Source organism: Actinoplanes sp. NPDC051513 (assembly GCF_044454685.1).
GTDB lineage: Bacteria > Actinomycetota > Actinomycetes > Mycobacteriales > Micromonosporaceae > Actinoplanes.
In genome coordinates this window covers 1-57,671 of sequence record NZ_JBITDW010000012.1, presented here as the reverse complement: position 1 = coordinate 57,671, position 57,671 = coordinate 1, and the positions used below count along the sequence as shown (strand labels likewise).

Annotated in this window: 40 protein-coding genes and 1 pseudogene; 26 read left to right on the top strand and 15 right to left on the bottom strand. The window is 70.7% G+C overall.

What is annotated here, in order from left to right:
• Window positions 1-837: 837 nt before the first annotated feature.
• Window positions 838-1,590, bottom strand: a complete 753-nt coding sequence (locus ACIA5D_RS31875; protein WP_396034194.1) for a GNAT family N-acetyltransferase — start codon at window positions 1,588-1,590, stop codon at window positions 838-840.
• Between the two features lie 251 nt (window positions 1,591-1,841).
• On the opposite strand from ACIA5D_RS31875, the gene ACIA5D_RS31870 reads away from it, so the two are divergent.
• Window positions 1,842-2,738 carry an LLM class flavin-dependent oxidoreductase gene (locus tag ACIA5D_RS31870; protein ID WP_396034054.1) on the top strand — a complete coding sequence of 299 codons (897 nt, stop codon included), beginning with the start codon at window positions 1,842-1,844 and terminating at the stop codon, window positions 2,736-2,738.
• 555 nt (window positions 2,739-3,293) lie between these two features.
• Complete coding sequence (locus ACIA5D_RS31865; RefSeq protein WP_396034053.1) at window positions 3,294-4,790, top strand: globin; 1,497 nt, start codon at window positions 3,294-3,296, stop codon at window positions 4,788-4,790.
• A gap of 7 nt (window positions 4,791-4,797) precedes the next feature.
• On the opposite strand, the gene ACIA5D_RS31860 is transcribed toward ACIA5D_RS31865, so the two are convergent.
• A complete protein-coding gene (locus ACIA5D_RS31860) occupies window positions 4,798-6,081 on the bottom strand; it encodes a hypothetical protein (RefSeq protein WP_396034193.1) in 1,284 nt (427 codons plus the stop codon).
• 77 nt (window positions 6,082-6,158) lie between these two features.
• Here ACIA5D_RS31860 and murD point away from each other — a divergent pair, with 77 nt between their 5' ends.
• The 9 genes from murD to ACIA5D_RS31815 all read left to right on the top strand — a co-directional run bounded on the left by murD (window position 6,159) and on the right by ACIA5D_RS31815 (window position 16,243).
• Complete coding sequence (gene murD, locus ACIA5D_RS31855) at window positions 6,159-7,508, top strand: UDP-N-acetylmuramoyl-L-alanine--D-glutamate ligase (protein WP_396034052.1); 1,350 nt, start codon at window positions 6,159-6,161, stop codon at window positions 7,506-7,508.
• A gap of 537 nt (window positions 7,509-8,045) precedes the next feature.
• The gene (locus ACIA5D_RS31850; protein WP_396034051.1) at window positions 8,046-8,999 is read left to right on the top strand and encodes a MurR/RpiR family transcriptional regulator; all 954 of its coding nucleotides are present in this window, start codon (window positions 8,046-8,048) and stop codon (window positions 8,997-8,999) included.
• 70 nt (window positions 9,000-9,069) lie between these two features.
• Window positions 9,070-10,383, top strand: coding sequence for an extracellular solute-binding protein (locus tag ACIA5D_RS31845; protein WP_396034050.1), 1,314 nt, complete (start codon window positions 9,070-9,072; stop codon window positions 10,381-10,383).
• Between the two features lie 67 nt (window positions 10,384-10,450).
• Window positions 10,451-11,428: a carbohydrate ABC transporter permease gene (locus ACIA5D_RS31840; RefSeq protein WP_396034049.1), complete on the top strand. Its 978-nt coding sequence runs from the start codon at window positions 10,451-10,453 to the stop codon at window positions 11,426-11,428.
• Entirely contained in the window at window positions 11,428-12,324 is an 897-nt protein-coding gene (locus ACIA5D_RS31835; protein ID WP_396034048.1) for a carbohydrate ABC transporter permease, read from the top strand. Before ACIA5D_RS31840 ends, ACIA5D_RS31835 begins: the two co-directional genes overlap by 1 nt.
• A 42-nt stretch (window positions 12,325-12,366) precedes the next feature.
• The gene (gene ngcE / locus ACIA5D_RS31830; protein ID WP_396034047.1) at window positions 12,367-13,806 is read left to right on the top strand and encodes an N-acetylglucosamine/diacetylchitobiose ABC transporter substrate-binding protein; all 1,440 of its coding nucleotides are present in this window, start codon (window positions 12,367-12,369) and stop codon (window positions 13,804-13,806) included.
• A gap of 19 nt (window positions 13,807-13,825) precedes the next feature.
• Window positions 13,826-14,731 (top strand): carbohydrate ABC transporter permease, encoded by a 906-nt coding sequence (locus ACIA5D_RS31825; protein ID WP_396034046.1) that lies wholly within the window; start codon window positions 13,826-13,828, stop codon window positions 14,729-14,731.
• 13 nt (window positions 14,732-14,744) lie between these two features.
• On the top strand, window positions 14,745-15,668 hold the full coding sequence (locus ACIA5D_RS31820; protein ID WP_396034045.1) for a carbohydrate ABC transporter permease: 924 nt from the start codon (window positions 14,745-14,747) through the stop codon (window positions 15,666-15,668).
• 341 nt (window positions 15,669-16,009) lie between these two features.
• Entirely contained in the window at window positions 16,010-16,243 is a 234-nt protein-coding gene (locus tag ACIA5D_RS31815; protein WP_396034044.1) for a hypothetical protein, read from the top strand.
• Here ACIA5D_RS31815 and ACIA5D_RS31810 read toward each other — a convergent pair.
• Together ACIA5D_RS31810 and ACIA5D_RS31805 are read right to left on the bottom strand one after the other, a co-directional pair.
• A complete protein-coding gene (locus ACIA5D_RS31810; RefSeq protein ID WP_396034043.1) occupies window positions 16,240-17,106 on the bottom strand; it encodes an NAD(P)-dependent oxidoreductase in 867 nt (288 codons plus the stop codon). The genes ACIA5D_RS31815 and ACIA5D_RS31810 overlap by 4 nt on opposite strands.
• Window positions 17,103-17,990 (bottom strand): LysR family transcriptional regulator, encoded by an 888-nt coding sequence (locus ACIA5D_RS31805; protein ID WP_396034042.1) that lies wholly within the window; start codon window positions 17,988-17,990, stop codon window positions 17,103-17,105. Before ACIA5D_RS31805 ends, ACIA5D_RS31810 begins: the two co-directional genes overlap by 4 nt.
• A gap of 77 nt (window positions 17,991-18,067) precedes the next feature.
• Between ACIA5D_RS31805 and ACIA5D_RS31800 the strand changes: the two genes are divergently transcribed.
• Both ACIA5D_RS31800 and mgrA read left to right on the top strand, forming a co-directional pair.
• The gene (locus ACIA5D_RS31800) at window positions 18,068-18,913 is read left to right on the top strand and encodes an aldo/keto reductase (protein WP_396034041.1); all 846 of its coding nucleotides are present in this window, start codon (window positions 18,068-18,070) and stop codon (window positions 18,911-18,913) included.
• Between the two features lie 49 nt (window positions 18,914-18,962).
• Window positions 18,963-19,955, top strand: coding sequence for an L-glyceraldehyde 3-phosphate reductase (gene mgrA, locus ACIA5D_RS31795; RefSeq protein ID WP_396034192.1), 993 nt, complete (start codon window positions 18,963-18,965; stop codon window positions 19,953-19,955).
• 383 nt (window positions 19,956-20,338) lie between these two features.
• Here the strand turns inward: mgrA and ACIA5D_RS31790 are convergent, their stop codons facing one another.
• The 3 genes from ACIA5D_RS31790 to ACIA5D_RS31780 all read right to left on the bottom strand — a co-directional run bounded on the left by ACIA5D_RS31790 (window position 20,339) and on the right by ACIA5D_RS31780 (window position 26,045).
• The gene (locus tag ACIA5D_RS31790) at window positions 20,339-20,521 is read right to left on the bottom strand and encodes a hypothetical protein (protein ID WP_396034040.1); all 183 of its coding nucleotides are present in this window, start codon (window positions 20,519-20,521) and stop codon (window positions 20,339-20,341) included.
• Window positions 20,522-20,569: 48 nt separating this feature from the next.
• Entirely contained in the window at window positions 20,570-24,253 is a 3,684-nt protein-coding gene (gene metH / locus ACIA5D_RS31785; RefSeq protein WP_396034039.1) for a methionine synthase, read from the bottom strand.
• A gap of 118 nt (window positions 24,254-24,371) precedes the next feature.
• On the bottom strand, window positions 24,372-26,045 hold the full coding sequence (locus ACIA5D_RS31780; RefSeq protein WP_396034038.1) for a bifunctional 3'-5' exonuclease/DNA polymerase: 1,674 nt from the start codon (window positions 26,043-26,045) through the stop codon (window positions 24,372-24,374).
• Between the two features lie 278 nt (window positions 26,046-26,323).
• On the opposite strand from ACIA5D_RS31780, the gene ACIA5D_RS31775 reads away from it, so the two are divergent.
• From ACIA5D_RS31775 to ACIA5D_RS31750, 6 genes are all read left to right on the top strand, one after another.
• On the top strand, window positions 26,324-26,506 hold the full coding sequence (locus tag ACIA5D_RS31775) for a hypothetical protein (protein WP_396034037.1): 183 nt from the start codon (window positions 26,324-26,326) through the stop codon (window positions 26,504-26,506).
• Between the two features lie 18 nt (window positions 26,507-26,524).
• The gene (locus tag ACIA5D_RS31770) at window positions 26,525-28,372 is read left to right on the top strand and encodes an HEXXH motif domain-containing protein (protein ID WP_396034036.1); all 1,848 of its coding nucleotides are present in this window, start codon (window positions 26,525-26,527) and stop codon (window positions 28,370-28,372) included.
• A 412-nt stretch (window positions 28,373-28,784) separates the two neighbouring features.
• A complete protein-coding gene (locus ACIA5D_RS31765; RefSeq protein WP_396034035.1) occupies window positions 28,785-30,842 on the top strand; it encodes a hypothetical protein in 2,058 nt (685 codons plus the stop codon).
• A complete protein-coding gene (gene fxsT / locus ACIA5D_RS31760) occupies window positions 30,839-34,597 on the top strand; it encodes an FxSxx-COOH system tetratricopeptide repeat protein (protein ID WP_396034034.1) in 3,759 nt (1,252 codons plus the stop codon). Before ACIA5D_RS31765 ends, fxsT begins: the two co-directional genes overlap by 4 nt.
• Before the next feature lie 331 nt (window positions 34,598-34,928).
• Window positions 34,929-35,108 (top strand): hypothetical protein, encoded by a 180-nt coding sequence (locus tag ACIA5D_RS31755; protein ID WP_396034033.1) that lies wholly within the window; start codon window positions 34,929-34,931, stop codon window positions 35,106-35,108.
• A gap of 34 nt (window positions 35,109-35,142) precedes the next feature.
• Complete coding sequence (locus tag ACIA5D_RS31750) at window positions 35,143-36,945, top strand: HEXXH motif domain-containing protein (RefSeq protein WP_396034032.1); 1,803 nt, start codon at window positions 35,143-35,145, stop codon at window positions 36,943-36,945.
• Between the two features lie 60 nt (window positions 36,946-37,005).
• Here ACIA5D_RS31750 and ACIA5D_RS31745 read toward each other — a convergent pair whose 3' ends face one another.
• The gene (locus ACIA5D_RS31745; protein WP_396034031.1) at window positions 37,006-37,830 is read right to left on the bottom strand and encodes a metal-dependent hydrolase; all 825 of its coding nucleotides are present in this window, start codon (window positions 37,828-37,830) and stop codon (window positions 37,006-37,008) included.
• 95 nt (window positions 37,831-37,925) lie between these two features.
• On the bottom strand, window positions 37,926-38,384 hold the full coding sequence (locus ACIA5D_RS31740) for a DUF1707 domain-containing protein (RefSeq protein ID WP_396034030.1): 459 nt from the start codon (window positions 38,382-38,384) through the stop codon (window positions 37,926-37,928).
• A gap of 201 nt (window positions 38,385-38,585) precedes the next feature.
• Here ACIA5D_RS31740 and ACIA5D_RS31735 point away from each other — a divergent pair, with 201 nt between their 5' ends.
• From ACIA5D_RS31735 to ACIA5D_RS31715, 5 genes and pseudogenes are all read left to right on the top strand, one after another.
• A complete protein-coding gene (locus tag ACIA5D_RS31735) occupies window positions 38,586-39,857 on the top strand; it encodes a sensor histidine kinase (protein ID WP_396034029.1) in 1,272 nt (423 codons plus the stop codon).
• A complete protein-coding gene (locus tag ACIA5D_RS31730) occupies window positions 39,854-40,531 on the top strand; it encodes a response regulator (protein ID WP_396034028.1) in 678 nt (225 codons plus the stop codon). Before ACIA5D_RS31735 ends, ACIA5D_RS31730 begins: the two co-directional genes overlap by 4 nt.
• A 93-nt stretch (window positions 40,532-40,624) precedes the next feature.
• A complete protein-coding gene (locus tag ACIA5D_RS31725) occupies window positions 40,625-40,975 on the top strand; it encodes a YciI family protein (protein WP_396034027.1) in 351 nt (116 codons plus the stop codon).
• Between the two features lie 47 nt (window positions 40,976-41,022).
• Window positions 41,023-42,195: pseudogene (locus ACIA5D_RS31720) on the top strand (RNA polymerase sigma factor); the annotation flags it as partial.
• 30 nt (window positions 42,196-42,225) lie between these two features.
• Window positions 42,226-45,267 carry an Hsp70 family protein gene (locus ACIA5D_RS31715; protein ID WP_396034191.1) on the top strand — a complete coding sequence of 1,014 codons (3,042 nt, stop codon included), beginning with the start codon at window positions 42,226-42,228 and terminating at the stop codon, window positions 45,265-45,267.
• Between the two features lie 68 nt (window positions 45,268-45,335).
• Here the strand turns inward: ACIA5D_RS31715 and ACIA5D_RS31710 are convergent, their stop codons facing one another.
• From ACIA5D_RS31710 to ACIA5D_RS31700, 3 genes are all read right to left on the bottom strand, one after another.
• Window positions 45,336-46,721, bottom strand: coding sequence for a hypothetical protein (locus ACIA5D_RS31710; RefSeq protein ID WP_396034026.1), 1,386 nt, complete (start codon window positions 46,719-46,721; stop codon window positions 45,336-45,338).
• A complete protein-coding gene (locus ACIA5D_RS31705; RefSeq protein ID WP_396034025.1) occupies window positions 46,711-47,340 on the bottom strand; it encodes a hypothetical protein in 630 nt (209 codons plus the stop codon). The genes ACIA5D_RS31710 and ACIA5D_RS31705 overlap by 11 nt, the downstream gene beginning before the upstream one ends.
• Window positions 47,341-47,412: 72 nt before the next feature.
• On the bottom strand, window positions 47,413-49,341 hold the full coding sequence (locus tag ACIA5D_RS31700) for an amylo-alpha-1,6-glucosidase (protein WP_396034024.1): 1,929 nt from the start codon (window positions 49,339-49,341) through the stop codon (window positions 47,413-47,415).
• A 71-nt stretch (window positions 49,342-49,412) separates the two neighbouring features.
• Here ACIA5D_RS31700 and ACIA5D_RS31695 point away from each other — a divergent pair, with 71 nt between their 5' ends.
• Window positions 49,413-52,058 (top strand): MGH1-like glycoside hydrolase domain-containing protein, encoded by a 2,646-nt coding sequence (locus ACIA5D_RS31695; protein ID WP_396034023.1) that lies wholly within the window; start codon window positions 49,413-49,415, stop codon window positions 52,056-52,058.
• Window positions 52,059-52,167: 109 nt separating this feature from the next.
• Here ACIA5D_RS31695 and ACIA5D_RS31690 read toward each other — a convergent pair whose 3' ends face one another.
• The 3 genes from ACIA5D_RS31690 to ACIA5D_RS31680 form a co-directional block, all read right to left on the bottom strand.
• A complete protein-coding gene (locus ACIA5D_RS31690; protein WP_396034021.1) occupies window positions 52,168-52,614 on the bottom strand; it encodes a hypothetical protein in 447 nt (148 codons plus the stop codon).
• A 221-nt stretch (window positions 52,615-52,835) separates the two neighbouring features.
• Window positions 52,836-53,537, bottom strand: coding sequence for a response regulator (locus ACIA5D_RS31685; protein WP_396034020.1), 702 nt, complete (start codon window positions 53,535-53,537; stop codon window positions 52,836-52,838).
• A complete protein-coding gene (locus ACIA5D_RS31680; RefSeq protein WP_396034019.1) occupies window positions 53,534-55,069 on the bottom strand; it encodes a sensor histidine kinase in 1,536 nt (511 codons plus the stop codon). Before ACIA5D_RS31680 ends, ACIA5D_RS31685 begins: the two co-directional genes overlap by 4 nt.
• A gap of 134 nt (window positions 55,070-55,203) precedes the next feature.
• On the opposite strand from ACIA5D_RS31680, the gene ACIA5D_RS31675 reads away from it, so the two are divergent.
• The gene (locus tag ACIA5D_RS31675) at window positions 55,204-57,234 is read left to right on the top strand and encodes an MMPL family transporter (RefSeq protein ID WP_396034018.1); all 2,031 of its coding nucleotides are present in this window, start codon (window positions 55,204-55,206) and stop codon (window positions 57,232-57,234) included.
• Window positions 57,235-57,671: the final 437 nt, after the last annotated feature.

Below are 57,671 nucleotides of genomic sequence, written 5' to 3'. Positions count from 1 at the left end.
CGGAAAAATGCGTGCACGGAACCGTCGGCGACGCCGTAATGGTGCCGGCGGCGGCCCTGAATTGAAACGCCGCGAGCCGAAGAACACCCGACCAGCGAATGCGACGGCGACGGCGGCTGCGGCGACGGCGGCTGCGGCGACGGCTGGGCTGGGGCTGCGGCGGCTGACGGCGGCTGGGGCTGGGGCGGCTGGGGCTGCGGCGGCCGTTGCGACGGCTGCGACGCTGGTCGCAGCGACGACGGCTGGGGCGCAGGCTGCTGCGGAGGCGGCTGCGATTGTTGCGGCGACGGCTGCGACGCGGCGGACGCCGGGACTGCCGGGCCGGGATCGGTTGCGGTTAGCTTGGCCCACTCGCTGCCGCTGCGGCGACTGGCCAGCAGCTTGCGTGCGTGCCGTTGGGCGAGGCCCCAATCTCGATGCCGGGCGTGCTCGCGGCGAAACTCATCTTTCTCCGGAGAATAACTGCGCGACGCAGTTCTATCGCGCATCTTGGCCAGTTGGCTTGAGGTGAAGAACTGCAGCTGTCGCATACCAGAATTATTTCACTCCTGGGAATGCGGCGGTAAGCCTGGAACGCCGTTCGTTCATGCCATTCTTCCCGGCGTCATTTCTTGACACGTTGTCGAAAATGAAAGCGATCTCGATTTGAGCCGGCGTGGCCACTGGTCAAGCGTGAGGGGCGGCGCCCGGCGTGACCGGGCAGGTGCTGAGCCATGGAAAGCCCGGTTGAACCCCGCGAGTGGTGAGGCTTGGCCGGTGCCGCGCCGGCCGAACCCCACTGCATGCGTGATCGGCGGGCGGGGCTGCCCGGTACCAGGCCGGGCAGCCCGAACGCTGTCAGGGCATCGAGATGTACAGGCGCATGCCTGTGGGCTGGTAGCCGATCCGCTCGTAGATGCGCCATGAGTCAGGGCCGGATGCCTCGAGCCAGGCGATCTCGGCGCCCCGGTTGAACAAGCGGGACGTGATGTCGGCGGTGAAGGCTGCTGCCACGCCTCGGCGGCGGTAGGCGGGTGGGACGGCGATGCCGGCCACCTCGCTGACGCCGTCGCTCGGTGGGACCGCCTGGCCGCCGCCGGCGCAGGCGCCGTCGGGGGTGACGGCCATGACCGCCACGCCTCCTCGGGACTGGAGGCGGGACATGCGGGCCACGTCGGCTGCGGACGCCTCCGGGGTGCCGCCGAAGGCCTCGTGCTGGGCGGCGGACATGGCTGCCCGGTCATCGTCGGTGGACGGCTCGCGGAGGACGAAACCGTCGGGGGTGGGCGGTACGGACAGTGTCTCGGGGAGGCAGATCAGGTATTCGTGGCGCTCCTCGATGGTGAAACCGGCCTCCAGGAGCAACCGCTCCAGATCGGGGGCGGTGCTCACGACGTACTCGAGACGGGGTTTGCGTTGTGCATCGCAAAAGGCGGTGACCATCGCCGACACGTCGGCGGCCGAAATGGGGGCGCCGGGGATGGGGGTGGCGTAGTTGATTCCGGGGCTCTCGGTGGCAGGGTCGATGCCGAGGATGAACGGGCCGGAACGGATCGGCGCGGGGCGGCCGGAGAGATTGGACACGACGGACTGCTGGATGCGGGCATCCACGTTCAAGGTTTTACCTCTACGCATGAGAAAGGGACGATCAGGACGACAAGAAACGTCGGACCGCCAGTGCCGTAGGCGTCAGGCGGCCGCTCGGCCAACCCGGATCACAGGCTTCATTCCCTCATGCGGATTACCCCACGCGCTGATGCGTGAAGGTGCCCCGAGATCTTGTCAAAAGGCTCCCGGGGCTGTCAATCACCTCAGGGAGCGCAACGGTAAGAGCGGATCGTAGCGACGGCTAGGGTGAGCGCGTGACGGGAGATCAATTGGCGCCACGGGTCGGGTTCATGTTCGACCGGGGGCGCGCGCCCGAGGAGTTGACCGGGTTCGCCGCGGAACTCGAGGCGATCGGCGCGGACGATCTCTGGGTCGTCGAGGACCTCGGGTGGACCGGGTCGATCAGCTCGGCGGCGCTGGCGCTCGCGGCCACCGAGCGGCTGCGGGTCGGGCTGGGGATCGCGCCGGTGGCGTTGCGCAATCCGGCTTTGCTCGCCATGGAGATGGGCAACCTGGCGCGGGTGCATCCGGGGCGGCTGGTGGCGGGTGTGGGCCACGGCGTACCGGAATGGATGCGCAAGGTGGGCGCCGAGACGACGCGGAAGCTGGCGCTGCTCGAGGAGACGATCGTCGCGGTGCGCGGGCTGCTCGACGGCGACGAAGTGGTCCTGCACGGGCGGGAGGTGACCGTCGACGGACTACGGCTGGTGCACCCGCCGGCGGAGCCGCCGCCGATCGTCACGGGAGTGGTGCGGCCGAAGTCGCTGGAGCTCTCGGGGCGGGTCGCGGACGGGACGATCCTGGCCGAGGGGGCGGGGCCGGCGGAGGTCGTCTCGGCGCTCGAGCACATCGGCCGCGGGCGCGCGGCGGGGGACCGGCCGGGGCACGAGCTGATCGTGTTCGCGTTCCTGCACGTGGACGACGACGCGACTCGGGCCGCGGCTGCCGTGCGGGAGGTTGTCGCCGGGCAGGCGGAGTGGCTGGGCGTGGCGCCGGCGGACGTGTTCGGGCTGTTCGGGCCGGCCAAGGGTATTCCGGCGCAGGTCGCGGCGCTGCACGAGGCAGGGGCGGCGACGGTGGTGCTGCGGCCGATCGGGGACGACCCGAACGGGCAGGCTCGGGCGGCCATGGCGGCGCTCGGGCGGGCGTGATCCGGTCTCGTAGTGGCGCACGAGCGGGCGTGAGCCGGTCGTGGGTGGCGCTTAGCCGAGCGTGATCCGGTCGTGGGTGGGTAGGAGGACGAAGGGCCCGGCGCGGCAGTACGGTTGTACTGTTCGCGTGATCCGCTGAGCGGGGGTGTGGCTGTGTCGTCCGGATCGAGCTCGGGTTCGGGGGCGGATCAGCACCTGCTGGCGCTGCTTCGCGCGATTCGGCTGCGGCAGGCCGCGCCGGACGCGGTGGCCGCGGGGGCTGCGGACGCGGCGGCGGCGCTGACCTCGCCGGAGGAACTCGGCGGGCGACCTACAGGCGATAGGTCTGCGGGAGACAAGCCTGCGGGGAATCAGTCGGCTGCAGAGATGCACGAAGCGCTTCCGGCTGCACCGCAGCGGACCGAGTTGGAGGCTGGGCCGGCGGTGGTGCGGCCGGGCTGGGCGGCGAGCGATGTGGAGCCGGCGTCCAGAGGCGAGGCTGTCGAGCCGGCATCCGGCGATCTGGGCGAAACCGACGAATCCGATATGGGCGTCGCAGGGGAAAAATCCCCTGGCGTGGGTGGCCGGTCATTCTTTGATCAGGGCTCATTGCTGCGGCCGCGCGAGCTCGGGACGGGCGAGGACGAGTACGACGTCGAGGAACGGGCCGGCCAGCTGAGCCGCAATCGCTTCGCCGGCCTCACGCCGGTCCGACCAGAGCCGGGCATCGAGCTGACCCCGCCGGAGCCGGAGCAGGCCGGAACGACGGCACTCGAGCCCGCCCCCACCGACAAACAACGGCCCGACGGCGGGCTGGGGCGCCCACGCTGGGCCGCGGCCGAGCCGGGAAGCTTCGACGCCACCGGCGCGCGCCATCCCCGGCTCGAGGGCATGACGCCGCCGATGGTCGCCGCCCCGGGGCGGACGCCGGCCGTGGACGGCATGGACCCCGCCGACGACGCGCTGCTCCAGCAGACCCAGCGCCTCCTGCGGGAGAGCCTCGCCTTCGCCGGCGGCGCCGCCGCCGTGGCCACCCGCCTGCGCGAGGCGCTGCTGGCGGCCAGCCCGGCCTTGTTCTCCGCCTTGCCCGGCAACGCCGCGACCCAGACCGAGCGGCTGGCCGAAGGGCTCACCTGGCTCGTCGACCACCTCGACCAGCCGCCCGTGCTGGTCGGCGGCAGCGCCCGTCTCGGCGGAGCGCTCGCCGCCTGCGGTGTGGAGCCCGGACAACTCCAGTTCGCCGGCGCGGCGCTCGCCGAAGCCATCCGGGCCGGCTCCGGCGCGGGGGAGTGGCGCCAGGAATTCGAGGTGGCCTGGCGCTCCACCTGGCAGCACCTCTACGAGTGGATCCTGCACGGCGAGGCCACGGCCGGCTACGAGCCGCCGGTCTGGACCGCGCAGGTCGTCTCGCACGAGCTGCGGCGCCCGGATCTGGCCGTCGTCAAGCTGCGGCCGTACCTCCCCATGCCGTTCCGGCCGGGCCAGTTCGCGCGGATCCAGGTGGATCGGGTGCCGGGGGTCTGGCGGCCGTACTCGCTGGCCGGGGCGCCGCGCCGGGACGATCTGGTCGAGCTGCACGTGCGGGCCAAGACCGAGACGGGCGTGAGCGGGACCCTCGTGCACCACACCCAGGTCGGGGACGAGGTGCGGATCGGCCGGGCCGAGGGTGAGATGGGGCTGCCCGACCGCCCCGACCGCAACCTGCTGATGATCGCGGGGGACACCGGGGTGGCCCCGCTCAAGGCGCTCCTGGCCGAGCTCGCGGACACCGGCGACGCGCGGTCGGCGGTGCTCTTCTGGGGCGTGCGGGATCTCACCGAGCTCTACGACATCGAGGAGATCGCTGAGATCGCCCGCTCGGCGAAGCGGGCCACGGTGGTGCCGGTCGTCTCCGAGGGCGACCCCGGGCCGTACGCGTCCGGCCTGGTCACCGACGCGGTCGCCGCCTACGGCGAATGGTCACGGCACGAGGTCTACCTGGCCGGGCCGCCGCTGATGCTGGCCGCTACCAGCGCGGCACTGCGGCTGCTGGGCGTGACCCCCGACCAGATCCATCACGACGCGCCCGAGTAGGCGCGGATCAGAGCGAAGAGCCCAGAACCTTCGCGTACGCCTCGGGCACGAACGTCTCGCCGCCGGGGGTGAGGACCGCCTCGCGGGAGGCCTCGGCCCACGCGGACGGCGGCACCGCGGCGCGCAGCGCGACCAGCACCGGCGCGTCGTCGGTCAGCATCGACAGCGCGACCAGCGATTCCTCGACCTCGCCGACGCACTCGAAGGGCTTGTGCGCGTCGATGCCGAGCAGCTCGAGGAAGCCGGGCACCTGGGCGGTGTCGCCGAACAGGTCGTGGCCGAAGATGTGGTTGAGCCGCTCGCGCGGCATCGCGGGCGCCATCGCCAGGTACACGAAGCGGCATTTCGGACAGTCGCCGCACCACCGCGCGGTCGGGTCGTGCAGCTTGAACGCCTTGTTGCAACTGGTCACGACGTCGTCGTAGGCGTCGTGCCGGGCGAACAGCTGGGCGATGTGCAGCTCCGACAGAGAGCGCAGCAGCGAGAAGTACGGCTCCGTGAGCCCGCTGTGCGCGATGACCGCCCCGCGCAGCAGCCCTTCGGCGGCCACGCCCTTCGACCACTGGTGGTTGATCTCGTGACCGTTCCAGATCAGGTTGGGGTCGCTGGCCGAGCGCTCGTTGGACATCACGACCGGGCCGAGCCCGTGCCAGGCGGCGGTGGCGATCGCGATCAGCGAGTTGATCGCGGTGACCGGGATGTGGCCGTTGAGCGCGCCGGCCTTGTTGAGCTCGAACAGCAGCGGGTCGAGCCGGCGGCGGGCGGCCAGGGCCGGCAGGCCGGAGGCCGCGTTGACCGCCGTGATGACGGGGTTGGGGTTGACCGAGAAGGGGACCGGGTCGAGGCCGGCCGCGCGCAGGATCTCGAGCGTGACGATCGAGTCCTTGCCGCCGCCGACCGCCGACAGCGGGCGGCCCAGCGAGTTGTCGACCGGGGCGGCGTCCGCCGACTCGCCCGGCACCTCGACGGTCTGCTCCAGGACGTGCGGGAGCTGGTTGCGGTAGGCGTACTCGGCCATGCCGTGGGTGTAGATGGCGGTGAAGTAGTCGGCGGCGGCCCGGGGGACCGGCGACGGCGCGACGACGCGGGCGGGGGCGCCGACCTTGTAGTAGCTCACCCCGGCGACGACGTGCAGCAGGTCGAGCACGCGGTGGAACGCCTCGGGAACCGGGCGGTCGGCCACCGGGAACGTGATGGTCTCGGTGAACGACAACGGCGACGGGCCGTCGAGCAGGTAGTCGAACGTAGCGACCCCCGTCCGCGGGTCGAACGCGTACGAGGGAAAGCGCATGACGTCGAACCGCACCCAAAACTCCTGACGTGTGACCGACCGGCAATACTAGTGCGACTCGACGAGGAGGATGCGACGTGCGTGTGGCAGACCTGAACGGCCGGTCGGTGGCGGTCTGGGGCACCGGGCGGGAGGGTCGCGCGGCCGTGACCGCGATCGCCGCGCACAAGCCGTCCCGTCTCATCGCGGTCGACGACAGCGCCAATTTCCTCTCCATCCCCTGGGAGGGTGAGCTCGCCGCCCTCGCGCCGCTCGCCGGGGGAGACCACGCCTTCCCGGCCCTCGTCACCGCCGACGTGGTCGTGCGCTCGCCCGGCGTGCCGCAGACGCACCCGTGGATGAAGGAGCTGCGCGAGCGCGGCGTGACGATCACCGGGGGTAGCGCCCTCTGGATGGCCGATCACGCAGCGCGAACCATCGGCGTCACCGGCAGCAAGGGCAAGAGCACCACCTCGAGCCTCGTCAGCCACCTGCTGGCCGCCGTCGGGCGGCCCAACGTCTTCGGCGGCAACATCGGTGTGCCGCTGCTCGACCTGCCCACGGCGGCGCTGTACGTGCTGGAGCTCTCCAGCTACCAGTGCGCCGACCTGGTCGACTCGCCGCGGGTCGCCGTGGTGACCTCGCTCTTCCCCGAGCACCTCGACGCGCATGGGGGAGAGAAGGAGTACTACCGCGACAAGCTCAACCTGCTGCGGCACGGCCCCGAGATGATCGTGGTGAACGGCGCCGACCTGCGGCTGCGCGACGAGATCCGGGGCCTCTGCGACCTCAACGGCTTCCCGCCGATCCCGGCCGGCGCCGACGACTCGCGCTTCCGCGTCGAGGACGAGTGGATCATGTGCTCCGACGAGCCGCTGTTCCATCGGGAGGCGCTGCACCTCAAGGGCGCGCACAACGGCCGCAACCTGTGCGTGGCGATGGCCGTGCTGGACGGCCTCGGCGTCGACATCCCCGGGATGAAGGACGAGCTGCAGGCGGCGGTCGAGTCGTTCGAGGGGCTGCCGCACCGGCTCGCCGAGATCGAGGACAAGTCCGGGCTGACCTTCGTCGACGACACGCTCTCGACGAGCCCGTACGCCACGATCCATGCCATCGACGCGTACGCGAGCCGCCCGCTCACCGTGCTGGTCGGCGGCACCGACCGCGGCCTCGACTACGCTCCGCTACGCGAGTTCCTCACCGGCCGCGAACTCACGGTGATCGGCATTCCCGACTCGGGCCCGCGCATCATCGAGGCGCTGGCCGGGCTGCCCGGAGTGCGGACGGAGATCGCCGAGGACCTTCCCGCCGCCGTCCGCCTCTCGCGCGAGCTGACGCCCGAGGGCGGCGTGGTGCTGCTGTCCCCCGCGGCGCCCAGCTATGGCAGATACCGCAACTTCGAACACCGCTCCGAGGCCTTCATCGAGGCGATCCGCGAGTCCGCCTGAGGGTCCACACAGCGCTGGTACGGCCCGCGACCACGGTGAGTGAACGGTCGCGGGCCGCTTCATGTCTGGCGCAGGGTGACGCCGACGGCGCCGCCAAGGCGCCGGCGGCATGGCCCGGCGGCCGGGTGACCAGCGCGAGGATGCAACCAGCGGCCCGCGACCGCGGGTGCGGACCGCATCGGCGGGAACGCTCCCACGCCGTACGGTAAAAGTTTTGATCTTGTTTCTGGGGGCTTCCTCAGTGTTACGAACCGTTCGCGAGGTCGGCTGAACGGGCTATCGGCCATGGGTCGAACGGCGTGCGTCGACGGGCCGAAGCGGCTACCACAAACCGGCATGTAACCGTCCAGGTGACGGCGGTCACGTCGTAAAGAACATTTCCGGATCGATGGCGGTCAAGCGCTCCCGTCGTAACACGCGTTCATCAGCGCAGGTCAGGTAACGGTTTGAAAACTTCGCCCACGGTCTTGACACGGAGGGCCATTTAGTAAGAACTTTTACCGCGACAGTAAACAGTCCTTCCTGAAAGGGTGGCCAATGAGCGAGCCAGAGATGGACGGCGCCGCGGCGACCGCGGTCGTCGACTCCCTGGTCGCCGATCAGGGCCAGCCGTCGGACGGGGTGCTCCTGCGGGTCCGCTCGCTGCTGCCGGAATTCACCGGCGCGCTCCGGCGGGTGGCCGAGCAGGTGCTCACCGACCCGGCGAGGGCCTCGCGTGCCACCATCGTCGAGCTCGCCGAGCGCAGCGGCACCTCACCGGCAACCGTCACCCGGTTCTGCCGCGCGCTCGGCTTCGACGGATACGCCGATCTGCGGCTCGGGATCGCGGCCGAGACGGGCCGTGCGAGAAGCGCCGGCTGGACGGTGGACATCGGCCGTGAGATCCAGCCCGGCGATCCGCTCGCGCGGGTTCTCGGGCAGATCATGGCGGCCGACACCCGGGCGATGCACGACACCGCCGCGCTGCTCGACCTCGCCGAGGTGGAGCGGGCCGCGGTGGCGATCGCGGTGGCGCCCCGGGTCAACATCTTCGGCGCCAGCGGGAGCGCGCTGGTCGGCGAGGAGATGCAGTTCAGCCTGCACCGCATCGGCGTACCGGTGTGGGCCTGGACCGACGTGCACAACGGCCTGGCGAGCGCCGCTCTGTCCCGGCCCGGCGACGTCGCGCTCGGCATCTCGCACTCGGGCGAGACCGGCGAGACGATCGAGCTCCTGGCCGAGGCGAGCAGCCGAGGGGCGACGACGATCGCCCTGACCAGCTTCCCGAAGTCACCGCTCGCCGAGCTCGCCGACATCGTTCTGCTCACCGCAACCCAGGCGACGACGTTCCGGCCGGATGCGCTCAGCGCGCGGCATCCGCAGCTGGTCGTTCTCGATCTTCTCTATGTCGCGGTCGCGCAGCGGACCCACGAACGTTCGCACGCGGCCTTTCAGGTAACCGCTCAAGCCGTCCACGGCCACAAGGCCGCCAAGGACGGGCATTCGTCATGACCCGTCCAACCACCCCACCACCGCCCATAAACGGAATAAAAATCCCTGATTTCTCATATATGGAGGAAGCGTGAAGCGCAAGATCGTGGCAGCGGCGGCAATCGCCGCAACGCTGCTCGGCGCCGCCGCCTGCGGCTCCAACGACGATGACTCCCCCACGACGTCCGCTTCCGGCCCGGTCGACGGCAAGGGCAAGACCATCAAGGTCTGGCTGATGGTCGACGCGCAGAGCGCCTGGAAGGGCGTGGTCGACGACGCGTCCAAGCGGTTCAGCGACGCGACCGGCGCCCAGGTGCAGGTCGAGTACCAGCAGTGGGCGAACCACCTCACCAAGCTCGACGCCACACTGGCCGGCACCGACGTGCCGGACGTGATCGAGCTCGGCAACACCGAGTTCCCGAAGTACGTGTTCTCGCAGGCGTTCGCGGCGATCAACCCGGCCGACTACGAGAACTCGAGCAGCTGGCTCCAGGGCCTCAAGGGCGCCTGCGACTTCGAGGGCCAGACGTACTGCGTGCCCTACTACGCCGGCGCCCGGGTGCTGATCTACCGCACCGACCTGTTCAAGAAGGCCGGCATCGCCGACGCACCGAAGACGTACGACGAGTTCCTGGCCGACGCGGACAAGCTGCAGGCCGCGCAGAAGGCGGAAGCGAAGTTCGGCGCCGTCTACATGCCGGGCCAGTACTGGTACGCGGCGATGTCCTGGGTCAAGGCGTCCGGCGGCGAGATCGCCAAGCAGGACGGCGACAAGTGGGCCGGCCAGCTCTCGCAGCCGTCCTCGATCGCGGGCCTGCAGAAGTGGGTCGACATGGTCAAGAAGTACTCGAAGGCCGACCCCACCAAGAACGAGAACGACCAGGCCGGCATCTTCGCCCAGGGCCAGGCCGGCATGTTCTACGGCAACGCCTGGGAGCAGGGCGCCGCGGAGCAGGTGAAGAAGGACCCGAACGACCCGAACTCCCCGCTGGTCGACACCAAGGTCAAGGGCAAGCTGGCCGCCGCGCCGATGCCCGACGTCCCGTCCTTCCTCGGCGGCTCCAACCTCGGCGTCGCAACGAAGAGCCAGAACAAGGAGCTGGCTGCGCAGTGGATCAAGTACTTCACCGACAGCACCTCGATGGCCGGCCTGATCAAGGCCAACGCGCTGCCGAACTCCACCGCGCTGCTGGACAAGGCCGCGACCGACAACCCGACCATCGCCCCGGCCGCTCTCGCCGCGAAGAGCAGCTGGTTCACCCCGAATGCCGAGAAGTGGGCGGACGTCGAGAAGGGCAACGTCTTGCAGACGATGCTCACCGACATCCTGACCGGCAAGAAGTCCGTGGCCGACGGCGCCAAGTGGGCCGACGACCAGATCAACACGACGCTCAACGAGAGCTGACTTTTTAGATGCAGCCGCCCGCCCCTGACGACAGGGGCGGGCGGCAGCAAAACGAGAAGGATTGTTGATGTCCGTCGTCGAAACCCCGGCGACCCGCCGGACGGGCGGGTCCACACCGCACCGTGCCCCCGGCCGCGCGAACCGGCCGCGCCGCCGTCAGACCGCCGGCCTTCCCTGGCTGCTCTCCATCCCCACCCTGCTGCTGCTCGCCGGGCTGCTCGGTTATCCGCTGGTGCGGATGGTCGTGCTGTCCTTCCAGAACATGCGACTGCGCGAGCTGATCAGTGGGCGCACGCCACCGTGGGTCGGCTTCGACAACTACACCAAGGTCCTCACCGACTCGGTCTTCTGGACCGTGGTCGGCCGTACCGTCGCGTTCACCGTGGTCGCCGTGACCGTCTCGGTCGTCATCGGGCTCGGGATCGCGCTGCTGATGCGCCGCGTCGCCCGCGGCGTACGCCTCTTCATGATCGTCGCGATGATGTTCGTCTGGGCCATGCCGCAGCTGGTCGCGGCCCAGGCCTTCCGCTGGATCACCGACTCCGACTTCGGCGTCCTCAACTACCTGATCGACCTGCTGCCCGGGGTGGACTACCAGAACCACAGCTGGTTCGTGAACCCGTGGCAGGGCTGGTCGGTCATCACCACGCTGGTGGTCTGGGCCGGCATCCCGTTCCTCGCGATCACCCTGAACGCCGGGCTCACGCAGGTGCCGAAGGAGCTCATCGAGGCGGCCACGATGGACGGCGCGTCGCCCTGGCAGGTGCTGCGCAACATCACGTTGCCGATCCTCAAGCCGTTGCTGACGATCGTGACGACGCTGTCGGTGATCTGGGACTTCGGGCTGTTCACCCAGAACTGGGCGCTGCGCGACGGCCACCCGGAGCCGCAGTTCCAGACCCTGGCGACCTACTCGTACACGCAGGCGTTCGGCCAGTCCCGCTACAGCCTCGGCTCGGCGATCTCGGTGATCACCGTGCTGCTGATGCTCGGTGTGATGGCCTTCTACATCCGGCAGATGTTCAAGATCGGGGAGGTGGACTGATGGTCGCCACGACTCCGGGCGCCCCCGCGGTACGCACACGAAAGCGGGCCGATGACGGCGTGGTGACCGTCGGCCGCAGCCGCGGCGGCACGATCGCCGCCAACGCCATCGGCGTGATCTTCTCGCTGCTCATGCTGTTCCCGGTCTACTGGGTGCTCAACACCGCGTTCAAGCCCGCCAACGAGGTGCTGGCGCTGACGCCGACCTTCGTGCCGGAGCACCCGACCTTCGACAACTTCAAGTCGGCCTTCCACGCGCCGCTGTTCCTGCAGAACATGCTCAACGGCCTGATCGTCACGCTGCTGGCGGTGGCCGGCGCGCTCGTGGTCGGCTTCCTGGCCTCGCTCGCGATCGCCCGGTTCAACTTCTACGGCCGCAAGGCGATCATCCTGGTCGTCCTGGGCGTGCAGCTGGTGCCGCTGCTCGCGCTGCTGATCCCGCTGTTCCTGATGCTGCAGAGCGCAAACTTGACCAACAGTCTGATCGGTGTGAGTATCACCTACTTGGTCCTGATCTTGCCCTATACCGTGTGGACACTGCGTGGCTTCATTTCCGGGATTCCCCGCGAGCTCGACGAGGCGGCTCTGATCGACGGCTGCTCGCGTGGCCAGGTGTTCTGGCGGATCATCCTGCCCCTGACCGGTCCCGGTCTGGTGGCGACCAGCGTCTACGGGTTCATCCAGGCCTGGAACGAATTCATCATCATCAACACGCTCAACAGCCCGGCCAAGCAGAACCTGATGGCCTGGCTGCTGCAGAACCAGACAACCCGCGGTACCGCCTGGGGTCCTCTCATGGCCGGTGCGATCATCACCTCGATCCCGGTGGTGATTTTCTTCCTGATCATCCAACGCAACATCGCCACCGGTCTCACCGCCGGTGCTGTGAAGGGCTGATCGGGGTTCCCCAGCAATGAGCACAAGCACTGAGGAGATGCTGTGACCGAGATATTCGCCAAGGCCGAGGTCGATCGTCGTACGCTGCTGCGTCGCGCGGCCGCCGTCGGTCTGATGGCCACCCCCGCGGTGGGCATGCTGAGCGCGTGTGTCAGCGGCGGTGACGACGACAAGACCCAGGAGCAGTCGACCGGCACCAAGTCGGCCGAGAACCCGCTGGGCATCGACCCCAAGGCGGGCGTCGAGATCATCATCTTCAACGGTGGTCTGGGCACGGCCTACGCCACCGACGTCGACACCCCGCTGTTCAACAAGAAGTGGCCGGACGCCAAGATCACGTACTCGACGACCGAGCAGATCTCGACGGTCGTGCAGCCCCGGATCAACGCCGGCACCCCGCCGGACATGATCAACAACTCGGGCTCGAACCTGATGGACTTCGGCGCGATCGTCAAGGCCGGCCAGGCCGCCGACCTGACCGACCTGTTCGCGGCGCCGTCCTGGGACGTCTCCGGCAAGACCGTCGCCGAGACGCTGGTGCCGGGCGCCGTCGAGCAGGGCTCGTACGACGGCAAGCCGTTCGCGATGAACTACTCGTTCACCGTCTTCGGCCTCTGGTACAACAAGAAGCTCTTCGACTCGAAGGGCTGGAAGAACCCGACCACCTGGGCCGAGTTCACCGCCCTCTGCGACCAGATCAAGGCGGCCGGCATCACGGCGTTCGGCTACGCGGGCGCCAACGCGTCGTACTACATGGTCCGCGCCCTGCTCACCAGCGCCGCCAAGATCGGCACCGAGCAGGCGCTCAAGGACATCGACAACCTGAAGCCCGGCGCGTGGACGGCCGACCCGATCAAGCAGGCCGCGCAGGCCTGGGGCGAGATCGGCACCAAGTACATCAACAAGACGTTCCTCGGCCTCAAGCACACCGAGGTCCAGCTGCAGCAGAACCAGGACAAGCTGGCGTTCTACCCCTGCGGCTCCTGGCTCGAGAACGAGCAGGCCAAGGACACCCCGCCCACCTTCGAGTACGCCGTGCAGGCGTACCCGAGCGTGTCCGCCTCGGACAAGCTCCCGGCGACCGCCATCAACGCGGCGGCCGGCGAGATCTACTTCGCGGCGGCCAAGGGCAAGAACCCGGCCGGCGGCAAGGAGTACATCCGCGCGATGCTCTCCAAGGAGGCGGCGCTGGGCTTCACCAAGCTCACCAAGTCGCTTACGGTGGTGGCGGGCGCGGCCGACGGCCAGACCATCTCGCCCGGTCTGACCAGTGCGAACGACGTGCTCGGCAAGGCCGGCAAGGACGTGTTCATGGGCTACCTGTTCGACACCTGGTACAAGAAGCTCGACGACGAGTCGCGCGCGGCCGTCAACGACCTCATGTTCAAGGGTGGCGACGCCAACAAGTTCTGCGAGCGGATGGAGGCGGCCTCCCAGGCCGTCGCCAAGGACTCCTCGATCACCAAGTTCACCCGTAGCTGAGTTTTAAGAGGTAGGCGCCATGCGGCACGGCAAGTATCCCTTCATCATCGGCTTCCTTGTCGTGCCGGTGGCGCTCTACTGCACCTTCGTGGTCGCGGCGTACATCCAGAGCTTCCAGCTCTCGATGACGAGCTGGTCGGGCTTCGGCCCGATCAAGTTCATCGGCTTCGAGAACTTCCAGAAGCTCTGGAACGACGACCTGTTCTGGAAGTCGCTGCGCCACAACCTGTTCCTGCTGATCTTCCTGCCGCTGATCACGGTCGCCGTCGCGCTGGTCTTCGCGTTCCTGCTCAACGTCGGCGGCACCCACAAGGGCGGCACGACCCGCGGCGTGCACGGCTCGAAGATCTACCGGATCATCTTCTTCTTCCCGCAGCTGCTGGCCCTCGCGATCATCGCGGTTATCTTCCAGCGGGTCTTCGGCCCCGACAAGAGCGGCATGATCAACGGCCTGTTGCCGGAGTCGTGGAGCCCTTGGCTCTTCCTCGCCGACGAGCGCTGGGCGATGACCTGCATCCTGGTCGTACTGATCTGGCAGGCGATCGGCTTCTACGTGGTGCTGTTCTCGGCCGGCATGGGCTCGATCTCCCAGGAGATCTACGAAGCCGCCGCGCTGGACGGCGCCTCCCGCATCACGCTGTTCTTCCGGATCACGATCCCGCTGCTGTGGGGCACGATCCAGGTCGCCTGGGTCTATCTCGGCATCGCGGCGTTCGACGCGTTCGCCCTCGTCAACATCATGACCGTCGACCGCGGCGGCCCGAACGGCGCCTCGTCGGTGCTGAGCCTGATGATCTATCGCAACACCTTCGAGTTCTCGCAGGTCGGTTACGCCTCCGCGCTCGGTGTCGTGTTGTTCTTCCTGACCCTGACCTTCGCCGCGCTGACCCTGAGGGTCACCCGCCGCGAGTCCGTCGAAGCCTGAGAGGCGGACCGAGATGACCAACATCACCAGCGTCCCCGGCGCCGACGTCGTCCCCGACACCAGGCACAAGAGCGCCGGCGTCAAGCCCAGCACCAAGAAGGATGTCAACGCCTTCACCGGCCTCGCGCACATCGGCCTGATCCTGTGGGCGCTCGTCACGGCCGGCCCGCTCATCTGGGTCCTGCTCGCGTCGTTCAAGACCAACACCGAGATCTTCCTGGGCAAGCCGTTCGCGCTGCCGCAGAGCTTCTCCTTCCAGACGTACGTCGACGCGTGGAACGAAGCGCACATCGGGCGCTACTTCTTCAACAGCGTCATCGTGGTCATCCTGAGCACGGCCGGCACCATGGTGCTCGGCTCGATGGCCGCGTACGTGCTGGCCCGCTACCGGTTCTTCGGCAACCGGTTCATCTACTACCTGTTCGTCTCGGGCTTGGCCTTCCCGACGTTCATGGCGCTGGGCCCGCTGTTCTACATCCTCAAGAACATGGGGCTGCTCGGCACGTACACCGGCTTGGTGCTGGTCTACATCGCCTACTCGCTGCCGTTCACGGTCTTCTTCCTGGCCGCGTTCTTCAAGACGCTGCCGTACGAGATCGAGGAGGCCGCGACCGTCGACGGCGCGTCCCACACCCGCAAGTTCTTCCAGATCATGATGCCGATGGCCCGCTCCGGCCTGGTCAGCATCACGATCTTCAACATCGTCGGGCAGTGGAACCAGTACCTGCTGCCGGTCGTGGTGATCAGCGGCCCGGGCGCCGAGCAGAAGATGCTGCTCACGCAGGGCATCGCGCAGATCAGCGTGTCGGCCGGCTACCACGCGCAATGGTCGACGCTGTTCGCGGCGCTGACCCTGTCGATCCTTCCGATGATCGTCGTCTACGCCATCTTCCAGCGACAGATCCAGGCGGGCCTCACCGCCGGCGCCGTCAAGTAACGCCGCGACAACGGGGACCGGCCTCGCTTTTGGCCGCGCCGGCCGCGCCGGTCCCGCTGTGCTCGCTTTCCGCCGTGGTCGCGCCAGGAGCGTCGGTGGCGCTTGCTCATTTGATACGGGTTTGCGCCAAGTCCCCGATGAGTCGCCACGCGCCGCGGTGGGTCACCCTCCGCGCGCGGCTGCCGGGCTGTCCCGCGTGGCACGCCACCTGCTGCACTGCTGTCCCGCGTCGCCCGCCCGCGCTGCCCGCTGAGAGCCGCCACCGCATGACGGGATCCCGGGCGGTGCCACCCACCACGCGCGACCGGCCGCACTCACCGCAACCGGGCAGCCGCCGGGCCATGGCAAACCCCATCGCAACCGGGCAGCAGGCCACGGCAAACCTGCCCAGCCACCACCTCACCGCGGCGGCCAGTCAGGCGCCGGGCCGCTCACCACGCCGCGACGACTGTGGTGAGCAGCGCGGCCGACGGCGCGCAGGCGGTGCGCCTGGGCAGCTCGCGCCGCGCGACCGTACGCAGGCCGTCGTCGCGGCCTACCAGTCGGGGCTGATCGTTCCCGGCGGGCGGTCCTAGTCCCAGCTCGCGAAGTACGAGGCGGCCATGTCGGAGTCGGTGTGGCCCTGCTCGCCCGCCCGGCGGAAGCGCTCGGCGCCGGCGGCCGCCACGTCCAGGCGTACGCCATGGTCTTGCCCGGTCTCGACGATCAGCCGGGCGTCCTTCTCGGCCGTGCCCACCGCGAAGCTGGCCGGCGTCAGCCGGTCCTCGAGGATCAGCTGGGACTTGGCGTGCAGGTAGCCCATGTCCAGCGGTCCGCCCTCGATCAGCTGGAAGAACGCGTCGGGCGCCACACCCAGCCCCTTGGCCAGCGCGAGCGTCTCGGCCGCGCCGTGGGTCACCGCCAGCACCCAGCTGTTGGCGACGAGCTTGAGCTTGGTGGCGCTCGCGTCGGCGGCGTCCGTTCCGGTCCAGACGGTCCGGGCGCCGACCGCGTCGAAGATCGGCTGCACGGCGGCCCGGTAGTCCTCGGGGCCGGCGGCCAGCACGCTGAGCTGCCCGGCCTCGGCCGGCTGACGGGTGCCCAGCACGGGCGCGTCGAAGAAGATCACGCCGCGCTCGGCGGCCGCCGCGGCGAGCTTCGCGACGTCGGCGGGCGCGGAAGTGGTCGACTGGATCCAGTACGTGCCGGGACGCAGCGCGTTCGCGGCCTGCTCGATGACCTCGCGCACGGTCTCGCCGTCGAAGAGCATGGTCAGCACGACATCGGCGTGGCGGACGGCCTCGGCGGGAGTCGCAGCGGTGGGAAGGCCGGTGGCCGCCGCCTTGTCCGCGGAACGGTTCCACACGGTGACGGTGTGGCCGGCCTTCGCGATGTTCTTCGCCATCGCGGCGCCCATGATCCCGGCGCCGAGGACGGCTACGTTCAGTCCTTCACTCATAGGGTCATCTTGCCCGGTATCGCGCGCCGTAACAGTTCGGTGGTGGCGGGACCGGGTGGGGTCGCCGGCAGGGCCACGGACACCTGCCAGGACGCCTCCTGCGTCTTGAGCGTCGCCGCGTGCAGGCCCTTCGCCTGCGGCTTGCGGGTCACCGGGGCCGGCACCAGCGCCACCCCGAGCCCCTGCTGAACGAAGTCGAGCAGCGTGTGCACGTCGTTGACCTCGACGCTGATCCGCCGCTCGGCGTCGGCGCGGGCGAAGGCGAGATCGTTCACCCGGCGGGCGCCCCAGTCCGCGCTGAAGTCGACGAAGTCCTCGTCCTTTATCTCGTCGACGTCGACAACATCAAGATCAGCGAGTGGGTGGCCCGGGTGGGTGAGCAACATCATGTCCTCGGTGGCGAGGGGCATGACGCGTACGCCGTCAGGCGGCGGCCCGGGAAGCGCGACAAAGCCCACGTTGAGGCGTCCCAGCCGGATCTGCTCCACGATCTGACCCGAGCCCGCGTAGCGCAGACGGATCTCCACCCCCGGGTGCGCCCGGCGGAACGACGCCAGCACCGGCGGCAGGTCGATCACCCCGAGGCAGTGCTCCGAGCCGACCGTGAGGCTCCCGCGCAGCAGCCCGCGCACCGCAGCCACCGCGTCCCGGGCCGCCGACGCGCTGGCCAGCGTGCGGTGCGCCTCGGTGAGCAGCGCCCGGCCCGCGTCGGTCAGCTCGACCCGGCGGGTGTTGCGGACGAACAGCTCGGCGTCCAGGTCTTTCTCGAGGGCCCGGATCGAGGCGGACAATCCGGACTGGGCCACCCGCATCCGCTCGGCGGCCCGGGTGAAATGCCGCTCCTCGGCGACCGCGACGAAATACTCGAGGTGACGTAGCTCCACGATTCAGCAGTCTAGGTGCTGAATCCGAGCGGTTTCTTCTGTTGGACGGGGGCAGGGGCTTGAACCAGGCTGTGGTCATGCAAACTCGACGTATCGGCGATGTCCAGGTCAGCGCCATCGGTCTCGGCGGCATGCCGATGTCGATCGAGGGGCGGCCCGACGAGGAGCGCTCGATCCGCGCCATCCACGCCGCGCTGGACGCCGGCATCACCCTGATCGACACCGCGGACAGCTACCACATCCACGCCGACGAGGTCGGGCACAACGAGACGCTGATCGCGCGGGCGCTCGCCTCCTACGGCGGCGACACGTCGTCGGTGCTGGTCGCCACCAAGGCCGGGCACGTACGCCCCGGCGACGGCAGCTGGACGATCGACGGCTCGCCGTCGCACGTCTTCGAGGCCTGCGAGGCCTCGCTCAAGCGGCTCGGCGTCGAGACCATCGGGCTGTACCAGTACCACCGTCCCGACCCGCACGTGCCGTGGGCCGACTCGATCGGCGCGATCCGCGACCTGCTGGACGCCGGCAAGATCCGGATGGCCGGTGTCTCCAACGCGAACCCCGCGCAGATCCTCGAGGCGCAGCAGATCCTGGGCGGCCGGCTGGTGTCGGTGCAGAACCAGTTCTCGCCGTCGTTCCTCTCCTCGGCGCCCGAGCTCGCGCTCTGCGACGAACTGGGGATTGCGTTCTTGCCCTGGTCGCCGCTGGGCGGCATCCGGCGGGCCGGCGACCTGGGTGAGGGCTTCGCCACGGTCGCCGAGCGTCATGGAGTCAGCCCGCAGCGGGTATGTATCGCCTGGCACCTCGCCAAGTCGCCGGTGGTCATCCCGATCCCGGGCGCCTCCCGCCCCGCCTCGATCATCGATTCGGCCGCCGCCGTCGATCTGTCGCTCTCCGCCGACGACCTCACCCTTCTTCCCTGAGGACAATTTCGTGTCTGTCTACGACGCTTCTGCCGACCGCTACTCGTCGATGGAGTACCGCCGCACCGGGCGCAGCGGGCTCAAGCTGCCCGAGATCTCGCTCGGGCTCTGGCACAACTTCGGCGACGACAAGCCGTTCGAGACGCAGCGGGACATCCTGCGGCGGGCCTTCGACCTCGGCATCACCCACTTCGACCTGGCCAACAACTACGGGCCGCCGTACGGCTCGGCGGAGGCCAACTTCGGCCGGCACATGGCCGCCGATTTCGCGGTGTACCGCGACGAACTGGTCATCTCTACCAAGGCCGGGTACGACATGTGGCCCGGGCCGTACGGGGAGTGGGGGTCGCGGAAGTATCTGACCGCCTCGCTCGACCAGTCGCTCAAGCGGATGGGCCTCGACTACGTCGACATCTTCTACTCGCACCGCCTGGACCCTTCCACTCCGCTGGAGGAGACCATGGGTGCGCTGGCTTCGGCCGTTCGTGCTGGTAAGGCGCTGTATGTCGGGATATCTTCGTATTCGCCGGCCAAAACGGCCGAGGCGGCGGCGATTCTGCGCGACCTCGGGACGCCGCTGCTGATCCACCAGCCGTCGTACTCGATGCTGAACCGGTGGATCGAGGACGGGCTCCTCGACGTCCTGTCCGAGGTCGGCGCGGGTTGCATCGGGTTCTCGCCGTTGGCGCAGGGCATGCTGACCAACCGCTATCTTCAGGGCGTTCCGGAAGGGTCGCGGGCCAGCGAGGACAAGTCGCTGTCCGCCGACCTGCTGTCCTCGGGCAACCTCGACAAGATCCGCGCGCTCAACGACATCGCCGCCCGTCGCGGCCAGTCCCTCGCCCAGATGGCGATCGCCTGGTCCATCCGCGACCCCCGGATGACCTCGGTCGTCCTGGGCGCGAGCAGCGTGGCCCAGCTCGAGAACAACGTGGCCTCGCTGAACAACACGTCGTTCACGGCCGACGAGCTGGCCGAGATCGACAAGTACGCCACCGAGTCGGGCATCAACCTGTGGGCGCGATCGAGCGAGGCGGGTTGAAGTCCGCGGGTGCGAACGATCATCTTCCATGGAACCGGGGCCGATCCGACCGTCGCGTGGTACCCGTGGCTGGCGGAACGGCTCCGGGGCCGGGGGTACGACGTCGAGGTGCCGCATTATCCGGGCCTGAACGTCGAGCCGATCGCCTCGTTCCTGCCCGGTGTGCTCGCCGCTCACAAATTCGACGGGCACAGCGCGACATCTTCTTCATCAACTCCGCGGACGACCCCTACGGCTGCGACGCCGGCCAGGGGCGGGCCATGTTCGACCGCCTCGGCGGCACCCAGATCGTGCGCAACGACGGCCACTTCGGCGACTTCGGCCAGGACTACGACGAGTTCCCGCTCCTGGACCGCCTGATCGGCCTCGGTTGAGGCCGACCGCTACCAGCGGCGCCGGCGGTAGTGACCGTGGTGCCGGTAGTGACCGTGGTAGCGGTAGTGGCCGTGGTGCTTGTAGTGACCGTGGTAGCCGTACGGCCGGCCGGGGTGGCCGCGCCGGTGGGACATCCTCTGCATCTTCTGGGCGAGCATCGAATATATGAACCGCTTGATGAAGCCACTCATGTCTTCAACGGTAGAGTGGCCTGTCGAGCACTCCCTGTGACGACGCTGTCAGCTCGCTGAATCGCTGTCGTATGCAAGGTTCGGCCGCAGCCACCGCTCGACCTCCTCGACCGGCATGCCGCGCCGGGCCGCGTAGTCGGCGATCTGGTCCTTGCCGAGCCGCCCGACGGTGAAGTAGCGCGCACCGGGGTGCGCGAAGATCAGGCCGCTCACGGCGGCGGCGGGCATCATCGCGTACGACTCGGTGAGCGCCATGCCGATCGCGTCGGTGCCGAGCAGCTCGAAGAGGTCTTTCTTCTCGCTGTGGTCGGGGCTCGCGGGGTAGCCCAACGCCGGCCGGATGCCGCGGAACCGCTCGGCGTGCAGGTCTTCCAGCACGGGCTGGGCGTCGGGCTCGAACCAATCGCGGCGGGCCTTGAGGTGCAGGTACTCCGCGAACGCCTCGGCCAGCCGGTCGGCGAGGGCCTTCACCATGATCGCCCGGTAGTCGTCGTTCTCGGCCTCGTAGCGCTCGGCCAGCTCCTGCGCGCCGTGGATCGCCACCGCGAAGCCACCGAGGTGATCCCCCTTTTTCTGCGATTTGTCATTCTGTTTTCCGCCGCGGGTCAGCTCAGGCGCGATGTAGTCGGCGAGGCTGCGGTTGGCGCGGCCGGCCGGCTTCTCGGTCTGCTGGCGCAGCATCGGGAACTTCGCGCCGTTGTCGAGCACGATGTCGTCGCCCTCGGAGTGGGCGCCCCAGAAGCCGTACAGGCCACGCGCCTGGAACGAGCCCTCGGCGATGATCTTGTCGAGCAGGGTGTTGGCGTCGTCCCACAGTTCGCGGGCCACCGGCTGCTCGAGGATCGCCGGGAACTTGCCCTTGAGCTCCCAGGCGAGGAACAGGAACGTCCAGTCGACAAACTCGCGCAGCTCGGCGATGGACGGCTCCACCATCCGTACGCCGGTGAAAGCGGGAGTGGGCAGGTCGCTGAAGTCGACCTGCTCGCGGTTGGCCCGCGCCTGCTCGATGGTCAGCAACGGCTGAGCGTGACGGTTCGCGTGCTGCTGGCGCAGCCGCTCCTGGTCGGCCCGGTTGGTGGTGTCCAGCTTCTCGGCGCGGTCGGGGTCGAGCAGGTCGGCGACCACGCCGACCACCCGGGACGCGTCGAGCACGTGGACCGTGGAGCCCGCGTACGCCGGGGCGATGCGCACCGCCGTGTGCTGCCGCGACGTGGTCGCGCCGCCGATCAGCAACGGCAGCTTGAGGCCGCGCCGATCCATCTCGGCGCCGACCGAGACCATCTCGTCGAGCGACGGGGTGATCAGTCCGGAGAGGCCGATCACGTCGGCGCCCTCGGCCACCGCGGTGTCCAGGATCTTGGCGGCCGGCACCATCACGCCGAGGTCGATCACCTCGTAGTTGTTGCAGCCCAGCACCACGCCCACGATGTTCTTGCCGATGTCGTGCACGTCGCCCTTGACCGTGGCCAGCACGACCTTGCCCTGCCCGCGGCTGGTCTCGACGCGGCCCTCGAGGCGCGCCTGCTCCTTCTCGGCCTCCATGAACGGCTCGAGGTAGGCCACCGAGCGCTTCATCACCCGGGCGCTCTTGACCACCTGCGGCAGGAACATCTTGCCGGAGCCGAACAGGTCGCCGACGATCTTCATGCCGTCCATGAGCGGGCCCTCGATCACCTCGAGCGGCCGGGGAAGCTGCTTCCGGGCCTCCTCGGTGTCGGCCTCGATGTAGTCGACGATGCCGTGCACCAGCGCGTACGACAGCCGCTCGGCCACCGGCGCCTCACGCCAGGACAGGTCGACCTCGCGCTGCTTGCCCTTGCCGGTGACGGTCGAGGCGAAGGTGACCAGACGGTCGGTGGCGTCCTCGCGGCGGTCGAAGATCACGTCCTCGACGAGCTCCAGCAGCTCGGCCGGGATGTCCTGGTAGACGGCGAGCTGGCCGGCGTTGACGATGCCCATGTCGAGGCCGGCCTGGACCGCGTAGTACAGGAAGGCCGAGTGCATGGCCTCGCGGACCACGTCGTTGCCGCGGAACGAGAACGACAGGTTGGAGATGCCGCCGCTGGTGCGCGCGCCCGGGCAGCGCTGCTTGATCAGGGGGAGGGCCTCGATGAACGCCTTCGCGTATCCGTTGTGCTCGCTGATGCCGGTGGCGACAGCCAGCACGTTCGGGTCGAAGATGATGTCGTCGGGGGCGAACCCCGCCTCGTTGACCAGCAGGTCATAGGCGCGGCCACAGATGTCGACCTTGCGGTCGCGGGTGTCGGCCTGGCCCTTCTCGTCGAAGGCCATCACCACCACGCCGGCGCCGAACGCCTTGATCCGCCGGGCGTGCTCGAGGAAGACCTCCTCGCCCTCCTTGAGGCTGATCGAGTTGACCACGCCCTTGCCCTGCACGCACTTGAGCCCGGCCTCGAGCACGCTCCACTTGGAGCTGTCGATCATGACCGGGATGCGTGCGACCTCGGGCTCGGTGGCGATGAGGTTGAGGAAGGTGGTCATCGCCTGCTCGCTGTCGAGCAGGTCGGCGTCCATGTTCACGTCGAGCAGGTTGGCGCCGCCGCGCACCTGGTCGAGCGCCACGGCGACCGCGCCCTGGTAGTCGTCGGCCTCGATCAGCCGGCGGAAGCGGGCGCTTCCGGTGACGTTGGTGCGCTCGCCGATCATGACGAAGCCGGTGTCGGGGCCGATCTCGAAGGGCTCGAGGCCGCTGAAACGGGTCGTTGCTTTCGGCGGGTTGATCTCGCGGGGTTTCTGCCCAGCGGCCTTGACGGCGATTTGTCCGATATGCGCGGGCGTCGTCCCGCAGCAGCCGCCGACGATGTTGACCAGGCCGGACTCCACGAACTCGCCGACCAGGGCCGAGGTCTGGGCCGGGGTCTCGTCGTAGCCGCCGAACGCGTTGGGCAGGCCGGCGTTGGGGTGGGCGGCGACGAAGGTGTCGGACAGCCGGGCCAGCTCGGCCACGTGCGGGCGCATCTCAGTCGCGCCGAGCGAGCAGTTGACGCCGACGACCAGCGGGTGGGCGCGCTCGATCGAGCGCCAGAACGCCTCGACGGTCTGGCCGGACAACGTGCGGCCGGAGAGGTCGACGATCGTCACCGAGATCCACAGCGGGAGGTCGGGCGCCACCTCGTGGGCGGCCGCGATCGCGGCCTTCGCATTCAGCGTGTCGAAGATCGTCTCAACCAGCAGCAGGTCGACGCCGCCCTCGGCCAGCGCCGCGATCTGCTCGGCGTAGGCGGCCTTGACCTGGTCGAACGTCACCGCGCGGTAGGCGGGGTCATCGACCTTGGGGGACAGCGAGAGCGTCACGTTCAGCGGGCCCACCGAGCCGGCGACGAACCGGATCTTCCCGTCCTTGTCCGCGGCCTCGTCGGCCGCCTGACGGGCCAGCTGCGCGCCGCGGACGTTCATGTCCTTCACGTACGCCTCGAGCCCGTAGTCCGCCTGGGCGATGCTCGTGGCCGTGAACGTATTGGTGGTCGTGATGTCGGCGCCCGCCGCGAGGTACTGACGGTGGATGTCGAGGATCACATCGGGGCGGGTGAGCATGAGCACGTCAGGATCGCCGGTCACGTCCTGCGGGTGGTCGGCCTTGATCAGGTCGCCGCGGTAGTCCTCGGGCTTGAGCTTGGCGCCCTGCAGCATCGTGCCCCAGGCGCCGTCGAGCACCAGGATGCGCTCACTCAGCAGCCGCTTCAGCTCAGCGACACGGGCCTCTTTCTCCATACCGACCACCTCCGTGGTAACAACGGAGGCGCCCTTGGTCGGAATTCACCGAGCGAGCGTGGCGGGTGTCACCCCGTTGCAGCGCCTCTCGCTTCGGACCATCCAACCTACCTCAATATCACTTCGCGTCGGCGTACGCGCCAACTACTGAGACATCGAGCGGGAAGCGCACCGCGGTGTCCCCGAAGAGCAGCCGCCCCGCCTGCACCGCGGAGGCGCGCACCGCCTCGGCCACCGTCGCCGCCTGCTCTTCCGGGCAGTGCACCACCACTTCGTCGTGCACGAACAGGACAAGCTCGGCCTTACTGCCCTCCAGCGCCGTGCGCAGAGCCGCCAGCAGCACGAGCGCCCACTCGGCGGCGGTGGCCTGCACCACGAAGTTACGCGTGAACCGCCCCCGCGCCCGCCCCGACGCCCCGCCCTGCGGCGACTCGGCCGAGCCCGCTTCCTCGGGCGGATCGAGCCCCGCGTCTCGCCAGGCCGCGGCGGCCGGTGGGCACGTGCGCCCCAGCCACGAGCGGACCAGCCCGCCGGCCTCGCCCGTGCGGGCCGCCGCCTCGACGAACTCGAAAGCCACCGGGTAGTGCTTGCGGAGGACGGCCAGGGCCGGAATCGCGGCGCCGCCGGTCTGCCCGTACATCGCGCCGAGCAGGGCGACCTTGGCCTTGCCCCGGTCACCCTCGAACGAATCGGTGGCGAGCGCCGCGTAGAGGTCACCCGCGGCCGCGGCCGCGGCCAGCCGCCGGTCACCCGAGACGGCGGCGAGCACCCGAGGCTCCAGCTGGCCGGCGTCGGCCACCACGAACCGCCACCCCGGATCGGCGATGACCGCCCGGCGCACCACCTTGGGCACCTGCAGGGCGCCACCGCCCCGCGTGGCCCACCGCCCCGAGACCACGCCACCCGGGACGTATTCCGGACGGAAGCGGCCGTCGCGCACCCAGGAGTCACACCAGGACCAGCCGTGAGCCGTCCAGATGCGGTAGAGCTCTTTGTATTCGAGCAGCGGCCGCACGGCCGGGTGGTCGACCCGCTTGAGCACCCAGGCCCTGGTGTTGGGGATGTCGACGCCGGCCTTGGCAAAGGCCCGGACCACCTCAGCCGGCGAGTCGGGATGCAGCCCGCGCATGCCGAGCGCTTCGTTGATCTCGCCAGTCAACTCGGCCAGCCGCCGGGGCGGCCCTACGGGTTGCGGCGCCCCGAGCAGCTCACGCAGAAGCTGATCGTGCACGTCGGCCCGCCAGGGAAGCCCCGCATGCCCCATCTCGGCCCCGACCAGCGCCCCCGCCGACTCGGCCGCGATCAGCAGCCGAAACCGCCCCGGATGCTCGGTGGCCGCGGTGCGCGCCAACTGGTCGGCGTACACCTCTTGAATCGCCTGAAGCACATCGAACCCGGCAGCGGCCGGCGGAGCGGAGTTGGTCTCGAAGAGCGCCGCTTGGGCAAAGCCCGGCGGCTCAGGCTGCCGCGGCGGCGGATCGGCGGGCACCGGAAGCCCGTGCAGCCGGGCGCGGGCGGCGGCGAGTGAGCGGGGCGCGCCCCAGCGACCCTCGTGGCCGAGCAGCAGCGCCTCGGTCAGCTCGAGGTCGTGGCAGCGAGCCACACGCACGCCGGCACGCAGTAAGGCGGGGTAGACGTCGGCGGTGTGCGACCAGACCCAGCGGGGTTGGTCTGACGACTCGCGCTCGGCGATCGCGGCAGCCAGATCACCCACGTGCCGCGACGGGGCGGCCGGAAGCTCAGCCAGACGGCCACCGAGGCCGTCCGGATCGGGAGCCACCGCGACGAACATGCCGTCAGTCTTGCTCCCGGGTATGACATTTTCACGCTTTGGCGGTTCGCCACTACGGAAATATCCGAATGGGTACTGGACAAGGTTCGCTTTCGCGGCCATGCTGCAGCGGCACTCTCCGGATTGTGTCCGTCTAAATCCGGAAAAAGCACCCCGTAGTCCTGGTTGCCATCGGAGGATTAGGTGGCCGCCCCTTATGAGTGATAGCCGTGCGGGTGTCCGTGCGTCGCGCATACAGTTGACGAGTGACCAGGGGGCTTCAGCATGAGAGAAGTCGAATGAGCGCAGTTTCGCGCGATGCCGCCGAGACGGAGATGATCTCCCTCGAAGGCTATTCGCTCAGCGATCTGCGGGTCGACCGAAGCCCGGAGCTGACCCAGGCGGTCCGCCGGGTGCTGAGTCAGGTGGAGCGCCCCCGCGTGAATCTCGGCGGTAATGGTCCGCCTGGACGCGCCGACTGACCGGACACACATCGACCGATGCTCGACGAGGAGCGTACGAACGCGGTGGTGACCGACGCAGCCCGGCTCAGCCGGATCCGGTTACGCGATGAGACTTTCGACCAGCTCGCGGACGGCGGTGGCGACCCCGGCGTGGTCGCTGAACTCTGGGCCGGGGAGTCGAGCCGGCGCTTGGTGCTGCTCCGGGCGTTCCTCGACGCCGCCGTGGCGGATCCGGCGTCGGCTGGACCGCTGCCCTCCGTGCAGGAGGCATGGTCGGCGCTCGAGCGTGCCGAACGTGCGGCGCCCGGCGAGGTGGCGACGATTCTCATGCACCCGCACGTCGGCAGCTGGCTGGCCTACACGCTGCGCCGGCACGGTGGTGGCACGACCTCATCAGCCCCCGGGTGGGTGGACTTCGGTCAGCTGCACGCGATCGCGATTGTCGCCTGCGCGGCCGCGGGCCTGCCACTTCGCACTTCGGTGCCGCTGCGCGAGGGCCGGGTGATGCTGCCCCGGCTCGGGATGGCAACCTTCGATGACTGCCGGCCATGGGATACGGCCGAGGCGGCCACCGAGGGTGGCAAGGTTTGGCTTCGCCACGGGGATGTGCGTATCGATGTGGGCCCCGAAGCGCCGGGGTGGTGGCCGCTGCGGTCGGTGAGCGTCGGCGACGAGCCGCGGCTCACGGTCTGGCTGGACGACCTCGATCCGTTGCGGGACCTGGCCGATCCGGTCCCGCCGGCTCGGCTCTCCGATGTCGCGCTGGCCAGCTGGACCGAACTGCTCACCGACGCCTGGCGGATTCTCGTCGAGCGGCATCGGCCAGTCGCCGACGCGATGGCGGCCGGCGTGTCGTCGCTCGCACCGCTGCCGAGCGGCGACGGCTGGGACACCCGCAGCGCGTCGAGCGGCGACGCGTTCGGCGCGATCGTGTGCTCGCTGCCGCCCGATCCGGTCACATTGGCAGTTTCGCTTTCGCATGAATTCGCCCATATTCGCCTGGGTGGTCTCATGCATCTGATCTCGCTTACGGAGGGTCCGGGCAGCCCGTGCCTCTACGCGCCGTGGCGCGACGATCCGCGTCCGGCGGGCGGCCTGCTTCAGGGCATCTACGCGTTCTTCGGTATCGCCGCGTTCTGGCGGCGTCAGCGTGCGGCGCACGACCTGCGGGGCAGACTTGCGGACTTCGAGTACGCCTACGCCCGTGCCCAGGCGCGCGAGGCGCTCGACGTGGTGCGGCTCGAAGGCGGGCTCACTGGCGCAGGCGGCCGCTTCACCGACCGGTTGCTGCACGAGTTGGACACCTGGCACGCCGACCCGCTGGACGACGAGGTCCGGAAGCTCGCCGCTCTCGTCGCGGACGGCCATCGGGCCGGCTGGCGGATCCGGCATTGCCATCCGCCGGCCGCCGATGTGACCGCGTTGGCCGACGCGTGGCGAGCAGGCGCGCGAGGGCCGGTGTCGATCGGACCGTCCGAGGTGTGGCCCGGGGACGAGGCGCGACGCTGGTCCGGCGCCCGGTTGGGACTGGCCCGGCGGCGCCTGGCCGCGGTCGACCGCTACCTCGATGTCCGGGATGAGCCCTGGGCCGCCGGCCTCGGCGACGCCGACCTCGCACTGTTCGACGACGACGCGCTCGGTGCGCTCAAGGGCTTCGCCGACCGGCTCCGCTCCGACCCGGAGTCGATCGACGCCTGGACCGGTCTGGGCCTGGCCCTGGCCGATGCCGGAGAGTCGGGCGTGGGTCTTCCCGGTGCCACGATGCTGCTCCAGCGCCCCGAGATCGTCCTGGCGCTGCACCGCGACCTGGGCGGCGAGCCCGACCCCGAGGAACTGGCGGCGTGGGCCGAGCGCACGGTCGATTTCCGCAATTTCGTTCGTTGATCTGATGCGAATGGCGGCGTATTTCCCGCCTTCACGTGGGGTTGCCGAATAGGTGATACTTGATTCCCGCCGCAGCGCGGCGGCGCCCGCATTTTGATCACGGCGGACGGAGCGAGGCGTGGGAATTCGGGGTGGCGTGCGAGCGCATTGCGAAATCCCTGCGTGCCCGCGTGCCGACCGCCGTTCTCCCAGGTCACGCAGCCCGCCATTGATCGGGGGCGGCAGTGCGTCGCTTGCGGGTATTTGCTATACCTAATATTGATCGCGGTCATCGTCCCGCCCTGCGCTGACCCGACGTTTCGATCTTGGCTGTCACTTCGGCGACGGCCGGGACGACGCTGGTGTTGATTCGTGCGCAGCAGATCTTCGGCACCATGCTGATCTGCGCCGGGACGATCCTGGAGCGTGGCCGATGCTTCCCAGGCCGATCGACGATCAGGGCGCCGCGCCGGACGGGGTGACCATCGGCATCCTGACGGCGCTGCCGTGCGAGGCGAACGCCGTGGTGAGCCTGCTCGACGACGTCGGCGGCTACCAAGACCCGCAGGACCAAAATCACTACCGCACCGGGATCCTGCCGAGCACCGACGCGACGCGCCCGCATGGGGTGGCCGTGCTGATGATGTCCAAGGACAACACCCGCTCCGCCGCGTATAACTGCGCCAACATGTTGCGCACCTTCCCGGGTGTCCAGATCGTGATCATGGTGGGCATCGCCGGCGGGGTGCCGCGACCGCAGGCGCCCGAGCGGCATGTGCGGCTCGGCGACATCGTCGTGGCGACCGACGGGATCGTGGACTACACCCACGTGCGCCGCGAGCACGGCCGGGCCGAGCCGCGCGGACGGCAGAGCGCCGGCCTGATCTCCCAGCGGCTCTTACGGGCGGCCCGTGAGCTTCAGCTCGAGGAACTGAGCGGCAACTACCCGTGGGCGCGGTGGCTCGACCCCACGCAGCGGCCGCCGGCCGAGACCGACGTCCTCTATCTGCACGGCGTTCCGGTGCCGCATCCGGAGCGCTCGCTCAACGGCTTGCCCCGGGTCCACCACGGCGTGATGGGCTCGGGCGACGTGCTCATGAGCGACGAAAGGGCCCGCGACGACCTGGCCGACCGGTTCCCGGACATGCTCGCCATCGAGATGGAGGGCTCGGGGATAGCGGCCAGCACCGCGGCCGAGGACCGGGCCTGGTTCATGGTGCGCGGCGTGGCCGACTACGCGGAGTCGGCCGGCAAGAACGACACCTGGCACACGTTCGCCTCCCTCGCCGCCGCCGCTTATGTGCGGGCACTGCTGCGGCGGACGCCCACGCTCGGCCGGCCGGGCATCCAGCTGCGCGGGCGGGCGCTCCCGGCGCTGGCCCCGGCCGAGTTGGGTGAGCTCGAACGCCTGCTGGAGCGGCTGCCGTCCGATGTGGATGTCCGCGCGGTGTGGCAGGCCACCGTGCCCGAGCTGGCGCCGCCATCGCGCCAGGTGCTCACCACTCCGGCCGCTGCCGTCGAGCATCTGGCCGGGCTGAACGCGGATGCGGCCGGCGTACCGCCGGCGCTCGTCTTCGTCGGTCGGCTCGGCCGGTCGCTGAGCGAGGATCCGGTCGGCGCCGAGCTCGTCGGCTGGGCGGTGAGCCGGGCCGCGGCCGCCGGCGTGGCCGAAGCGCTGCACGTGCGGCTGGGCGACCGCGAGACCCGGCCGTCGGAGGGCCCGGTCCTGCTGATCGACATCATGACCGACGGCATCGACCGGGGAAGCTGCCGCATCAGTGCCTACGTGCACGAGGGCGGCGGCCCATGGCGTCCCCGCCCGACCTCGCAAGGACCGTCCGATGTGGCGGTTGCCGACCTCGAGGAGGCGGCTCGCGAGCTGGTCGCCGAGGCCGAGCGCCTGTGGAACCAGTCGGACGAGCCGGCCGCCATCGAGTTCGTGATGCCGGCCGCGCTGCTCAACCTGCCGGTGCAGTGGTTCCAAGGACCGCGGATCTTCGAGCGGTCCGATCCGCTGTGCCTGGCCTACACGGTGGCGGTGCGGAGCCGGGAGCGCATGCGCGAGCCGGGAGTGCGGCGCGTCTGGGGCAACCAGTGGCGCCAGATCGACGCCAAGCCGTTCGCCGGGCGGGTGCTCTGGGGCGCCGCCGACGGCATCGAAGCCTGGGCGGCGCAGCTACAAAAAGACAACGGGTACGCGGTGGTCGTGCTCAGCGAGCCGCCCGACTCGCCGCACGGCCGGCGGGAACTGTTCGAGGCGCTACGGGCCGGGGTCCCGGTGATTCTGTGGGACCGGCGGCTGTCCCGGCCGCCCGAAAGCACCGACGGCCTCGAGTCGCTGACCCGCGAGCCGGCGGCGCTGCCGGCCACCACCAGACGGGTCCGGGTCGAGGCCTACGGGTCAGGCGAGCCGGACCACTTCGGGCACTGGGTGGCGCTGCTGTGGGACGACCCGCGGCGGATGCTCACCGATGCGGGGGTGGAGTCATGAGCCGTCCGTTCGATCCGCATCCGGTGGCCGCGCTGCCCGATCGGGAAGGGCTGGCCGCGGCGTTGCGCGGGTTCACACCGTACGCGTCGACTCTTGCCGTCGTGCTCGACGACAGCCCCTCCATGCGGGTGTGGGCGCCGACCGTACGCGCCTTCCAGGAGCTGGCCGGCATGGTGTTCGCCGAGGTCAACGCCTACCCGCTGGGCCCGTTCCGGCGTTCGGCCGAGGTGCCCGGCCCGCCGGCCGGTGACCTGGTCATGGTGCTCAGCGACGGGCTGGCCGAGTTCTGGGCGCAGCCGCCGGCCGACCGGGTGTTGCAGGCCTGGGGCGGCGTCGTGCCGGTCGCGATCGTCAACCCGTACCCGCAGGAGCGCTGGTATCGCTCGTATCTCGCCCCCCGGATGGTGCAGCTGGCCGCCTCCCGGGTGATGTCGCCCAACCGCGAGCTGCAGATCCGCGAGCCGGCCGAATGGAGCAACCCGTTCGACGATCCGCTCCACGAGGCGGCCGTGGTGGTGCCGCTGCTGGAGCTGAGCCCGCGCTGGCTGAGCTGGTGGGCGTCGCTGCTCGGCGGGCCGGCCGAGGGCTGGCTGGACGCGGTGGCGCACATCGCCGACCCCGACCGCGTGCCCGGCCCGAGCCGCCGGCCGGCCGGCGAAGCGGCGCCGGTCGGGGCCGATCCGCGCGACCTGGTCGGGCGCTTCCGGGCCGAAGCCTCGGCGCCCGCCTTCCAGCTGGCCACCTACGTCGCCTCGGCGCCGCTGCAGCTGGACGCGCTGCGCATCGTGCAGGGTGCGCTGCTGCCCGCCTCGCTGCCGGTGCACTTGGCCGAAGTGGTGACCAGCCCGCTGCTCATCGACGACGCCGGCGAGCTCGCGTTCCGCCCGGGGGTGCGCGAGGAGCTGCTGGCGCTCGCGGCGCGCGAGGACACCGTACGCGTCCTGGAAGTCGTCTCGGAATATCTGGGCGACCGGATCCCCCTGGCGCGCAACCTGCTTCGCGCGATCGAGGCGCCGGACGCGCAGCCGGATCCCGACCTGACCTCGGCGGCGGCCGGTTCCTACGCGCGGCTGGAGCTCGCTATCTTGCGCGCGCTCTCCGGTCCGTACGCGTCGCGCGCCGCCCGCCTGGAGACCGCCATCGCCCGCCTGGGCGACACCGCGCCCGCGCCCTCGCCGGCCATCGTGCCGTCGCCGAGCGGGCCGGTCGCGTCCCGCCCGGCCTCTGCCCCGCCGCGCGGCCATACCACCGTCTTCGCGCCGACCGCCATCAACGCGCTGCTCCAGCCCGAGGGGGAGGTCGCGGTCTGGGGCAACCTGCCGCCCCGCAACGGCGACTTCACCGGGCGCGAGGAACTGCTGGACATGCTCGACCGGCAGCTGCGCCGCCAGCGGGTCACCGCGGTGCTGCCGCAGGCCCTGCACGGCATGGGTGGGGTCGGAAAGTCGCAGATCGCCACCGAGTATGCGTACCGGCATCTGGCCGACTACGACGTGGTGTGGTTCGTCCCTTCGGAACAGCCGGCTCAAATCCTGCGCGCTCTGGTGGAGCTGGGGGAGCGCCTCGGGCTGGCGCCCGGGCAGGACGCGAAGACGGCCGCGGCCGCCGTCCAGGCCACGTTGCAGGCGGGTCATCCGTACGCCAATTGGCTCTTGATCTTCGACAACGCGGAGACCCTGGCGACCGTCCGGCCGTACCTGCCCACGGGAGGGACCGGAAAGGTCCTGGTCACCTCGCGGAACGAGGAGTGGACCGGGCTGGCCGAGAGCCTCGAGATCGGCGTCTTCGCCCGTGACGAGAGCATCGCGCTGCTGCGCAAGCGCAACCCCGGGCTGACCCGCGAAGAGGCCGATCGGCTCGCGGCGATGCTCGACGACCTGCCGCTGGCGGTCGGGCAGGCGAGCGCGTGGCGGGCGGCCACCCAGGCGCCGGTCGACGAGTATCTGCGGCTGCTCGCCGGCAAGCGCCAGGAGCTGGCGGATCGGGTGGACGACCCACAGCATGAGGTCGCCGTGGCCGCCGCTTCGGCGGTGGCGCTCGAGCACCTCGGCGCGGCCAATCCGGCGGCGCTGCAGCTGCTGCAGGCGTGCGCGTTCATGGCTCCGGAGCCGATCTCGCGGGAGCTGTTCGTGGGGCCGCCCCACGTCGGGGTCTCGCCCGAGCTGAACGCGACCCTGCAGAACCCCAACCGGCTCAACCGGGCGCTGCGCGAGATCGAGCGATACGGCCTGGCCCGGCTCAACCACGGCAACCCGCGGACCGTCCAGTTGCACCGGCTGGTCCGCACGGTCGTCCTCGATCAGCTGACCGCCGAGCAGCGGGTCAACATGGAGCACGCCGCCCATCTGCTGCTGGCCGGCGGCAACCCGGGCAACCCGAGCGCCACCGCCCAGTGGCCGCGGTTCCACGCGCTGCTGCCGCACGTGCTCGCCTCCGACCTGGTCGGCTGCGAGGACGAGTGGGCCCGCCAGCTCGTCCTCGACGTGATCGGGTTCTACTTCTACTGGGGCGACCAGAAGGGCTGTCGAGAGCTGGCCGCCGAGGTCGTCGGGCGGTGGTCCGACATGCTGGGCCCCGATGATCCGCAGTTGCTCAAGGCGGCTCGATGGCTCGCTTACGTGTTGCGGCAGCTCGGCATGTTCGAAGACGCGGCCCGGTACAGCTCGGACTGCCTGGCCCGGCTGCGCGTCGCCAACGGCCCGGAGGACGAGGAGACGCTCGACGCGATGAACCTGGTGGGCCAGGATTTGCTGCCCATCGGGGACTTCGCGGGCGCGCTGGCGCTGCAGGAGGAGGCGTACCAGATCGCCGACCGCGTCCTCGGCCCTGACGATCCGGCCACGCTGAAAATCGCCCACAGCCTCGGCGTCTCGCTCCGGCTCAACGGCAATTTCGCGGCCGCGCTCGAGCGTGACATGGACACCGTACGAAGACGGGTGGAGGTGCTGGGCGCCGATCATTACGAAACGCTTCTCAGCCAGAACGGGCTCACCCTCGACCTGCGCGAACGCGGCGACTACGTCGAGGCCAACCGGCTGCAGGAGAAGCTGTACGAACGGATCCAGAAGATCCTCGGCATCGACCACCCGCAGACGCTGATGGCGGCCCGCAACCTGGCCGTCTCCCGGCGCCGGGCCGGTCATCACGCGCGGGCCCGCAAGCTGTCGCTGGAGACGATGAACGAGCTTCGACGCCGTTTCGGTGAGCTGAACCCGGAGGCCATCGCCTGCTCGCTCAACTACGCCGTCGACCTGCGCGAGAGCGACCAGGTCGTCGAATCGCGGGAGCTGGCCGAGCGGACCTGGCAGGACTACCACCGGACGCTCGGCGCCGACCATCCGTACACGCTCTACGCCCGCACCAACTTCGGGATCGTGCTGCGGCTGCTGGGGCAGCTCGAGGCTGCGTACGAGCACGACAACGCCGCCTACCAAGGGCTGCGCGAGCGGCTCGGGTCGCGCCATGTGCTCACGCTCACCTGCGCCACCAACCTCGCCAGCGACCTGGCCGCGCGCGGCGACCACGAGGCCGCCCAGCAGCTCGACGCGGACACCTTCCGCAAGTCGCAGGAGGTGCTCGGCGGCGACCACCCGTCCACCCTGGCCGTGGCGCTCAACCTCGCATTCGACCGGCGAGAGGATCCCGGGCCGATTATCGCCGCCTACCAGCGTGTGCTCGGCCGCGACCACCCAGTGATCGCGGCGGCGCTGGTGGGGGAGCGTGCCAACTGCGACGTCGACCCCATGCCGCTCTAGGGGCCCCCGGGACTCGCGCGTGGCGGTCGTGGCGGTGAGGTCCGCAACGTGCCACGGTGTACGGCAGGCAGATCCACCGCGACGGGCATGCGGTCAGTGTGCCTCCCAGGTGTGACATTCCGCCCGTGCCCGATGTGCCCGTCGTCCCTATGGATTTCGCCGGTGCTCAGCGGCATACTCTCCCGGCGCGCGAGCGGTCGACGGAGATATATCACCGGATATCTGGTTGATGGTCATTCTTACCTATTTTCGCCCTAAGGTGAGCTACGAGAGCGTATAAGTAGATTCATTACGGCGAAAGCCGCCGAAAGACTCGATTGAGGGAAAATCGATGACCGTGCAGGTCGATGCTGTCCACGCACAGCAGGTCTCGCTGAGCGGACATTCGCTGAGCGACGTTCGTTCCGATCAGAGCCGAGAGCTGGCCCAGGCCGTACGTCTCCTGCTGCGGCAGGTCGAGCGCCCACGCGTCAATCTCGGTGGCTCGGGGCCGCCCGGCCGCGCGGACTGACCGCCGTCAACACTTCGAGAGAGAGCACAAGCGAATGAGGATCGTCTTGGCCGGGCAGAACGAGATCCGGCTGAGCCACGCGAGCTTCGACCAGCTCGCGGCCGGTGGCGGCGGGCCCGCGGTGATCGCGGAGCTGTGGGCCGCGGAGTCCCGCCGGCGGTTGGTGATGCTACGGGCGTTCCTCGACGCGGCAGCGGCGGATCCGGAATCGGCCGGACCGCTGCCGCCCATCGAGGAGGCCTTCTCGGCGCTCGAGCGAGCCGAGCACAGGGCGCCCGACGCGATGGGCGAAATCCTCATGCATCCACAGGTCGGTGCGTGGCTGGCCTACGTGTTGCGCCGACACGGCGGCGGTACGGCATCGACGGCGCCCTCGTGGGTCGACTTCGGGCAGCTGCACGCAGTCGCGGCCGTCGCTTCCGCCGCCGCCGGACTTGATTATCGAGCTGCGGTTCCGCTGCGCCGTGGCCGGGTGATGCTGCCGCGGCGCGGTATGGCGAGGTTCGACGGTTGTCCACAATGGGATACCGCCGAGGTAGCCACGGCGGACGGACAGGTCTGGCTCAGCCGAGGGGACGTGCGGATCGATGTGCCGCCGGACGGCTCGGAGGGGCCGGGCTGGTGGCCGCTGCGGTCGGCGTCCGTGGGCGAAGATCTGCGTCTGGTGGTCTGGCTGGACGACCTCGACCCGATGCGCGATCTCGCGGATCCGGTTGACCCGGTCCGGCTTTCCCGCGATGACGTCGAGCGCTGGACCAGCCTGCTGGACGAAGCCTGGGCCATCCTCGTCGAACGACATCGGCCGGTCGCCGAGGCGATCGCCGCCGGCGTCACCTCACTGGTGCCGCTCCCGGTCGGCGAGGGATGGGACACCCGCAGCGCGTCGAGCGGCGACGCGTTCGGCGCGATCATGTGCTCGCTGCCGCCGGAGGCGGTGACCATGGCCGTCTCTCTCGTGCACGAGAGCATGCACATCAAGCTCGGTGGCCTGATGCATGTGGAGGTGCTCACCCGAGGTCCGGGGAAGTCCTGCCTCTATGCGCCATGGCGGGACGACCCGCGTCCGGCCGATGGCCTGCTCCAGGGTATCTATGCGTTTTCCGGCATCGCCGCCTTCTGGCGGGTGGAGCGGCTCGCGACTGGCGAGCTGGACGGGCTCGGCGATTTCGAGTTCGCCTACGCTCGGGCACAGGCCCGCGAAGCGTTGGGGATAGCGTCGGTCGACGGTGAGTTGACCGAGATCGGCCATCGCTTCACCGCCCGTCTGGCGGACGAGATGGATTCCTGGCCGGACGACCGTCGGGATCCGAAGGCCCGGGCGCTTGTCGGTCTCGTCGCGGACGGGCATCGCGCCGGGTGGCGGATCCGGCACAACCGTCCGAGGGCGCGGGACGTTGCCGCGTTGGTCCGGGAATGGCGGGCAGGCGGCGCCGACCCGGTGCTGGTCACGCAGCTCGAGGTGGTGGCCGACGGCGAGACTCGGCACTGGTCAGGCGCACGGCTGGGCCTGGCCCGACGCCGCCTGGCCGAACTGGATCACTACGTGGACGTGCGTGACAAGCCGTGGGGCGCGGGTCTGACCGACGCCGATCTGTCGCTGTTCGCCGGCAACCCGGCCGCGGCAGAGAATGGTTTTGCCGAGCAGATCCGCGACGACCCGGGCGACGCCGACGCATGGACGGGGCTTGGCCTGGCGATGGCCGCCACGGGGCATCCCGGCGGTAGCGCATTGCTCGAGTTCCCGGAGTTCCTCGCGGCGCTCCACCTCGAACTGGGCAGGCCCGAGCCGGCTGAGCTCGCGGCCTGGGCGGAGCACATGATCCGACGCAGGCCATGAAAGCCCGGGTGATCGACTCATGGAAACACCGTGAATCAGCCGCCGCCGGTGCGGCTGTCGTTACCGCTCGCCCGCCCAGGCATCCGGCTCGAAGCGATGCAGCAGACCGGGAGCGAACATCGCGGCAATCGCCAGCAGCGCCACCACGGTGAACGCCGTGCGGAGAATGACCGTCTCGGTCTTGCCGCCGACCTTGACCGCGATGCCGTTCGGGACGCCGACCATGGGCCACATGCGACGGCCGATGGGGATCGGCCAGAGGATCGGCACGCCCGCGGACGTGATGATGTCGCCCATCAGGTGCACGAAACAACCGACCCCGACCGCGAAACCGAGCATCGGATAACCGCGGTCGCCGGGCAGGTTCGCGGCGGTGAACCAGGCGATCGCCGCCGAGCAGAGCGTGACGATCACCCAGCCGGCGCGTTCGGCCCACTCGTCGAAGAGGCCGCGCAGCGCGAGGCCGGCCATGAAGAAGATGATGCCGACGACCGCCCATTTGCCGTAGTGCGTGGCCAGGGCGGTCGTGCCCCAGCCGACCAGCGCGGCGAAGGGCAGGGTGTGGGTGAAGGTGCGGTGGCCGTTGTTGCGGCGGGGGTCCTTGCTCAGGCGGGTCGCCGTGTAGATGCCGAGCGAGAATTTCTCGATCACCTCGGCCGCGAACAGCGAGAAGACGCCGAACGTGCGGGCCACCGTGGCGCCGCCCTGGTTGCGCGTCACCTTGCCGGAGAGATCGAGGTCGGGCAGCAGCGCGCCGCCCGCGCAGACCGTGGCGCCGACGGCCACCGCCAACGGTGACTGGCTGTAGCCCGCGAACGCGTCCAGCGCCCAGCTTCCGGCCAGCCAGGCTGCCGCTCCCGAAAGAGCGTGCGACGGTCCCATCATCGGTATTGACCACCCTCTCCGCGCAAACCCGGTCACTCTGGCAGAGCGGAGAGGAGTGATCAACAACCGACACATCCACTATGGAGTGTCGTAGCTCACCGATGCCCGGGCGCGTTCCACGGCGCGACGTGGTGGTGCGGGGCGTAGTGCTCGGCGTAGTGGCGCCAGCGCGCGTGCCGCGCCAGACCCATGACCAGGAACACCAGCGGGATGGCCGGCCAGAAGAAGTGCGCGCCCGAGAGCGCCCACAGGCCGGTCAGGAACAGCGCGACCACGACCACGAATCCGGCGTGGCGCTGAAGGTGTCGGCGTGTCGCGAGACGCGCCTGGGGCGTCTCGGCGACGGCACGCCGGCCACCGTCGGGGAGATCGGCCGTCAGCGGGCCGAGCTCGTCGCGAAACTTTGCGGCGTACGTGGCGGCGAGGCGCTCCTCGCCCTCCTCGAGCGTGAGGCGGCCCTCGGTCATGGCGGCGCGCAGGATCTCGGCGATCCGCTCGCGTTCCTGGTCGGAGGTGCGCATCCGGGCCGGGCCGCTCGTCGTGTTCTCGTTCACGTGCTCCTCCTCGTGGGGCGTCGTGGTTCCAGAGTCGGCTCTCGCCGCCCTGAGGGCGTCGGCTCCACGTCGCATCATTGGCTGCGGCTTTTGGGCGGTTCAAACCCATTTCTCGTACGCCTTGAGCACCGCGCATACGACCGGGGTCGTACGACCGTGCTCCGATGCGGCAGATGTGCCCGGTGCCGTAGGTTCGGCCGCATGGAGGAAGAGCGCCCGTGGGGCCCGCCGTGGCGGCAGGATCGCCGCACCGGGCGGTTCTCGTCGGCCGAGTACCGGCGCCATCGGCGCGTGGGGGCCGGCGCCGCGGTGATCGCCGGCTTCTTCCAGGTCGTGGGGGCCAACAACGCCTTCTCCGAGGGCGGCGTCTATCGGCCGATGACCTTCTGGGTCTACGCGCTGTTGCTGGTGGGGCCGGTGGCGCTGCTGGCGCGGTGGCGTTTTCCGGTGGCGGCGTTCGCGGTCGCGGCGGCCGCGTCGCTGGGTTTCGCCACGTTCTCGTCGCCGCGGTGGACCATCGCGGTCGCGCCGGGGATCGCGCTGTTCAACATCGCCAAGATGGGGCGGACGCGATCGGCCATTTCCGCCGCCTTTGTTGGATATGCCGCTTATTTTCTGACGTGCTGGGTCTTCGCGGCTCGGCTCGGCCTGCCCGCCGGCGCCCATGCCGATCTGCGGTCGCTGGTGCTGCTCGCGGTCGGCATGGCGGTGCTGATCTTCCTGGGCGGGGCGGCGAAGGTCCGCGGCGAGCACATGGCCGAGATGATGAAGGTGCGGGCCGAGCGGGCCCGCGCCAAGGAGGAGCAGGAACGCCGGCAGGCCTCCGAGGAGCGGCTGCGCATGGCCCGCGAGCTGCACGACGTGCTCGGCCATCACCTCTCGCTGATCAACGTCCAGGCCGGGGTCGGGCTGCACCTCATGGACAGCCGGCCCGAGCAGGCGCGCGAGGCGCTCACCGCGATCAAGACGGCGAGCTCCGAGGCGTTGCGCGAGGTGCGCGCGGTCCTCGACGTGATGCGCGCCGAGGGTGAGGCCGCGCCCCGGCAGCCCTCGCTTGGGCTGAGCCGCCTCGAGGAGCTGACCGCCGACGCCGGCCTGCCGATCATCACGAAGGTGACGGGCGCCGAACGGCCGCTGCCGCCCGAGGTCGACCGCGCGGCGTACCGGATCGTGCAGGAGGCGCTCACCAACGTGCGCAAGCACGCCGGGCCGGGCGCGACGGCGTCGGTGGCGGTCGACTACCTGCCCACCGCGCTGCACCTGGCGATCCGCAACGAGGGTCCGGCCGTGGCCGACGACGACGCCGGCTCTGGCGAGGGGACGGGCATCGGGGGGATGCGGCAGCGCGCGCAGAGCCTGGGCGGCAGCGTCGAGGCCGGGCCGGTCGAGGGCGGCTTCCTGGTGTCGGTGTTGCTGCCCACGCCCGACGACCATGATCACGAGCATGATATCGACGGCGGGAGGCCCGGATGATCTCGGTGTTGCTGGCGGACGACCAGGCGTTGGTGCGGGCCGGGTTCCGGGCGCTGCTCAACGCGGAACCGGACATCCAGGTCGTGGCCGAGGCGGCCGACGGGCTCGAGGCGGTCAAGCAGGCGCAGCAGACGCATCCCGACGTCGTGCTCATGGACATCCGCATGCCGGGCGTGGACGGGCTCGAGGCCACCAAGCGGATAGCGGCCGACCCCGCGCTGGCCGAGACGCGGGTGGTCATCCTGACGACGTTCGAACTCGACGAGTACGTCTTCGAGGCGCTGCGCACCGGAGCCTCGGGGTTCCTGGTCAAGGACACCGAGCCGGTCGAGCTGCTGCGCGGTATCCGGGCCGTGGCGGCCGGCGACGCGCTGCTCTCGCCGAGCGTGACCCGCCGGGTGATCGGCGAGTTCGCCGGCAAGGCCGCCGCGCAGAGCCGGCGGGTCGTCGCACCCGTGCAGCTCGACCAGCTCACCGAGCGCGAGCGGGAGGTCCTCGTGCTGGTCGCCGAGGGCCTGTCCAACGACGAGATCGCCGCCCGCCTGGTGATCAGCCCGGCGACCGCGAAGACCCACGTGAGCCGCACGATGATCAAGCTGGGCGCCCGCGACCGCGCCCAGCTGGTCGTCTACGCGTACGAGGCCGGCCTGATCCGCCCCGGCTGGCTCACCTGAAATTCTCTTCCCGGCGTTGTCGAATCTGATGGGGTGACGGCGTCATCACTTCGCCGGCGCCGCACAGGGCGGCGCCTGGGAGGGAGCTCAACGATGCAGTACGCACTGCTGATCTACGGCGACGAGAAGGTCTGGGAGTCCCGCGACGAACAGGAGCAACAGGCCAACCATGAGCGGCACGCCCGGTTCATGGCCATGCTGCGGGAACGGGGCGCGATGCTCGGCGGCGAAGAGCTGGCCCGCTCGGCGAACGCGACGACCGTGCGCAACACCGACCGGGTGGGCGTGACCGACGGGCCGTACGCGGAGACCGCCGAGCAGCTGGGCGGCTTCTACCTGATCGAGGCGGCCGACCTGGACGCGGCGCTCGAGATCGCGCGGCAGCTGCCGGAGCCGATCGTCGAGGTCCGGCCCGTGGTCATGCACCCGGAGACGGGCAGCTGACCGTGGACGAGGCGGTCGAGCGGGCGTACCGCGAACAGTGGTCACGCCTGCTCGCCCTGCTCGTCACCCGGCTGCGCCGCTTCGACGTGGCGGAAGACAGCCTGCAGGACGCGTTCGTGGCGGCCGCCCGCGTCTGGCCCGCGCAGGGCGTGCCTGCCAACCCGGGCGCCTGGCTCTGGACCACGGCCCATCGGCGGGCGCTTGATCGTCTTCGCCGGGAGGAGGCGGACGCGCGGCGCCTGCCGTTGCTGATCACCGACCCCGCGCCCGCGGTCTTTCCCGATGAATTCGACATCTCCGATATCCCTGATGAGCGGCTGCGGTTGCTGTTCGTGTGCTGCCACCCGGCGCTGCGGGCGGACGCGCGGGCGGCGCTGATGCTGCGGTTCGTCGCGGGATTGAGCACCGCCGAGATCGCGCGCCTGTTCCTGGTGTCCGAGCCGACGATGTCGGCCCGGCTGACCCGGGCCAAGGCCAAGATGGCGATGGCCGGCATCCCGCTGCGCGCGCCCGCGGCCGAAGACCTGCCCGAGCGGCTCGACGTCGTGCTCAAGGCGATCTACCTGATCTTCACCGAGGGCTATCGCGCCACGGCCGGGCCCGAGCTGATCCGGCCGCGGCTGGCCGGGGAGGCGATCCGGCTCGGCTACCTCGTCGGCGAGCTGCTGCCGGGAGAGCCGCGCACGCTGTCGCTGCTGGCGCTGATGCTGCTGCAGCACGCCCGGCGCGACGCCCGGGTCGGCCCCGAGGGCGGGCTGGTGCTGCTGCCCGACCAGGACCGCTCCCGCTGGCGGCACGACGAGATCGCCCGCGGGCAGTCGCTGCTCGGCCTGCTCGAGGCGGTCCCGATGCCCGGCGAGTACCACCTGCAGGCCCTGATCGCCGCCGAGCACGCCAAGCCGCCGCCCACCGACTGGCCGCGAATAGCCCTGCTCTACGCCGAGCTGGAGCGCCGCGACCCGTCCCCGATGGTCCGCCTCAACCGGGCCGTGGCGGTGGCCGAGGCCGGCGCGCCCGAGGCCGGCGTGGCCCTGCTCGACGGCCTCGACCAGGCGCTGCGCGACAGCCACCTGCTGCCGGCCGTGCGCGCCGAGCTGCTCGCCCGGATGGGCCGCCGCGACGAAGCCGCGGCCGCCTTCGACGCGGCCCTGGCATTGGTGCGCACCGATCCGGAACGCGACCACCTTCGGCGTCGACGGCAGGCCTCTGAGGGATATTCACGTTCGCTCCGGCCGCCTAGCATCCGGAGAATGAAGTACGGCCTCGGGGTGGATCTCGGGACGACCTACACGGCCGCCGCGATCAATGTGGACGGCCTACTGGAGACTGTCCGGCTCGGCGGGCGCGGTCCGGAGATTCCCTCGCTGGTGTTCCTGCGCGATGACGGCGAGGTGCTGATCGGCGAGGCCGCCCAGCGCCGCGGCGAGTCCGCGCCGACCCGGCTGGCCCGCGAGTTCAAGCGCCGGATGGGCGACCCCGTGCCGGTGCTGCTCGGCGACACGCCGATGGCGGCGCACGAGCTGACCGCGCGGCTGCTGCGGCACGTCGTGGCGGCCGTGACCGACGGGCACAGCGGGCCGCCGAGCCGGATCGTGCTCACCCACCCGGCCAACTGGGGTCCCTACAAGCGGGAACGGCTGATGGAGGCGGCACGGCTCGCCGACCTGCCGTCCGTTTCGTTGCGGACAGAGCCGGAGGCCGCGGCGGTGCGCTACGCGGGCACGGCCCGGGTCGCGGTCGGGGAGACCATCGCCGTGTACGACCTGGGCGGCGGCACCTTCGACGCGGCGGTGCTGCGCAAGACCGCCGACGGCTTCGAGATGCTGGGCGAGCCGCAGGGCGTCGAGCAGCTGGGCGGGATCGACTTCGACGAGGCCGTGCTCGAGCACGTGCGGTCGACCCTCGGCGACCGGCTGGCAGGCCTCGACCTGGACGACGCGGCCGTGACCGAGGCCCTGGCCCGGTTGCGGCGCGAATGCGTCGAGGCCAAGGAGAGCCTGTCGTTCGACACCGAGGCCGAGATCGGGGTGGCGCTGCCGCGGCTGCACACGCGGGTGCGGATCCGCCGCTCCGACTTCGAGGCAATGATCTCCCCGGCACTGGACGAGACGGTCGAGGCCATGCGGCGGGCGCTGCGATCGGCCTCGGCGGACGCGTCGTCGCTGCGGTGCGTGGTGCTGGCCGGCGGGTCGTCGCGGATCCCGCTGGTCGGGTTGATGGTGTCGAAGGCTTTCGAACGGCCGGTCGTCGTGGACGAGCAGCCAGAGCTGGGGATCGCGCTGGGGGCGGCGCGGCTGAGCGGTCCGGGGGAGATCCCGGGTGCGCCGGGTGCGCCGGGCTTCGTGCTGCTGTCGCCGCCACGGAACGCGGAAGCCGGCGCCGGGCAGATGCCGTCGAGCGCGCAGCCGGCCACACCCGTCTCGTCGCCGCCTCCGGTCACGCCGGGCCCGCGGCCGGTGTCTGCCACGCCGGGCCCGTCGGCAGGGCCTGCCGCCTCGGTGTCCGGGCCGCCGGATCGGCCGGGGAGGCTGCCGCCCGCGGCGGTGGCCAGCCTGCCGGTGTCGGTGCGGCCACCGGGTCTTCAGATGCCACCGGATTCCCCCGGGTCGCCTGCGCCGGCCGGGTCTCCGGTCGTCTACTCGCCGCCGTTGAGGTCGGCCCTGGGATCGGATGGCCCACCCTCGACAGTGTCCGGGCCGCGCGCGGGCGCGCCGAGCGGGCCGACTGGGCCGGGCGCCGGTGGGCCGGGCGCGGGTGGGCCGGGCGCGGGTGGACCAGGTTGGCCAGGGCCGGGTGGGCCAGGCGCGGGTGGGCCGGGTTGGTCAGGGCCGGGCGGGCCACCGGGCGCGGGCGGGCCGGGCGCTGGCGGGCCGGGCGCTGGCGGGCCGGGCGCTGGCGGGCCGGGCGCTGGCGGGCGGTCGCGATGGCGGGCCTATCGGTGGCCGATCGTGGGTGGGTTCGTGGCCGTGCTGCTGACCGTCACGACGGTGACCGCCCTGGCGGCCTGGCCCTGGAGTGAGGGACGCGGCGAAGTTCCGGCCGGGAGCGGAGGCTCGGCCGGGGCGTCTGCCCAGGCGGACGGCGCGCAGGTGGTGTGGCGGGTGAACACGGGGGTGGCGGCCGTCGAGCCGCCCACGGTCGGTGGCCAGTGGATTCTGGTCAGCGGGCAGGACGGGACGCTGCGGGCGTTCCGGCGCACCGACGGCGCACTGGCCTGGGAGATGGCGCTGGGGGCGGGAGCGCGGGCCGGCACGCGGATCGTGGGTGGGGTCGCCTACGCGGTCACCGGAGCGGGGCGGATCGTCGCCGTGGACGCCACGTACGGGAATGAGATCTGGCACCGGGACACCGGGCATGACGTGGCGGCTCGGCCGGCCGTGGACGGGGAGCGGGTCTACGCCGGTGGCGGGGACGGGGTGCTCTACGCGTACGAAATCGGGGAGAAACACCGACGCTGGCGTGCGTGGGCCGAGGGAAAGATCGTCACCCCGCCGGTCGTGAGCGACGGGGTCGTGGTGGTCGCCTCCGGCGACGGCAAGCTGAACGGCGTGAGCGCGCAGGGAGCGCTGCTCTGGCGAGCCGAGGCGGGAACCGTGACTGACGGACCGGTCGTCGCCGGTGACGCGGTGTGTGTGGCGATCGCCAACGGCACTGTCCGTTGTGTGGAGCTGAAGGACGGCGCGGAGCTGGACGGGATCGCCGACGAGGTCTCGATCTCGCGGATCGCGGGCGGCGACGGGGTGGTCCACGCAGCCGGCGCGGACGGGTCGATCAGCGCGTGGGACGCCCGGACGTCGCAGGTGCGCTGGCGGTACCGGCCGGAGCGGGGCGGCGCGGCCGGGATCCCGGTGGTGCGCGGCGGCGAGGTCGACGTGGCCTATCCGGACGGGCGGCTCGTGGGGCTGGACGGCCGCACCGGCAGTCTGCTGTGGCAGAACGTGACCGGGGACCGCTTCGATGTCGCGGCGAGTGGCGACGATGCGGGACTCTTCGCGGTCAGCGCGAGCGGGACCCTCTATGCGCTGCGGCCGCCGGGCAGCAGCACCGCCGTGCCCCCGACGTCGCCGGTCTCGCTGCCGGCCTCCCTGCCGGCCGATCCCGCCGCCACGCCGACCACGGCGGCGACGAAGCGGCGCACCACCTCGCCGACCTCGGAGAGGACGTCGCCGTCGCGCTCGCCGTCCGCGACGAAGAGAACGACGTTGCCGCCCACATCGCCGACTTCGACCGGGACCTCGCCCAGCGCCGCCGCCGACGCTCCGCGAAAGGACCTGTCCGCGCCGGCGGCCTAGCGTCCGTGCCGTAGCCGGTTAGGCGGGCCGGCAGGGCAGGCCGGCCGGCCGTGCGGGGCGGCCATGACTCAGGCCGACGGCACCCGCACGCCGGGACCGAACTTGGCCGTGTACTCGGCGAACTGCTGTTCGAGTTCCGCCAGATGCGCCCGGAAGAAGCCGAGAAGCGCGGCGAAATACTGGACGTCCTCGCCCTCGTCCGTTCCCGCCGCCTCCAGGGTCTTGGCGATGATCTCCGCGGCGTCGGCGGCCGTGCCGGCGTTGTGCGGCCGGCCGCCGGCCGGGATCCACTGAGCGGGCCGGGGGAAGCTCTCGCCGTCGAGCGCCTCGAGATCCATGAGGCCGCCGAGCCAGGTCAGCGCGGTCGAGTGGGCGGCCGCGGCGCGGGCGAGGTCACCGGCCCGCAGGTAGGCATACGCCGCACTGATCAGGCAAATGATCCGTGCGGCCATCGGGAGGGCCGGCGCCCACTCGACGAGCTGCTCGGCGCCCTCGCGATGCCGGCCGGTGAGCGTCAGGAGCAGCCCTCGGTTCGCCTGCATCCGCGGGCTCTCCGGATGGACGGCGACCGCCTTCTCGACGTCGGCCAGCGCGCGGCCGTAGCCGTCGTCGGTCGTGCTGACGCCGTGGAGATGGCCGTAGGCCCGCGCGCCCAGCCGATCGGACTCGAGGCGGTTCGCCAGCGCCGTACAGATGGCCTCGTCGAGCTTGTCGATGGTGGCCTGATCGCAGGGGGTCTCCTCCAGCGGATACCGCGCCCGGACGACGGCCGCCGCGGCCGGCTCGCCGAACGCGAGGTGCAGGGCCGCCACCGAGAGGTCCGCCTGGCGGTTGTAGTCGTACTTCTGCTTGATCAGCGTGTGGGTCGCCACCGCCTCGGCGTAGTCGCGCGACTCGATCGCCAGGGCGACGGTGCGCAGCAGGTACGGCAGGAAGTTGGGCTCGATCTCGACGGCCCGCAGGGCGAAGCAGGTGGCGGCCGCCGTTCCGCCCGGCCGGCGTGCGTACCACTCAGCCTTGGCCATCAACGCCCCGGTGTGTGCGGCGTTGACGGCCAGCACCTCGTTGATCATCGACAGCGAGGCGCCGCCCGGCAGCGTCCTCGCGCCGTTGCCGTCGACGGGAGGCTCCCGCTCCTGGATGTCGACCCAGAACCCGGGGTAGGGCACGTCCATGAAGGCGGCGAACGGAACCTCCCCCGAACCGGCGAAGCCGCGCTCGACGGAATGAATGAGGTCGAGGTCGCGCCACGGCCGTACGCGCTCGCGGTGCACGCGCAGGACGTGCAGCGACATCTTCGACTCGGCGTTGAACAGCGCGTGGACGATCTTCTCCTCGCCGTGCCCGAGCAGCGGGCCGACCAGGTACCGCACATCGTGGATGTCGAGGTACTTGCCCTCGTACTCCTCGGGGTCGTGCGCGGCGAGGTCGAGTCGTTCCGGGTCAGAGGACATTTCCCGGTCGTCCCGACGTCTTCAGCAACAGGTAGAGCGGGGTTCCGATCACCTGGTCGCCCTCGCGTCCGAGCAGGACGAAGACGCCGCCCAGCCGCATCGTCTGGCCGCCCGAGAAGAACCAGCGGTTACCGGAGTGGATGGGGTGCGCGTCGCTCGACTCGCTGAAATGCCGCATCGAGCAGTCGAGCCGCAGCTCGAAGTCGGTACCTCGGGAGGCGAGTGTCGCCACGGACTCGCCGGTCACCGGCGCCGGCAGGTCGACGCACGTGAAGTCGCCCTCGTAGTACCAGTACAGGCTGGGAGCGTCGTCGATGGCCGCGAGGCTATCCAGTTCGCGGATCTCCTCCTTGTGCTGGATCTCCAGGAGGATCTCGTTCAGCTTCTCGAGATACGCGGTCTTGACCTTGCGCTCGAGCTGGATCGTGTCTTTCCGGCCGTACGTGACGCCGGCCGTGAACGGCTGGAGGACCTTGGCCAGTGCCAGGCCGCCCTTGACCTCTGCCGTCCGTGACGTCTCGGTGGTGACTTTCTCGAGGGTGTCGCCGAACTGTTGCGACTGGACCTGCTCGTGCAGGGAGTCGATCTTCGCTCGCGAGATGTAGCAGATGTACTCCACGACAACCCTTCGGGTCGAACGGCGGGCGGGACCTCACGGTACAACCAGCCGGCGATCCCACCGGGCGCTCGTTCAGAGGCGGCGGGCGCGCAGCGTCTCGGCGACCGACCACGCCTGGAACGGGCAGCCGGTCGCCTCGTGCGGGGCGTCGCCGTCAGCGGTCTCGGAGACCGAGCCCAGGCCGTACTCGCCGAGGTGGTCGTCGGCGTCCGAGATGGTCTGGTCGGCGGAGACGCCCAGCCGCCGCCAGGCGGCGACGAACGGGCCGGTCAGCCACGGCCAGACCGTGCCGGTGTGATACGCCGTGTCGCGCGCGGCCGGCCCGCCACGGTGGACGCCGTGGTAGCCGGGCTCGTTCGGGGCGAGGCTGCGCAGCCCCAGCGGCGTCATCAGCGCCGATCCGATCGCCTGCAGCGTGGCCGGCTCGGGGCGCAGCGGCGCGTACGGCAGCGACCACGCCAGCAGTTGGTTGGGGCGCAGCGTGGGATCGTCGCCGCCGGGGCCGTCCACGACGTCGTACAGCCAGCCGGTCGGCGCCGGGAAGCGGCGCGCGAAACCGGCGAGCGCCTCGGGATGCGCCCGCACGGCCGCCCCGGCGCCGGTGCGCGCCTGCCAGGCCAGCTTGATCACGGTGGCCAGGCCGTTGACCCAGAGCGCGTTGACCTCGACCGGCTTGCCCATCCGCGGGGTGACCGGCACCCCGTCGACGCGGGCGTCCATCCAGGTCAGCGCCTCCCCGGTGGCGCCCTGGCGGAGCAGGCCGTCGAGCGGGTCGGCGACGATGCCGTAGCGGGTGCCCTTGAGGTGGTGGTCGACCACGCCGAGCAGGGCCGGCAGCAGCTCGGCGGCCAGGTCGAAGTCGCCGGTCGTGGCGACGTGCCGGCCCACCGCGTGCAGGAACCAGAGCGTGCCGTCGGTGGTGTTGTACTCGACGCTCCCGGCGTCAGCGGTGTTCGCGAGCATGCCTTCGGACAACGTCGACGCGTACGAGGTGAGCAGCTCCCGCCCCTCGCCGGACCGGTTGGTGGTGAGGAAAAGGCCCTCGTAGCTGAGCATGGTGTCGCGCGACCAGGCGCCGAACCACGGGTAGCCGGCCACCACGTCGGGGCCGGAGCGGGTCTGGACGATGAACGCGTCGGCGGCCAGCGCGAGCGTCGCCTGCGCGTCGTCGGCGGGCTGGGCGGCGGCAACCACCGCGCGGTTGCGCAGCCGGGCCGCGCCCACGACCTCCGCGGCGCGCGGCGGCGGATCGTCCAGCGGAGAAGCCCACGCCGACACCTCCGCTGTCGCGCCCGGCTGCCGCAGTTCGGCGTGGAAGCTCCCGGCGTACCAGAGATCTTCTTGTGGTTGAAGGCCGCGTGCCGCCTCGGTGCGGTGCCGCACCCCGCGCCACCACGCCCCCACCTGGCGGAAGTCCGGGCCGCGCAAGCGGTACGCCCCCTCGACCACGCACCCGCTCTCGTCGGCGACCACCTCGGGGACCGGTCCGCCCGCGGTGCGCTCGCCGTGAATGTCGCGCCAGGTGACCAGCGCGTCCAGGGAAAGGCTGATCGGTCCGCCGGTGAGCAGGCGGTGCACCACGGCGACCGCGGGACGGCCGTGCGCCATGGCGAGCTCGCGCTCGATCACCACGTCGCCGATCCGCCACCGCCAGCGCGGCAGGCCGTCGACCAGTTCGAAGCCGGCGAGAAGTTCGTGCCCCCGTGGGGCGATCGTCCCGTCCGCCCACTCGTGCGTGGCGAGCCGGACCGACGCGCCGGAGGGGAGCGTGACGACCGGGTCGAGCGCGGCGAGGGCCAGGCGGCGGGTGGCAGGCCCAGAAAAGCCGGCTCCAGCACCGGCGACGATCAATAAGCCGTGGTAGCGGCGGGTGCGCAGGCCGTTCACCGTACCCATCGCATAGCCGCCGCGTCCGTCGGCGACCAGCCACTCGCGCGCGGAACCCTCATCGACGTTGCCGCAGACCTGCGGACCGAAGGCCAGGCGGCGGACCGTAGCCACGAGAAGACCTCCAGTCGTCGGGCAGAATCATTCGTAACACTGAGCGGTAACAATGACCTCAGTGTGTCCGAATGGGTGTCGATGATCGAGTTGTGGGGGTGAAACGCCGCGTGGCGGAGCGCTTACGCCTGGCGCAGGCCGACTCCGGTGAGCTGCCGTGGCGCGCATGGGGTCCCTACCTGGCCGAGCGCGCGTGGGGAACGGTCCGCGAGGACTACAGCGAGCACGGCACGGCGTGGGACTACTTCCCGCACGATCACGCGCGGTCCCGAGCGTACCGGTGGAACGACGACGGCATGGGCGGCATCTGCGACGAGCGTCAGACGTTCTGCTTCGCGCTGGCGCTGTGGAACGGCGAGGACCCGATCCTCAAGGAGCGGATGTTCGGCCTCGGCGGCGACGGCGGCAACCACGGCGAGGACGCGAAGGACTACTGGTGGTACCAGGACTCCACGCCCACGCACTCGTGGATGCGCTGGCGGTATCACTATCCGCAGCAGGCCTTTCCGTACGACGAGCTGGTGCGGGTCAACGGTCAGCGGTCGCGGGAGGAGTCCGAGTACGAGCTGGTCGACACCCGGGTCTTCGACGAGGACCGGTATTGGGCGGTCACCGTCGACTACGCCAAGGCCACCCCTCGCGACATGTGCATCGCGATCACGGTGACCAATCGCGGTCCGTCCCCGGCGTCGCTGCATGTGCTGCCCACGCTCTGGTTCCGCAACACGTGGTCGTGGGGGCTGCCGAATCGCCCCAAGCCGGCGCTGGTCGGTCGGCCGGGCCGCTTGTCCGGCTTGCACCGAACGATCGGACATATCGTGTTGGAAGGGGAATTGTCGCCTGAGGCGCTCGTCTGTGACAACGAGACCAACTCGCAGCGGCTGTGGGGCCTGCCCGGCACGAGCATGTACCCCAAGGACGGCATCAACGACCATCTGATCGCGGGGCTGCCCACGGTGAACCCGGCCGGCGTCGGCACCAAGGGCGCGCTGCACTACGTGCTCACGCTCAAGCCGGGGGAGAGCCGCACGCTGCGGCTACGCCTTCTCTCCTACGACCACGAGCCCGGGGCGCTCGACCTCGGCGCCGACTGGGAAGCGGTGATGCGCGACCGGCTGCGCGAGGCCGACTCGTACTTCTCCGAGATCATTCCGGCCTCGGCGACGCCCGACGAGGCGGCCGTGGCCCGGCAGGGCATCGCCGGGCTGATGTGGGGCAAGCAGTTCTACCACTTCGACGTGAAGCAGTGGCTGACCGGCGACCCCGGCTCGCAGCCGCCCCCGCCGGGCCGCCGCTACGGGCGCAACAACGCCTGGTGGCACATGAACAGCTTCGACGTCATCTCGATGCCGGACGCCTGGGAGTACCCCTGGTACGCGGCATGGGATCTCGCCTTCCACTGCGTGTCGATCTCCCGGGTCGACCCCGGCTTCGCCAAGCAGCAGCTGCTGTTGCTGCTGCGCGAGTGGTACATGCACCCCAACGGCCAGATCCCCGCGTACGAGTGGGCGTTCGGCGACGTGAACCCGCCCGTCCACGCCTGGGCGGCGCTGCGCGTCTTCGAGATCGACGGCGGGCAGGACTTCGACTTCCTTGCCCGGGTGATGCACAAGCTGCTGCTCAACTTCACCTGGTGGGTCAACCGCAAGGACGTCGGCGGCAACAACGTCTTCGAGGGCGGCTTCCTCGGCCTCGACAACGTCGGCCCGTTCGACCGCTCGGCCGCGCTGCCGGTGGCCGGGGTGCTCGAGCAGTCCGACGGCACCGGCTGGATGGCGATGTACGCGCTGAACCTGCTGGACATGGCCATCCGGCTGGCGCTGCACGACCGCACCTACGAGGACATGGCGACGAAGTTCTTCGAGCACTTCGCGTACATCGCCGAGGCCGCCTACCGCCAGGGCCTGTGGGACGAGGAGGACTGCTTCTTCTACGACCAGCTGCGCCTGCCGGACGGGCACAAGCTGCCGCTGAAGGTGCGCTCGATCGTCGGTCTGCTGCCGCTCGCCGCCACCACACGGCTCACCGCCGCGACGCTCAACCGGCTGCCCGAGCTGGCTGCCCGCCTGCGGTGGCTGCGCCACACGCAGGGCGAATACGCCGATGTGATCAGCGCCCGGCGACTGTCGGCCGAGGGCCGCCAGCAGCGCCTCCTGTCGATGGTGGGTCAGGACCAGCTGCTGCGCCTTCTCGCGCGGATGCTCGATCCCGAGGAGTTCCTTTCCGCGTACGGGATCAGAACGCTTTCCCGATCTCATTTGGAGAAGCCGTTCACGGTGTCACTGGGCGGCTCGGACTTCACCGTCGGCTACGAGCCGGCCGAGAGCACCAGCGGCCTCTTCGGCGGCAACTCGAACTGGCGCGGCCCGGTGTGGATGCCGGTCAACTATTTGCTGATCGAGGCGCTGCGCGAGTTCGCCGCGTTCTTCGGCGACGACCTGATCGCGGAGTACCCCACCGGCTCCCAGCAGAAGCTGCCGCTCGCCGCGATCGCCGACGACCTGTCCCGCCGCCTGATCTCCCTGTTCGTCCCCGACGCCGACGGCCACCGCCCGATCTACGGCGCCAACGAGATCCTGCAGAAGCACCCCGACTGGAAGGACCTGATCGTCTTCCCGGAATACTTCCACGGCGACAACGGCGCCGGCCTCGGCGCCTGGCACCAGACCGGCTGGACGGCCCTGATAGTCGACCTGATTCTGACGCTGCGCCGCTGAGCGGCGAGGCCGATGCGGTTGTCCCTGCTGCGTCCCATGCCGACCGGCTTGGGTTCGTGACGCCGTTTCGTCACGCCGCTTCGTCACGCCGCTTCGTCACGCCGTTTCGTCACGCCGTGATTCCGGTGGCGTGTGCCCGCCAGAGGGCTTCGAGTGCCGAGTCGGTGCCGCGGGGCACCATGACGCCGGAGCCCTGTAGATGATCCCAGGAGATCGTGGAGAGACGGTGTTTCAGCAACTCGACGGGGAGCCGGTCGGCGAGCGGCAGGATCACATCGAACCGGACTTCGGCGAAGGTGGTGATCCGGCCGGAACCGTCCCAGCGCACGTCCTCGTAGATCTCGCTCTCGAACCGGCCGCTCGCGACGATCCCGCGATCACGACGCTGCCGGACCAGGTAGGCGAAGTCGCCCACCGCGATACCCGACTTGCGGATACCGACGCCCCAACGGCTCATCAGCGTATGCCCGGCGGCCGACCGCTCGGCCACCCCGTCGAACTCGGCGTCCGACCACCGCGCAACGTCAGGATTCCACGTCAACAGAAAGCTCGGCACGAGAACCAATCTTGCCGCGCCGCCCGGTGGCGAACCATCTCGGGCCTGCGGCGTCGGGCCTGTGCCGCCGGGGCGTGTTAGGCGGGCCGCCGGGGCCGTGCCCGCTTCGAGCCGGCCGAGCCGTGCCCCTCAACTCGCGCCGTGTTGCCCCCCGGGCCGTGCCGCTCGATTCGCGCCGCATGTCGTCCGGGCCGCGGCTTGCCCGGCCGGTTGCGGTCGGCTCAGCCCTTCCTTTCCGGATCGTTGACCGTCGGCTCGGGGCCGCCCGGGCGGACGAGGCCTGTTTCGTACCCGAGGATGACGGCGTGGATGCGATCGCGGAGCTCGAGCTTGGCGAGGATCCGCTTGACGTGCGTCTTGACGGTCGACTCCTCGACGACCAGTTCCTCGGAGATCTCCCCATTGGTCCGCCCGCGCGCGATCAGCGTGAGCACGTGCCGCTCCCGCGGCGTGAGCTGCGCGAGCCGCCGGGCCGCCCGCGGATCGGGCTGTGCATGCCGGGTGACATGGTCGACAACGGTCCGCGTGACCTCGGGCGCCAGCAACTGGTCGCCCGCCGCCACCGTGTGGATCGCCGCGATCAGCTGCTCGGGCTGGATCCGCTTGAGTACGAACCCGGCCGCCCCGCCCCGCAGCGCCCCCAGCACGTAATCGTCATCCTCAAAGGTCGTGAGAATCAGGATCCGCACCCCCGGCGCCGAGGCGACGATCCGGCGGGTGGCCTCGATCCCGTCGAGCACCGGCATCCGAATGTCCATGAGCATCACATCGGGCCCGAGCCGTCCGGCGAGCTCCACGGCCGCGGCTCCGTCGGACGCCTCGCCCACGATCTGAATGCTGTCGTCGGTCGACAGCACCGCACAGAGCCCCGCCCGCATGAGGTGGTCGTCATCGACGACGGCAATCCGCAGCGGCGCGGTCATGAGTGGGGAAGGACAGCCGAGAGGCGGAAACGGTGGTCGGCGGGCTGGGTTCCGCCGGACTTGGTTCCGGCGGGCTGTACCCCGGCGGGCTGTACCCCGGCGGGCTGTACCCCGGCGGGCTGTACCCCGGCGGGCGCGGCCCCGGCAGGCGCGGCCTCGGCAGGCGCGGCCCCGGCAGGCTGGGCCCTGGCGGGCGCGGCCCCGGCAGGCTGGGCCCTGGCGGGCGCTGCCCCGGCGGGCTGGGCCCTGGCGGGCGCGGCCCCGGCAGGCTGGGCCCTGGCGGGCGCGGCCCCGGCAGGCTGGGCCCTGGCGGGCGCTGCCCCGGCGGGCTGGGCCCTTTCGGGCTGTATCCCGACGGGCTCGGCCTCGGCGGTCAGGGTGCCGCCGAGCAGGGTGGCTCGCTCACGCATACCGACGATGCCCAGCCCGGCGCGGCCGGCGTCGTGGCGGCCGGCGTCCGCGGTGGGGTTGGTCACGTCGATCTCGACGCGGTTGCGGGCGAAGCGAACGGCGACCGCGGCGCTCCCGGCGCCGTGCCGGGCCGCGTTGGTCAGGGCCTCCTGCAGGATCCGGTAGGCCGCCCACGCCACGCTGCGCGGCAACGGCGTCCGTTGCTCGGGCAGGTCGGCGGCGATCGCGAGACCGCTCGCCCGATGCCGCTCGATCAGGTCGTCGAGCGCGCCCGGGTCGGCCGGCACGTCCTCGCGGTCGTCGCGCAGGGCCCGCACCAGGCGGTCGATGTCGGTGACCGTGTCGCGGGCGACCGACTCGATCGTGCCCAGCGCCTGTTTGGCGCGCTCCGGATCGCGATCGTGCAGCAGCCGGGCCGCGCCGGCCTGCACGAGGATCACGTTGATCGCGTGGCCGGCCGAGTCGTGCAGCTCACGGGCGATGCGGGTGCGCTCGTCGGCCGCCGCCAGCTTGCGGTCGCGCTCGGCGTCGGCGAGGGCGCGCCGGGCCGTCTCCTCGGCCTCGGCCAGCGCCCGCAGTGCCTGCTCGGCCGCCTCGGCCCGGGCGCGCCGGGCCCGCTCCTCGGCCTCGGTCAGGCGCAACAGGCGCAGGCGGCTGCGGTCGCCGGCGATCCACAGGCCGGCGAAAACCGTGGCCCAGGCCAGCAACTCGGTGGCGATCGACCGCGGGGAGACGCCGATCGACCAGTAGACCACCGCGACCGCGGGAACGAAGGCGTTGACCGCCACCAGCGCCGCCGTCCGGGGAACCAGCTCGGAGCCGATGTAGGCCTGGGCCAGCGCGTAGGCGCCGACCACCGTCGCGACCGGTGCGTCCAACGGGTAGTTCAGGTGGAGCAGGAGGAGGCTGGCGACGGCGCTCAACCCGTACGCGATCTCGGGTCTGTGCCTCCGCACAACGAGAGGCGCGGCAGTGAGAAAGGCCAGAACGAAGCCTTGCGTGTCGAGGCTGCGCGCCGTCGGGCCCGGCGTGCCGAAGCCACGGGCGGCGAGGATCGCCAGGGTCAACCCCAGCGTCAGCGCGACGATCACGCCGTCGGTCAGCCACCGTTGCTTGGACATGCGGCCAGGTTAGTGCGGATCGGCCGGGGGCGAATCAGACCACGGTATGAAGGCTCGTACCCCCTGGGTAGGACACCGAATGCCCACCTGAGGAGGCTTCCGCCCGAGCACCGCGCCTCCCTAGCTTTCGGGACATGTTCGTACGGATCGCAAGCTGGGCCATCCGCCGCCGATGGTGGGCGCTCGCCGCCTGGGTGCTCGTTCTCGTCGCGGTGAGCGCCGCCGCGCAGGTCGCCGGCGCCCGATATCACAACGACTTCTCGCTCCCCGGCACCGAGTCGCAGCAGGCCCTCGAGGCCCTCGAGAGCGATCATCCCGCGTCCGCCGGCGCAACCCTGCAGATCGTCGTCAAATCCTCTGCCGAGCTGCGGCCGGCCACCCTCGACCCGATGCTCGCGCAGGTCCGCAGCCTGCCGCACGTGGCCGACGTCGGTGAGCCCGTCATTTCCCAAGACAAATCCATCGGGTACGCCGTAGTCACGCTCGACGCCCAGGCGCAAGACGTGCCCGCCCCCGACGTGCGGCGAATCATCGACACCGCCCAGTCGTTCGGCGGCAACGGCCTCCAAGTGGAGCTGGGGGGCGATCCGGTGCGCGGCGCGGAGGAGTCGAGCGGCGGCGCCTCGGAGGGGGTGGGGTTGCTCGCGGCCCTGGTCATCCTGGTGTTCCTCTTCGGGTCGCTGCTCGCCGCGAGCCTGCCGATCATCATCGCCGTTTTCGCAGTCGGCTCGGCGATCGGCCTGGTGGTGCTCGCCTCGCACGTCGCCACGGTCGCCGACTTCACCACGCCCCTGATGATCCTGGTGGGGCTGGGCGTCGGGATCGACTACGCGCTGCTGGTGTTCTCGCGCTACCGGTCCGAGCTCGTCGCCGGCGTCGACCGCGACCGAGCGGTGTCACGGGCGCTCGATACGGCCGGGCGCACCGTGTTCTTCGCCGGCTGCACGGTGATCGTCGCGCTGCTCGGGCTGGTCGTGCTCGGGCTCGGCTCGCTCCAGGGCGTGGCGGTCGCGGTGGCGTTGACCGTGCTGGTCACCATGCTCGCGGCGCTGACCCTGCTGCCGGCTCTACTGGCCGTCTTCGGGAAGCGCTTCGAGCGGGTTGCCGGTCGCCGCAAACGCGCGGAGGGTGACCGCTGGCGGCGCTGGTCGCTCGCGGTGCAGCGCCGTCCGGTGCTGGCAGTGGCGCTTCCGCTGGTGGCGTTGCTGGCGCTCTGCGCGCCGCTGCTGGATCTGCGGCTCGGTTTCGCCGACGCCGGCACCGACCCGCCGTCGTCCACCAGCCGCAAGGCCTACGACCTGATCAGTGAGGGGTTCGGTCCCGGATACAACGGCCCGCTGATCGTCGTGGTCGAGGGCCCCGACTCGGCCGCGGCCGCCGCGCAGCAGACTCTGTCGTCCACGCCAGGCGTGGCCGCCGCCTTCCCCGGCGGTCCCGGGACGCTCATCGTCATCCCGACGACCGGCCCGCAGTCCGCCGAGACCACCGAGCTCGTCACCCGCCTGCGCGAGGACGTCCTGCCCGGCGTAGCCGGCGCGACCTTCCTGGTGGGTGGAAGCACCGCCGCGGTGGTCGACTTCGCCGACGCGGTGGCGGCCAGGCTACCCGCGTTCATCGGGGTCGTGGTCGGACTGTCCGCGCTGCTGTTGCTGCTGGTCTTCCGCTCGCTGCTGATCCCGCTCAAGGCGGCCGTGCTCAACCTGCTCAGCGTCGGCGCGGCGCTCGGCGTGATCACTCTTGTGTTCCAGCGGGGCTGGCTGGGGGAGCAGTCCGGCCCGGTCGAGGCGTACGTGCCGGTCATGATCTTCGCCATCGTCTTCGGGCTCTCCATGGACTACGAGGTGTTCCTGCTGGCCCGCATGCACGAGGCCTGGCATTCCCGGCCCGACCCGGGCGCAGCGATCACCGAGGGAATGGCCACGACCGGCCGGGTGGTGACCGCGGCGGCCGCCATCATGGTGGTGGTCTTTGGGGCGTTCCTGCTCAGCCCTGACCGGATGCTGCGCCAGTTCGGCCTGGGCCTGGCGGCCGCGGTGCTCCTCGACGCGGTCGTCATCCGATGCCTGATCGTGCCCGCGGTGATGCAGCTGTTCGGCCGGCATGCATGGTGGTTGCCGGCGCCGATGGCCCGCCGCCTCCCGGCCGTCGCCCTCGAGCACCGCTGAGACGTCGGCGAGGGCCGCGGCGGCTCGGTCAGGCCGCGAGCGGGCTGGGTTAGGAGAGCGCCGGGCCACGAGCGGGCTGGGTTCGGCGAGCGCCGGGCCACGAGCGGGCTGGGTTAGGCGAGCGCCGGGCCACGAGCGGGCTGGGTTCGGCGAGCGCCGGGCCACGAGCGGGCTGGGTTCGGCGAGCGCCGGGCCACGAGCGGGCTGAGTAAGGCGAGCGGCGGGCCGCGGCCTGACCAAGCCTCCGGGCCGGCCGGAGCGGCCGGGCCGGGATGGCCGGGGTGGCCGGGATGGCCGGGGTGGCCGGGATGGCCGGGGTGGCCGGGGTGGCCGGGGTGGCCGGGGTGGCCGGGGTGGCAGGGTGGCCGGGGTGGCAGGGTGGCCGGGGTGGCAGGGTGGCCGGGGTGGCAGGGTGGCCGGGGTGGCAGGGTGGCCGG

Excerpts from the sequence above, each read along its gene's own strand:
- ACIA5D_RS31860 (WP_396034193.1), bottom strand. The coding sequence starts at position 6,081 with ATGCGCTTTCCCTCGTACGCGTTCGACCCGCGGACGGGGGTCGCTACG.
- ACIA5D_RS31850 (WP_396034051.1), top strand. The coding sequence starts at position 8,046 with ATGAGCGAGCCAGAGATGGACGGCGCCGCGGCGACCGCGGTCGTCGAC.
- ACIA5D_RS31840 (WP_396034049.1), top strand. The coding sequence starts at position 10,451 with ATGTCCGTCGTCGAAACCCCGGCGACCCGCCGGACGGGCGGGTCCACA.
- ACIA5D_RS31835 (WP_396034048.1), top strand. The coding sequence starts at position 11,428 with ATGGTCGCCACGACTCCGGGCGCCCCCGCGGTACGCACACGAAAGCGG.
- ACIA5D_RS31825 (WP_396034046.1), top strand. The coding sequence starts at position 13,826 with ATGCGGCACGGCAAGTATCCCTTCATCATCGGCTTCCTTGTCGTGCCG.
- ACIA5D_RS31820 (WP_396034045.1), top strand. The coding sequence starts at position 14,745 with ATGACCAACATCACCAGCGTCCCCGGCGCCGACGTCGTCCCCGACACC.
- ACIA5D_RS31815 (WP_396034044.1), top strand. The coding sequence starts at position 16,010 with ATGGCAAACCCCATCGCAACCGGGCAGCAGGCCACGGCAAACCTGCCC.
- ACIA5D_RS31810 (WP_396034043.1), bottom strand. The coding sequence starts at position 17,106 with ATGAGTGAAGGACTGAACGTAGCCGTCCTCGGCGCCGGGATCATGGGC.
- ACIA5D_RS31800 (WP_396034041.1), top strand. The coding sequence starts at position 18,068 with ATGCAAACTCGACGTATCGGCGATGTCCAGGTCAGCGCCATCGGTCTC.
- mgrA (WP_396034192.1), top strand. The coding sequence starts at position 18,963 with ATGGAGTACCGCCGCACCGGGCGCAGCGGGCTCAAGCTGCCCGAGATC.
- ACIA5D_RS31790 (WP_396034040.1), bottom strand. The coding sequence starts at position 20,521 with ATGAGTGGCTTCATCAAGCGGTTCATATATTCGATGCTCGCCCAGAAG.
- metH (WP_396034039.1), bottom strand. The coding sequence starts at position 24,253 with ATGGAGAAAGAGGCCCGTGTCGCTGAGCTGAAGCGGCTGCTGAGTGAG.
- ACIA5D_RS31780 (WP_396034038.1), bottom strand. The coding sequence starts at position 26,045 with ATGTTCGTCGCGGTGGCTCCCGATCCGGACGGCCTCGGTGGCCGTCTG.
- ACIA5D_RS31775 (WP_396034037.1), top strand. The coding sequence starts at position 26,324 with ATGAGCGCAGTTTCGCGCGATGCCGCCGAGACGGAGATGATCTCCCTC.
- ACIA5D_RS31770 (WP_396034036.1), top strand. The coding sequence starts at position 26,525 with ATGCTCGACGAGGAGCGTACGAACGCGGTGGTGACCGACGCAGCCCGG.
- ACIA5D_RS31765 (WP_396034035.1), top strand. The coding sequence starts at position 28,785 with ATGCTTCCCAGGCCGATCGACGATCAGGGCGCCGCGCCGGACGGGGTG.
- fxsT (WP_396034034.1), top strand. The coding sequence starts at position 30,839 with ATGAGCCGTCCGTTCGATCCGCATCCGGTGGCCGCGCTGCCCGATCGG.
- ACIA5D_RS31755 (WP_396034033.1), top strand. The coding sequence starts at position 34,929 with ATGACCGTGCAGGTCGATGCTGTCCACGCACAGCAGGTCTCGCTGAGC.
- ACIA5D_RS31750 (WP_396034032.1), top strand. The coding sequence starts at position 35,143 with ATGAGGATCGTCTTGGCCGGGCAGAACGAGATCCGGCTGAGCCACGCG.
- ACIA5D_RS31745 (WP_396034031.1), bottom strand. The coding sequence starts at position 37,830 with ATGATGGGACCGTCGCACGCTCTTTCGGGAGCGGCAGCCTGGCTGGCC.
- ACIA5D_RS31735 (WP_396034029.1), top strand. The coding sequence starts at position 38,586 with ATGGAGGAAGAGCGCCCGTGGGGCCCGCCGTGGCGGCAGGATCGCCGC.
- ACIA5D_RS31730 (WP_396034028.1), top strand. The coding sequence starts at position 39,854 with ATGATCTCGGTGTTGCTGGCGGACGACCAGGCGTTGGTGCGGGCCGGG.
- ACIA5D_RS31725 (WP_396034027.1), top strand. The coding sequence starts at position 40,625 with ATGCAGTACGCACTGCTGATCTACGGCGACGAGAAGGTCTGGGAGTCC.
- ACIA5D_RS31715 (WP_396034191.1), top strand. The coding sequence starts at position 42,226 with ATGAAGTACGGCCTCGGGGTGGATCTCGGGACGACCTACACGGCCGCC.
- ACIA5D_RS31710 (WP_396034026.1), bottom strand. The coding sequence starts at position 46,721 with ATGTCCTCTGACCCGGAACGACTCGACCTCGCCGCGCACGACCCCGAG.
- ACIA5D_RS31695 (WP_396034023.1), top strand. The coding sequence starts at position 49,413 with ATGGGTGTCGATGATCGAGTTGTGGGGGTGAAACGCCGCGTGGCGGAG.
- ACIA5D_RS31685 (WP_396034020.1), bottom strand. The coding sequence starts at position 53,537 with ATGACCGCGCCGCTGCGGATTGCCGTCGTCGATGACGACCACCTCATG.
- ACIA5D_RS31680 (WP_396034019.1), bottom strand. The coding sequence starts at position 55,069 with ATGTCCAAGCAACGGTGGCTGACCGACGGCGTGATCGTCGCGCTGACG.
- ACIA5D_RS31675 (WP_396034018.1), top strand. The coding sequence starts at position 55,204 with ATGTTCGTACGGATCGCAAGCTGGGCCATCCGCCGCCGATGGTGGGCG.